This window comes from Amycolatopsis sp. NPDC043889 (assembly GCF_056435645.1).
The window spans coordinates 1-56,207 of the sequence record NZ_JBWKEC010000022.1 but is presented as its reverse complement, the minus strand read 5'-3'; the positions used below and the strand labels follow the sequence as shown (position 1 = coordinate 56,207).

Here is a 56,207-nt window from a genome sequence, read left to right as displayed (position 1 = left end):
TGCTTGTCGAGCTCGGCGAAATGTGAGCCGCGGCGCCGGTTGAACGCCTCACGGGCCTTGGAGAACCGTTTCCACAGCTCGTCGTCGGTCTTGCGGTCGACACCCTTGACGGTCTTCCACTCGTCCAGGATGGCGCGCAGCCGGTCGCCGGCGGCCTTCCACTGGGTCGACTCGGCGGCGAGCTTCTCGGCCTCGTCGGCGAGGGCCTGCTTGCGGACGACGGCGGCCGCGCGGGCTTCCTCACGCTCCTGTTTGGCCGAGGCCAGTGCCTTCTCGGCGTGGGAGATGACCTGTTCGATGCGGCCGCTCAGCGCGGCGATGTCTCCGACGACGGCGGCTTCGGCGAGGCCGTCACGCAGCTGCGTGGCCGTCGCCAGGGCGTGCTTCGGATCGCCCGCGCCGGACTCCAGCCGGGTTTCCAGCAGCTCGACCTCGGTGCGCAGGTCGTCGAAGCGGCGCGCATAGTGGAGCAGACCCTCGTCCGGGCTTCCGGCCTGCCAGACACCGACCGCGCGCTCGCCGTCGGGTGTGGTGACGTAGACCGTTCCTTCGTCGTCGACCCTGCCCCAAGCGGACGGGCTGGGCTCGGCGGGCGGCACGGGGGGTGCGGGGTGCCCGCCACCGAGCGCGTGCGGTACCGGGTGCGGTGCCGGGGTACCGGTGGACGTGTTCTCCTGGGCCATCGCAGGCTCCTTATCGCCTGTACGCCCGCTGGCGCGGGCGCCCCGCCTAGCGGCGGGGCCGGGTAATGCGTTGCCGTCTTGCTTCGGGGGCATCAACCCCTTGCGGCATTCAAGCAGCTCAGCGTCCACCGTGGAACCGGATGAACCACCAGAGGGCAGTGATCCTACTTCCGGAGGACCTTCCGTGTCGGTCGGTTGCCGGTGCCGGGAGGCGGGGAAGGTAACGTCGGCGGCCGTGATCCGCCGTGTCGCCGTGCTCCCGCAACCCCCGCTGCTCATCCCCGAACTCGCCGCCGGAGCGGCGGACGAGTGCGCCGAGCTGCGCGAAGCCTGCCTGGACGCCGCGAGGCGCCTGACCAGCGTTTCGCCGGATTGGATCGTCATCGGCGCGGCCACGGGGGCGCCCGAGGTGCCGGAGCACGCGAGCGGCTCCTTCCGGGGATTCGGCGTCGACCTCGGAGTCTCACTCAGCCGGGTGACTGCTCCCGAAACCGAGCTGCCGTTGCCCGCGCTCGTGGCCGGCTGGCTGCGTGAGCAGGGCGGCGCGTCGTCCGTCCGAGTCCGCCTCGTCGACCCCGCCACTCCCTCCGACCAGTGCGAAGAGTTCGCCAGCGGGCTGGGAGAGCCCGCCGCGATACTCGTCCTCGGCGACGGTTCGAGCCGGCACGGTCCGCGTTCCCCCGGCGGCGAAGACGAGCGCGCGGGGGATTTCGACGCCGGGATCCGCGACGCGCTGGCCAAGGCGGACACGGGCGCCCTGTCCGCACTCGACCCGGTCCTGGCGGCCGAACTCGGGGCGGGCGGCCGCGCGCCCTGGCAGGTCCTCGCCGGACTGGCGGCGGACGGGGACTGGACCGCCGAGGTCCTCTACTCCGCCGCGCCGTTCGGCGTCGGCTACCACGTCGCGGTCTGGGAGCACGCGTGATCCGGCCGGTCGCGGTCGTCGGGCCCACGGCGACCGGGAAGACCGCCCTGGCGGTCGAACTCGCCCTCACCCTCGGGGGTGAGGTGGTCAACGCGGACGCGTTGCAGCTGTACCGCGGGATGGACATCGGGACGGCCAAGGCGACCCCCGAAGAGCGGCGGGGCGTGCCGCATCACCTGCTGGACGTCCTCGACGTCACCGAGACGGCGTCCGTCGCCGCATACCAGCGCGACGCACGTCAGCGCGTCGAAGAACTCCTCGACGCCGGCCGCGTGCCGATCCTCACCGGCGGATCGGGTCTCTACGTCCAAGCCGTGCTCGACGACCTCAAGTTCCCGGGCACCGATCCGGACGTGCGCGCCCGGCTGACCGCCGAAGCCGACGAAATCGGCGCCGCCGCGATGCACGCCCGGCTCACCGAACTCGACCCTGTGGCCGCCACGGCCATCCTGCCGACCAACAGCCGCCGGATCGTGCGCGCGCTGGAGGTCATCGAGATCACCGGCGAACCGTTCTCGGCGAACCTGCCGAAACCGGGACCCGCGCGCTACGACACGGTCCTGATCGGCATCGACCGCGAACCGGCCGAACTCGACGCCCGCGTCGATCGCCGCGTGGAGCTCATGTTCGAAGCCGGACTCGTCGACGAGGTCCGGACGTTGCTGGGCCGCGGACTCCGCGACGGGCTCACCGCGTCGAGGGCGTTGGGCTACCAGCAGGTGATCGCCGCGCTCGACGGCGACGGCGACTTCCAGGTCGCTTCCGAGGCCACCGCGCAAGCCACCCGGCGGTTCGTGCGGAGGCAACGTTCCTGGTTCCGGCGGGACAACCGCATCCAGTGGTTCGACGGCGGTTCGGAGCGGCTGGCCGAGCGCGTCCTCGAAGCGACGGCCCAGTAATCTTGCGGGCATGGGCGGCATCGAATTCCTTAAGGGACACGGCACACAGAACGATTTCGTGCTGCTTCCCGACCCCGACGGCCGCCTCGAGCTGACCGAAGCGCGGGTGGCGGCGCTATGCGACCGCCGGCGTGGCCTCGGCGCCGACGGTGTGCTCCGGATCGTGCGGTCGTCCGCACTGGGCGTCGAGTCCGGCGGCGAATGGTTCATGGACTACCGCAACGCCGACGGTTCCATCGCGGAGATGTGCGGCAACGGTGTCCGGGTCTTCGTCCGCCACCTGGTCGATTCCGGGCTCGTGTCCGAGCGCGACTTCGTCATCGGCACCCGCGCCGGCGACCGGCCGGTCCGGATGCACGCGGACGGATCGGTGACCGTGCGGATGGGGCCCGCGACCATCACCGGTACTTCGGTCACCGTGGTCGCCGGGAAGCCGTTCTCCGGTGTCGCGGTGAACGTCGGCAATCCGCATCTCGTGTCGGTCGTCGAGGACGACGTCGACGTGCTCGACCTGCGCGACCAGCCCGACTTCGACTCCGACGTGTTCCCCGACGGCGTGAACCTCGAGTTCATCAACCTGCTGGGCGACAACGCGCTGAAGATGCGCGTCCACGAACGCGGCGTCGGCGAGACGCGGTCCTGCGGCACCGGCACGGTCGCCGCGGTCGCCGCCGCACTGCACCTCGCGGGCACCGACACCGGCGAAGCGACCGTCGACATCCCCGGTGGCCGCGTGGTGGTCGAAGTCCATCGCGGCGGGTCCACGCTGACCGGCCCGGCGGAGATCGTCGCCCGCGGAGAACTCGACGAAACCTGGTGGGCCGGGCTCGGTTAACCGACCGCGATCGGCTCCTTGGGAAGGTCGCGAAGCTTCCGGATCGGCGAGAAGACCACCCACAGCACCGCGGCCGCCTCGCCGACCGCGGCGAACCACAGCGTTCCCCGGATCCCGATCGCCTCACCCAGCACACCGCCGACCAGCCCGCCCAGCGGCAGCATGCCCCACACCACGAAGCGCACGCTGGCGTTCATGCGGCCGAGCAGCCGGTCCGGGCAGACGGCCTGCCGGTAGGACACCTGCGCGACGTTGTAGACGATGATCCCGAACCCCGCGATCGCCAGCGCCGCGGGGAACAGCACGATCCGCCAGCCCGGCGCGGCGAGCGGGAGCAGAAGCTGGAACGGCCAGGTCAACAGCGGGACGAACCAGATCGAGCGGGCTTGCCCGATCCGCCGGGTGATACGCCCGGCCAGGATCGCCCCGATGATCCCGCCCACGCCACCGGTCGCCAGTACGACACCGATGACCGCCGGCGACAGGCCGACTTCCCGGTTCAGGAACAGGATTTGCACGGTGGTGAAGGCGCCGTTGGCCAGGTTGGCCGTCGCGGTGCAGGCGACGATCGAGCGCAGGGCCGCGTCGGTGAACACGAAGCGCAGTCCTTCGACGATCTGGGGGAGCAGCTTCTCGTCGGCCTGCCGTTCGGGGACCTCTTCGACGGTGCGGATCCGCAGCAGGCACAGCGCGGAGGTCAGGAAGCCCACCCCGGTCATCAGCACGGCGTTGGCCGCGCCCGCCAGCTGCACGAGCCCGCCGCCGATACCAGGTCCGGTCAGGAACGCGACCGACTGGCTGGCCTGGAGTTTCGCGTTGCCTTCGAGAAGATGTTCCCGGCCGACCAGCGACGGCAAGTACGACTGGTAGGCGACGTCGAAGAACACCGTCGCGACCCCGACCAGCGTGGCGACGATGATGAGCTGCGTCAGCGACAGCACGCCGGCCCACCAGGCGACCGGAACGGTGAACAGCAACGCCGCGCGGACGAAGTCGGCCCGCAGCATGAGCATCCGCCGCCGCATCCGGTCCACCCACACCCCGGCGGGCAGCCCGATGATCAGGAACGCGATGGTCTCGGCGGCGGTCAGCAGCCCCATCTGGAACGGCGTCGCGGCCAGCACGGTGGCCGCGAGCAGGGGGATCACGGTGTGCCCGGCGAAAGCGCCCACCTGGCTGGCGGTGTCACCCGCCCAGAGCCGCCGGAAGTCCGCGTGGAAGAAGAGGGAGTCTCTGCGCACGACGCCACCTTGGCGTGAGTGATTGGAAACTGTCAATCACTTTCGGCTCTAGGCTGTCTCCGTGCCCACTCCACGACGTGCCGCCACCGAGGCCGAGATCGCCGCCATGGCCTCCGGAATAAGGCTGCGCATCATCCGGTTGACGTACTCAGAGGCGCTGACCAACAAGGAACTCGCCGAACGACTCGATCGCGACCCGGCGACGACGCTGCACCACGTGCGCAAGCTCGTCGACACGGGGTTCCTCGAAGCGCTCCCGCCGCGACGCGGCACGCGCGGCGCGAAAGAAATTCCGTATCGCTCGACCGGGTTGTCGTGGCATCTTGATTCCCGCGACAGGGGGATCGATCAGGCGATCTTCGAGGCTTATCTGGCCGAGATCGCCGACGTGGGATTCGACGAGGTGCAGCAGACGCGCATGGTCGTCCAGGTACCGGACGAGCAGATCGCCGAGTTCGAAACAAGGCTGATGGAGCTCGTCGACGACTTCATCTCGCGGCCGGTCGACCCGGACGCGAAACGCACGGCCATCTACCTGTCGAAGTATCCCAGCAGGTAATGAATTCGGTCCCGCCGCCGAAACGTGGGACCATGGAGGCACGATGACGGAACTGACACACAACGATCTGAACGACATGGACCCATCGACCGGCGAACTGGAGCTCGAGGACCGCGCCTCGCTCCGCCGGGTAGCGGGCCTGTCCACCGAACTCGCGGATGTCACCGAGGTCGAATACCGGCAGTTGCGCCTGGAGCGCGTCGTTCTGGTCGGTGTGTGGACCGAGGGCAGCGCCCTCCAGTCCGAAGCCTCGCTCGCCGAACTCGCCCGGCTGGCCGAAACGGCAGGCTCCGAGGTGCTGGAAGGCCTGGTGCAGCGGCGGATCCGCCCGGATCCCGCCACCTACATCGGCTCGGGCAAGGTCAATGAACTGCGCCAGATCGTGGCGGCCACCGGTGCCGACACGGTGATCTGCGACGGGGAGCTTTCGCCCGGTCAGCTGCGCCAGCTGGAGGAGAAGGTCAAGGTGAAGGTCATCGACCGCACCGCCCTGATCCTCGACATCTTCGCGCAGCACGCCCGCTCCAAGGAGGGCAAGGCGCAGGTCGAGCTGGCCCAGCTGCAGTACCTGATCCCGCGGCTTCGCGGGTGGGGTGCGGCGCTGTCCCGGCAGGCCGGTGGCCGGGCGGGCGGCGCCAACGGCGGTGTGGGTCTGCGCGGTCCCGGTGAGACGAAGCTCGAAACCGACCGGCGGCGGATCAACAAGCGCGTGTCGAAGCTGCGCCGCGAGATCGCCGCGATGGACACCATCCGCGAGACCAAACGCGGTCGCCGGGTGGCCAACGAGGTGCCGAGCGTCGCGATCGTCGGCTACACCAACGCCGGCAAGTCGAGCCTGCTCAACGCGCTGACCGGCGCCGGGGTGCTGGTCGAGGACGCGCTGTTCGCCACGCTGGATCCGACGACCCGGCGGGCGCAGACCCCCGACGGCCGCACCTACACGCTGACCGACACGGTCGGTTTCGTCCGGCACCTGCCGCACCAGCTGGTGGACGCGTTCCGCTCGACGCTGGAGGAGGCGGCGAGCGCCGACCTGCTCGTGCACGTCGTCGACGGTTCCGACCCGACGCCCGAAGAGCAGGTCAACGCGGTGCGCGAAGTGCTCGCCGAGATCACGAAGCGCCGTTCCGAGCCGCTCCCACCGGAGCTGCTGGTGATCAACAAGGCCGACGCCGCCGACGAGGTGTCGCTGGCCCGGTTGCGGCACCAGATGGCCGGTTCGGTGCAGGTTTCGGCGCGGACCGGCACCGGGATCACGGAGTTGGCCGAGGTGATCGCGGAGAAGCTGCCAAGGCCCGAGGTCGTGGTCGAGGTGCTGATCCCGTACTCGCGAGGCGACCTCGTCTCCCGAGCCCACGCCGACGGCGAGGTGCTGGAGGAAGAGCACGTCGAGACCGGTACGCGCCTGGTCGTCCGCGGCAGGCCCGAGCTGGCCGCGGCGCTGAGCGAATTCCAGACGAACTCGGCTCTGTAAGCAAGTACGTGAAGGCCCCCTTCCCTACCCTGAAGGTAGGGAAGGGGGCCTTCACGTCGTTCCATGCAGGGAGGCCTCATGCGTGAATCCGCGCCGGTGCCGACGCGTGCTGAAGTGCGAAAGGTGCTGGAAGACCTTGCGACCGGTGCGGCTACGCGCGCGGAAGCCTCCGATTGGGCCCGCCCGTGGATCGTCGAAGACGCCCACCGCGTCGATGACGGCTTGGTCTGGGACGCACTGGACTGGTTGTTCGGCGCCGATCTGATGACCTTGCCTGCCGACTATCTGCACGGTCCGGTCGACTTCCGGAGCTGGCTGGTCGAGTTCGACGCTCGCCGCTGAAAGTGGCCTTCGCGACATTCCGCCCCATCTCGGCATCCGCACCGAACTGCGCGCCGTCCCGGACGTCTCCGTAGTGTGGGGCTTCAGGGGTTCCACGGTACGGAGGTGGATGTGCGGGGGATTGTCGCGGCCGCGGTCATGCTGGCGGCGTTCATCGGCGGGACGGCTCCCGCCCTGGCTCAGGAGGTCCCGGCGCCGCAGCCGGTGTGCAAGAACAGCGACTCCCGGCTCAGCGAACTCTCCGGCCTGGTCTCCGACGGAGAGCATCTGTACGCCCTCAACGACGGCGGAACCAAGACGCAGGTCTTCGTCCTCGGCCGCGACTGCAAGGTCCAGAAGGTCATCTCGGCCGCGACGGACCCGTACGACCCCGAGGATCTCGCCCGCACCGCCGACGGCACCTTCTGGCTTTCCGACACCGGCGACAACCGCAAGCGGCGGGACACGGTCGCGCTGATCTCGCTGACCCCCCAAGGCAAGGCCACGCTGCACCGGCTCACCTATCCCGACGGGCAGCACGACGTCGAAGCGCTGATCATGGACCGTACGGGCACGCCGTACCTGATCACCAAGGACGTCTTCGGCGACGCGAAGGTGTACCGGCCGACGGGGCCGCTCGCCAGCCCTGGCCCGACTCCGCTGGAGAGCGTGGGGTCGCTGCAGATCAAAGAGACTTCGACGCCGGGCGGACCCGTCGGGTCGATCGGCTCGATGACGGTGACCGGCGCGGCCTCGATGGCCGACGGCTCGGTGGTCGCGTTGCGCACCTACACGGATGCCTACCTCTACGCCGTCACCGACGGAGACCTGAAGAGCGCGCTGCAGCGCGAACCCGTGCGCGTGCCCCTGCCGAACGAGAAGCAGGGCGAGGCGATCGCCTTCGATCCGGACGGGACGCTGCTGTCCGGCGGGGAGGGCGTCGGCGAGCAGATCCGTGCGGTGAAGGGCGCGGCCGCACTCGCCGTGGACGCGGCGAAGTCCGAGGGCAGCACGTCGGGCGGGACCTCCGCGGCCCGTGGCTCTGGCCAGGGGTCCGACTTCCCGTACGTGCAGGTCGGGATCGCCGCGGTCGTCGTGATCGGCGGCCTTCTCCTGGTCGGCAGGCTGCGCAAGCGGCGCGCCTGACCGAAGAGCCTGCCGAAGCTGCCGAGTCTGACCCGGGTCGGGTGACCCGGGATCCCGGCGTGCTCCGGCTCCGGACTACAGCCTGCGAAGAACGGCGACGACCTTGCCGAGGATCGTGGCGTCGTCACCCGGGATGGGCTCGTACGCCTCGTTGTGCGGCATCAGCCAGATGTGGCCGTCCTTGCGCTTGAACGTCTTGACCGTCGCCTCGCCGTCGATCATCGCCGCCACGATCTCGCCCGGATCGGCCGTGGGCTGCTGGCGCACGACGACCCAGTCGCCATCGGTGATGGCGGCGTCGACCATCGAGTCACCGGTGACGCTCAGCAGGAAGAGTTCACCCTCGCCGACGATCTCCCTCGGCAGCGGGAAGACGTCTTCGATCGCCTGCTCAGCCAGCACCGGCCCACCGGCGGCGATCCGGCCGACGAGCGGCACGTACGCGGCCTTCGCGGCCGACTGGGGCTGCTCGACGTCGATGCCCATCGGGTTGTCGTCCGTCGTGGCGAGCACCCCCACCGCACGCGGGCGGTTCGGGTCGCGTCGCAGATAACCCTTGCGCTGCAGGGCCTGCAACTGGTGCGACACCGACGAAGTGGAGGTCAGCCCGACCGCCTCGCCGATCTCACGCACACTCGGCGGGTAGCCGAACCGGCTCACCCACAGTTTGATCACGTCGAGCACCTGCTGCTGCCGCACGGTCAGGGTCTCGTCCACCTCGTAGACCTCGGGCAAGGCGCGCACCTTGCCCGAGCCCCTAGGCGCGTTCCCCGCCTTGCTCTCCTTAGCCACCGTCTCGCTCCTTCATCTCTGCGTCGCCTCCCAGTACGTCCGGTCGCCCGGACCGACTTCGCGTGTCTTCGCCGGTGGCGGACGATCTTCCCCGCCCACGGCACCGGCGGCGTCCGCGCAGCAGACGCCCTGGTCAACGACGTTAGCCCGCCGGGACGACGATTTCAAACATCTGTTCGATGGACACGCCGTGTCGCTCGATTTTTGTCGGTGGGAGGTGGTACACATTCGCACGGGCGTTCGATAGAACGCCTGTTCGATCTTGATCGCCGGGTCCCGGCCCGGTGCGAGCGCAGCAGGAGTTGCGAGGAGGTTCCGATGTCGATTCTGGCCGATCGAGGACTGGTGCGGCCCAGTTCCCCCAGGTCCGTTCCGGCAGGGGCGACCCGGCCCGTGCGGGTGGTGCGGGGCGGGCGTGCCGAGCCCTTGCGCCCGCCGACCAGGGCGCGGGTCGTGGCGGGCCGCCGTCCCGGCGTGGCCACCGCCTCCCCGGCTTGCCCGGCGCCGCGGCGGCTCCCGCTCAGGTGGCCCTCGCTCGTCGGGATGGCCCTGCTCGTCGCCGGGGTCATCACCGGATTGGGTCTGTTCTTGGCCGGTGTTCCCGGCGCCGCGGTGCCCGAACGGACCACGACGGTGTCCGTTTCCGCGGGGGACACCCTGTCCGATCTCGCGGCGCGTTTCGCGCCAGAAAGTGACACTGGCGCGGTCGTCGCCAGAATCAAGGAACTCAACGCCCTGGAAGACGCCGTTCTCGTCCCCGGATTGCCGCTCACGGTGCCGGTCGCGGCCGAGGTCGCGAAGGGCGGGAGGTGATCCTCATGTCGTTTTCACCCCTCGTGGGTGAGCTCCTCATTCGTGTCTGAACGGCAGGGCTGTTGCGCTTGCGTGTGCCCGACCTGCGTTCTAGTCTCCACCGCTATATGTAGTAGTTACATGGCTGTAGTTGGTCCATAGCTTGGGGTAGACTCGGTACCAGTTGTCCACAGCTGGCCGGTGTTCACCCACCGGATGTCCACGGATCGATCCACATGTCGATCTTTCGTCGTTGCGTGGCGGCGGGACGGGCGTCCATTCGGGACCGGCCGGCGCGGAGGGGAAGGTGATCGGCGGATGAGGTGCCCGTTCTGCCGGCATGCGGACTCTCGGGTCGTCGACTCCCGAGAGGTGGATGAGGGTCAGGCGATCCGGCGGAGGCGCTCGTGCGCCGCTTGCGGCCGGCGCTTCACCACTTCGGAGACGATGGTGCTCGCCGTCGTCAAACGATCCGGGGTCACCGAGCAGTTCAGCCGGGACAAGGTGGTCCGGGGGGTGCGCCGCGCCTGTCAGGGCAGGCCGGTCGACGACGACGCGCTGCAGCAGCTCGCGCAGCGGGTCGAAGAATCGATCCGGTCGGCGGGGCTGGCGGAGATCCCGAGTCACGAGGTCGGCCTGGCGATCCTGGGCCCCCTGCGCGAACTCGACGGCGTCGCCTATCTCCGGTTCGCCAGTGTCTACCGCTCCTTCTCCTCGGTCGAGGACTTCGAGAAGGAGATCTCGGACCTTCGTGAGGCCATGGCTGCCACACCGGACGAGAGCGATCAAGACGCGAAAGACGGCTGATGCCGCCTCCCGCGTGGGAGTGAGGGAAAGACCCATGACCGAGACCGTGGGAACAGGCAACCCGGCCACAACGCGGACGAGCGGGAAGAAGAAACAGGCCGGCGGGCTCACCGTGCGGCGTGTCTTCACCACCGAGGGCGTCCACCCGTACGACCAGGTCACCTGGGAGAACCGGGACGTCGTGATGACGAACTGGCGTGACGGTACGGTCAACTTCGAACAACGCGGTGTCGAGTTCCCCGGCTTCTGGTCGGTCAACGCGACGAACATCGTCACCAGCAAGTACTTCCGCGGCGCCGTCGGCACACCCCAGCGGGAGCAGAGCCTCAAGCAGCTGATCGACCGCGTCGTCCACTCCTACGTGAACGCCGGTCGCGAACACGGCTACTTCGCGAGCCCCGCCGACGCCGAGGTCTTCGAGCACGAGCTGACCTGGATGCTGCTGCACCAGGTGTTCAGCTTCAACTCGCCGGTGTGGTTCAACGTCGGCACGACGTCGAAGCAGCAGGTCTCGGCGTGTTTCATCCTCTCGGTCGACGACACCATGGAGTCGATCCTCAACTGGTACCGCGAAGAGGGCCTGATCTTCAAGGGCGGCTCCGGCGCCGGCCTGAACCTCTCCCGCATCCGTTCCTCGCGTGAGCTGCTGTCCTCCGGTGGCACCGCCTCCGGTCCGGTCTCCTTCATGCGCGGTGCCGACGCCTCCGCGGGCACCATCAAGTCCGGTGGCGCCACCCGGCGCGCGGCGAAGATGGTCGTGCTCGACGTCGACCACCCGGACGTCGAGGAGTTCGTGCAGACCAAGGCCCGTGAAGAGGAGAAGATCAAGGTCCTCCGCGACGCCGGGTTCGACATGGACCTTTCCGGCTCGGACATCGCCTCCGTCCAGTACCAGAACGCGAACAACTCGGTCCGCGTCTCCGACGAGTTCATGCAGGCCGTCGAGACAGAGGGCGACTTCGGCCTGCGATCCCGGACGACCGGCGAGGTCATCGACCGGGTCGACGCCAAGAAGCTGTTCCGCACCATCGCGCGGGCCGCCTGGGAATGCGCCGACCCTGGCCTGCAGTACGACGACACGATCAACGACTGGCACACCTGCCCCGAGTCGGGCCGGATCACCGCGTCCAACCCGTGCTCGGAGTACATGCACCTGGACAACTCCAGCTGCAACCTCGCCTCGCTGAACCTGCTCAAGTTCGCCACCGAGGACGGCGGTTTCGACGCGCCGCTGTTCGCGAAGGCCGTCGAGCTGGTCATCACCGCGATGGACATCTCGATCTGCTTCGCCGACTTCCCGACCGAGGCGATCGGCGACACCACCCGCAAGTTCCGCCAGCTGGGCATCGGCTACGCGAACCTCGGCGCCTTGCTGATGGCGCTCGGGCACGCGTATGACTCCGACGGCGGCCGCGCGCTCGCCGCCGCGATCACGTCGCTGATGACCGGTGTTTCGTACCGGCGTTCCGCCGAACTCGCCGCCGTCGTCGGGCCGTACGAGGGCTACGCGCGCAACGCCGAGGCGCACCAGCGGGTCATGCGCAAGCACGCCGCCGCCAACGAACTGGTGCGGACCTACCACTCGAACGACGCCGCGGTCCGCGCGCTCGCGACCCAGGAATGGAAGCGCGGTATCGAACTGGGCGAGACCAGCGGCTGGCGCAACGCGCAGGCCTCGGTGCTCGCCCCCACCGGCACCATCGGCTTCATGATGGACTGCGACACGACCGGCATCGAGCCGGACTTCTCGCTGGTCAAGTTCAAGAAACTGGTCGGCGGCGGTTCGATGCAGATCGTCAACCAGACAGTCCCGCGCGCCTTGGCCTCACTCGGCTACCAGGCCGAGCAGATCGAGGCGATCGTCGAGTACATCGCCCAGCACGGCCACGTCGTCGACGCTCCCGGCCTGCGCCAGGAACACTACGAGGTGTTCGACTGCGCGGTGGGGGAGCGGTCCATCGCGCCGATGGGGCACGTCCGGATGATGGCAGCGGTGCAGCCGTTCCTGTCCGGCGCGATCTCCAAGACGGTCAACATGCCGGAGTCGGCGACCGTCGAAGAGGTCGAGGAGATCTACTTCCAGGGCTGGAAGTACGGCCTCAAGGCGCTCGCGATCTACCGCGACAACTGCAAGGTCGGCCAGCCGCTGTCGACCGGCAAGAAGGAGAAGGCCGAGCCCGAGGCCGAAAAGGTCGTCGAGTACCGGCCGGTCCGCAAGCGCCTGCCGAAGAAGCGCCCCAGCCAGACGGTGTCGTTCACCGTCGGCGGCGCCGAGGGTTATCTGCACGCCGGTTCGTACCCGGACGACGGCCTCGGCGAGATCTTCGTGAAGCTCGGCAAACAGGGATCGACCCTCTCGGGCGTGATGGACGCGTTCTCGATGTCGATCTCCGTCGGCCTGCAGCACGGGATCCCGCTGGAGTTCTACGTTTCGAAGTTCTCCAACCTGCGCTTCGAGCCCGCCGGCATGACCGACGACCCGGACATCCGCATCGCCACCAGCGTCATGGACTACCTGTTCCGCAGGCTGGCGCTGGACTACCTGCCGTACGAAAAGCGTTCGCAGCTCGGCATCTTCACCGCCGACGAACGTTCGGCACAGGTCGAGGCGAACTACGGCGCGGCACCCGCCGCCGAACCGGAGAACGTCGACCTCGACGCCCTTCGGTCCACTGTGGACTCGTCATCCGCGGAGCCGGCCAAGGTGGCGCATTCGACGGCGGAACTGGTCGAATTGAACCTCGGCACCGCCTCCGACGCGCCGCTCTGCATGACCTGCGGCACCAAGATGCGGCCCGCCGGTTCCTGCTACGCCTGCGAAGGGTGCGGAGCGACGTCCGGCTGCAGCTAGGTTCACGAGCTGTGCGGGGATGGCGATTCGCCGTCCCCGCAGAGGCTCGCGTCGTCGATCTAGCGGCGGAGGTTCCTGGCAGCGGCCAGGCCCAGGACCGTGGTGGCTCCGGCTCTTTTGGCCGCGTTGGCGACTCCGGCCATCGTGTACCCGGTGTGATAGATGTCGTCGAGAACGAGAACCGTCCGGCCTTCGAGGTCCTCCTCGACCCGGAATTCGTGGAGCAACGCTTTACGTTCTTCAGATGTCATGTTCTTGGCGGGTTTCCGATCCTCGCTCTTCGGTTCGACGGTGGTCAGCGGAATGCCGAGTTCTTGAGAGAGGAGCGCGCCGAGCATGACGCTGACCGAGCGCTTGGCCCGGGTGTGGCCGGGGACGGCGAGAATACGAGTGGCTTCGTTGAACCACTCGTGCCGGACCACCACGTCACTCAACGAGTCGCACAGCGCCTGTCCCGCAAGATTCCACTCTTCTTGCTCGGTCGGGGCGTAATCCTTGATCTTCCGAAGCAGGCTTCCCGTGTCGGTGTGGACGGTCCCTGACGATTCTTCTTCGACCGGCCGCCGGTAGAAGTCCAGCGCGATCGCCGCGTCGACGTAGCCCTGTTGCTCGATCTGGATGACTAGGACCTCTTTCAGGAAGTCCATGAAATCGTTCAGTGAACGGTCGGGCTCGAAGTCCATGCGGATCCGGTACGGCCACTCGGCGTCGTGTTTCAAGGTCCCGACCTTCCTGGCTCTGGGCAGGACACCGAGTACGTGATCGGCGGTGGCCGGGATGCCGCGGTATTCGAGGAATCGTGCGGAATCCGACGGCCGCAGTCGCCAGTCCTCGAGATGCCTGCCGCGGCGGTCGGGTCGGTAACGTGGTGCTGTCACAGTGGCTCCCCCTGAAATCGTGAACCCCTCGAGCTTGGCACGTACGATCGCGTCAGGGAGGGGATCAGTGATCATCGACGGCGAAATCAGCGATCCGTTCGGCACGCTCGAGCAGGCGCTCTGGATCTGCGGTGGCCAGTGGGCGGGAAAGTCCACCGTTTCCCGGCTGTTGGCGCACCGCCACGGCATCACCGTCTACCACTACGACTTCCACGACGCCCGCGGTCATCAGGACCGCCGCATCGCGCACCGCGTCCGCGATGGTCTGCCCACCACGGATCCTGACCCGGAGACCGTATGGGTGGACACCACTCCCGAACGGATGGCCGCCGACACGATCGCCGGGTTCCCGGTACGGTTCGAATGGGTGCTGGACGACCTGCGCGCGCTGGTCTCCGGACGCCCGATCCTCGCCGAGGGCTGGGGGTTGCGCCCGGACCTGGTCGCGCCGCTGCTGGACTCACCGCGGCGGATGATCGTGATGGTGCCCACCGACGGTTTCCGTGAGCACCAGCTTCGCGCGCTGCCCCGGGCCGCCGCGGTGGCGCACCGGGTCAGCGATCCCGAACGCGCGCAGCGCAACCGGATCGAGCGGGATCGGCTCGTCGCCGAGGACGCCGTCCGTACCGCGAAGGAACTCGGCATCCGGGTGCTGTGGGTCGACGGTTCGGAAGGCGCCGAGGCGGTCGCGGACGTCGTCGCCGAACACTTCGGTCCCTACCTCGCCTGAGCGAGATCGAGGACGAGGGTCGCCACAGCCAGCGCGAAGAGACCGGCGGGGAAGGCGATGTTGTAGAGGACGCGGGCCCGCACGTGGGTGAGGACGGCGCCGAGATAGAACAGCACGAGCCCGACCGCGGCCGCGGTCCCGAGGAACGGCACCCCGAGCAGGCCGAGCAGCAGCCCTGCGGCACCCGCGGCCTTCAGGGAGGCGAGTGCCGGGATCCAGGATTCGGGCACGTTGACCTCGGCCGAGTTCTTGAGGACGAACGGGGCACGTGCCAAGTCGGCGGCGGCGATCCCGGCGTTGCTCGCGATCGCGACGATGGCCACGATGAGATATGCGGTGAACATGCCCACTGGACGAGGCCCGCGCCCGGAACGTGACAGCGGTCAGGAACGCCAGCGTTCGAGCACCGCGTCGATGGTGGTGCGGATGCGGTCGCGGGCGGCCTGCCGGTCCACACCCGCCATGAGGAGGTCGTCGTACTCGGTGTCCAGATGCCGGATCGAGGCGACGACGGCGAGGAACACCGCTCGTTCGGCCAGTTCCCGCCCGGCGGCAGACCGGCCCACTCGGCCACTGCCTCGCTGGCCGGCGTGTTCGGCGATGGCGCGTGCCCGCTCCGGCGGGCAGCCGGGGAACATCTCCGTGATCGCGGTGTGGAACCGGGCGGTGAACTCGACGTCTTCGTGGACGCGGCGTTCGCGATCCCGGTCGCGGCGCCGTTCCCGGACGTCCTCGTCGGCGAGGCATTGTTCCTCGGCGCCGCGCAGCGCCGCTTCCTCGACCAGGAGTCCTTGCCGCTCACTGCGTTTCCGTGACCGGTTGAAGCGGACGACCACGGCGGAGAGCCGGCTCGCCTTCTTCGCCCGGCGGGTCAGCGCGGTGTCGCCGGCGGGCAGGAAGACCAGGTGACCGAGATCGGCGCAGTCGAGGCAGTGCGGCTTTTCGTTCTCCATGAACAGCAGATCGCCGGTGCCGCCGCAGTCGGCGCACGTCCAGTCCTTCAGTGCCACGGAGACGACGAGATCCGGCGTTTTCCGTTGCCGGGCGAGCACTTGCGCACGTTTGGCTTCGGACAGTCCCGGCATGAGCCACTGCGTCCGGAACAGCGGCTCGAGACCGGCCAGTTCACCCGAAGTCACCCGGAGGACCGCCCGGTCGCGGGTCGCGCCGACATGCTCGATCTCCGAGCTTTCGAGGGCCTTTTCCCGCGTCCACCGGTGAAGCGCGCCGAGAGCGAACTCCAGTTTCTCCGCGCTCACGGGCAAGGCCGTGGACAGATCGGGGATCCGCCCCTGATGCCAGCTTTTGACCACGTTCTCCGGCAGCCAGCCGATACCGCTCAGAATGTCGAGCGCGGTCACCGATTTCCGTTTTGCCAGCAGCTTTTCCGCCGTCTCCACGACGCGCTGTTCCAGTTTCGTCTCACCCTGCATCGCCGGGAATCCTAGCGATCACGCGGTTTCGGTGCGGGCCCGGTAGGCCCGGATCTTGGCGCGGTTGCCGCAGCGCTCCATCGAGCACCAGCGGCGGTTGCCCGACCGGGAGGTGTCGAAGAACAGCAGATAGCAGTCGTCCGCGGAACATTCGCGGACGCGGCCGGACCGCTCGCCCGCGACGAGGCCGATGACGTCGCGGGCGACGGCACCGAGAAGTTGTTTCCCGGTGACGGGCGGTGCCCAGGCGAGCCGCCGTGTCTTCGGGTCGACGAGCGGCCTCGGGGTCTCCGCGGTTCCGCTGTTCAGGAGGGCGACGTCGTCGTCCGACGGCGCTTCGCCACGGGAGAGGGCGGGTGCGACGCGGTAAAGGGTGTCCCGGAGTTCCTTGAGCGCGGTGAGTTCGGCGGGCCGGATCCGGACGTCGGTCAGGGGAGCGGTCAGCGCCAGCCGTGAGCCGCTGAACCACTCGGCGAGGGCGGACGGCGTGTGCGCGATTTCGTAGCGCTCGTACGGGCCCGGGCCGCCGGTCAGCATGAGTTCGAGGCTGAGGCTGCCCGGATCGAACCGGTACCGCTCACCCTGGGCGTTGACGAGCAGTCTTGTTCCCGGAGTCATGTAACCACTATAGTCGGTTTCGGAAACCAGGTAAGACGGTTACGGCGGAGGCGTGATGATCGGCAAGACGAAGGACGCGGGCTGGGAGATCGGCGTGTCCAAGACGGTGGCGTATCCGCTGGAGCGGGTTTGGGAGTACATCTCGGGTCCGGGCCTGGCGGCCTGGCTGGGTGACGTGCGGCTGGAGCCGGAGAAGGGCGCGCCGTACGAGACGGCCGAGGGCACCGTCGGCGAGGTCCGCGGCTACCGCGAACAGGAGAAGATCCGCCTCACCTGGCGTCCGAAGGGCTGGGATCACGAGAGCACGGTCCAGGTGGGGCTCCGTCCGGCAGGGCCGGGCAAGACGGTCGTGGTCTTCCATCAGGAGCGGCTCACCGGCCCGGAAGAGCGTGCCGCGCAGCGTGAGCACTGGCAGGCCGTGATGAAGCTCGTCGTCGACGGCCTCGCCGGCTGATCAGGCGAGCGCTCGCCGGGCCTGTTCGGCCAGTGCGTCGGTGATCCGTTCCGCGCTCAGGCCGAGTTCGCCCGTTTGATGGAGGAACACGTCCGCGGCGAGCGGCGCCAGCAGGATGTCGGCGAGCGCGTCCGGGTCCTTCGCTTCCGCCTGCTCGGCGAGGTGGCGGACGTGGGTGCGCCACAGCCGGTACGGCCCGCTGGTGAAACGCGAGTGCCCGACCTCGCTGCCGAGGACGAGATGCGCGTGCCGGGTGAGCAGCCCGATCATCGCCGCGTAGAACGCGGCCAGCCGCTCGGCGGGCGGCGCGCCGGGTCCCAAGGGAGGAGGGCCGGTGAGCAGCCGCTCCTGTAATTCCCGCTCGTGCTCGTCCAGCAGGGCGACGGCGATCGCCGAGCGGTCCGGGTAGCGGCGGTACAGCGTCGCCCGGCCGACCCCGGCCGCTTGGGCGATGTCCTCCATCGTGACGTCCGCGGCCGGGCGCGCCGCGAAGAGCTCTTCGGCGGCCTTCAGGATCTTCGCTCGGTTGCGGGCGGCGTCCGAGCGTTCCCGTCCCGGGCCGTTCGCGAGCAGATCTTCCGTCGGCATGTTCGCAGCCTAGGGAATATCCGGACGCGGCGTCCACTTGTACCCGGCGAAGCAAGTGGACGCCGTGTCCACTTCCTGGTCCGGGAGGTCCCGATGAGCCACCTTCTCCACCTCGACTCCAGTGCCCGCAGCGCGTCGTTCTCCCGCGAGCTGAGTGCTCGTTTCGCCGAGGTCTGGCGCGCCGCGAACCCGGGCGCGGGCTACACCTACCGCGACGTGGCGGCCGACCCGGTGCCACCGATCGGCCAGGCCTGGACCGAGATCTGCGACGCCCTCCTCCAGGCCGGGATCACCGACCCGGCCGGCTACGCCTCGGTGGTGAAGACGCCGGAGCAGCGCGAGGCCTGGGCGGTCATCGAGCCGCTGCTGGCCGAACTGCTCGCCGCCGACGTCGTGCTGATCGGGGCGCCGATGTACAACTTCTCGATCCCCGCGACGCTCAAGCTGTGGATCGACCAGGTCACGTTCCCCAAGATGTCCTTGGCGGGTAAGGCTTTCGTGGTCGCGGGAGCGCGCGGCGGAACCTACCTGCCCGGCACGCCGCGGGAGCCTGCCGACCACCACGAGCGCTACCTTCGCGACTTCTTCGCCGGGCACTACGACGTCCGGGACGTCACGTTCCTGAACTCCGAACTGACGAACGCCCTCGTCGACCCGCGGCTGAGCCCGCGCGATCCCGAACGGATCGCGTCGCGGGACCAGGCGCTCCTCGGCGCCGAAAAGCTGGCTTCGGCCGGAAAGGAAGCCTGATGGGCTGGGGAATCCTGCTGCTGGCGGGAGTCGTCGAGGTCGCCTGGTCGCAGAGCATCAAGCCGACGGAGAACTTCACCCGGTTCTGGCCGACCGTGCTGTGCTTCGTGCTCGGTGTCGCCGCGGTCTACCTGCTGTCGAAGGCGATGGACTCGCTCCCGGTCGGGACCGCGTATGCCGTCTTCACCGGTATCGGCGCGGTGGGCGCGATCGTGTTCGGCATCGTGATCAACAAGGACCCGATCGGTTTCGGCCGGTTCGCGGCGATGGCACTGATCGTCGGAGGGGTGGTGCTGGCGAAGGTGGCGGAGTGAGCCGAGTGTCAGGAAAGGGTCGTTCAGGACATTTCTTGTCCTGAACGACCCTTTCCTGACACGTCAGGCGAGCTTCTCCCACAGGAATTCAAGCATCAGCGCCCATTTGAACGCCAGCTGCTCGTTGTCGGCCGCCGCGCCGTGCCCACCCTCGATGTTCTCGTGGTACCGCACGTCGTGTCCCTGCTCCAGCATCCGCGCGACCATCTTGCGGGCATGCGCGGGATGGACGCGGTCGTCCCTGGTGGAGGTGACGAACAGGACCGGCGGGTACTCGAGTCCGGCGTGGACGTTCTGGTATGGCGAGTACCTCCCGATGAAGTCCCATTCCGCCGGATCGTCGGGGTCGCCGTACTCGGCCATCCACGACGCGCCCGCGAGGAGCTTGTGGTACCGCTTCATGTCCAGCAGCGGCACCTGGCTCACGATCGCGCCGAACAGATGCGGGTAGCGCGTCAGCATGACACCCATCAGCAGCCCGCCGTTGCTGCCGCCCTGGATGCCGAGGCGCGCGGGCTCGCTGATGCCGCGCTCGACGAGGTCGGCGGCGACGGCCGAGAAGTCCTCGTACACCTTGTACCGCTTGGCTTTCGTCACCGAGGTGTGCCAGTCCGGCCCGTATTCGCCGCCGCCGCGGATGTTCGCGACGACGTAGGTGCCGCCGCGCGAGAGCCAGCCGCGGCCGATGATGCCGCTGTAGCCAGGGGTCAGGGAGACCTCGAAGCCGCCGTAGCCGGTCAGCAGGGTCGGCCCGCCCTCGGCATCGGAGGGGCGTACGACGAAGTACGGGATCTTCGTGCCGTCTTCGGATGTCGCGAAGTACTGCGTGACCGTCATGCCCTCGCTGTCGAAGAACGCGGGAGCGCGTTTGAGGACCTCGACGTCGCCCCCGACGTGCCCGTAGCCCAGCGTCGACGGCTGGGTGTAGCCGCTGGAATCGAGCAGGTACTCGTCGCTGACGTCGGGGTCGGTGCCGGTGATCTGCGCGGTGCCCAGTTCCGGGGCGCCGGCGAGCGGGCGGGAGGTCCAGCCGTCGGACGGCGTGAGCACGCGCAGGTCCGTCCGGACATCGGACAGGGTCGAGAGCAGCAGGTGGTTGTGCGTCCACACCCAGTACTCCAGGGACGTGTGCGCGTCCGGCGTGAACAGGGTCGTGAAGAAGCGCTCGCCCGCCATGAACGCGTCGAATCCGGAGGCGAGCAGAGCACCGGAGGGGTACGTCGTGCCTTCGATGGTCCAGTCCGAGCGAAGCCGGATCAGCAGCCACTCGCGGTGCGAGGACGTCTGCGCGTCTTCGGGGACCTCGATGCGGTCGAGCCCGGCGGCCGTCCGGACATACCTTTCCGTGCGATAGAAGTCGATCGACCGGTAGACGAAGTCACGCTCCCAGCCTTCGGTCGGGTCGTGGTGTGCGGACACCGAGACGTCGTCCGCCTTGCCCTCGAAGACCACCGTCGCCTCTTCGAGCGGGGTGCCGCGCCGCCATTCCTTGGCCAGCCTCGGATAGCCCGAATCGGTCAGCGTCCCCGGACCGAAATCGGTGCCGATGTAGACGCGGTCGCGGTCGATCCAGCCGATCCTGGTCTTGGCCTCGGGCACGAAGAACCCGTCTTCGACGAACCGGCGCTCGTCGAGGTCGAACTCGCGGACGACCGTCGCGTCGGCGCCGCCCCGCGACAGTTCGACCAGCGCGCGGTCATAACCCGGGCGGAGGACGGCAGCGCCCTGCCACACCCAGTTCTCGCCCTCGGCCTCGGCCAGCGCGTCGACGTCGAGGAGGAGTTCCCACTCCGGCGTGTCGAGGCGGTACTGCTCCAGGGTGGTGCGGCGCCACAGACCCCGGGGGTTGGCCGAGTCCTGCCAGAAGTTGTAAAGGTATTCGCCGCGGCGCCGGATGTACGGGATCCGGTCGTCGGCGTCGAGGACCTCGCGGACCTCGTCACGGATCCCGCCGAACCGTTCGCCGCCCGCCAGTTCCGCGAGAGCCTCGGCGTTACGGGCTCGCACCCAGCCCAGCGCTTCTTCGCCGGTCACGTCTTCCAGCCACAGGTACGGGTCCTCGTCACTCATACCCACAGTCTCGCCGGGGCCGCGGCCCTCGCGCCACCAGGTGCCCGTTCTTCGCCTGACCCGCTTCTGCTCCGTATGCTGTGGACTCGCACATTGGGGGACACCATGACCGGCACCGACGAGGTACCCGGACCGTTCACGCCTTCGCCGCCTCGCCGGAACCCGGGGGCCGCCGTGGTCGGTCTGCTCATCGTCGCCGCGCTGACCGCCACCGGGATGGCGATGGCGGGCGGACCGCGGACGGTCGACGGCCAGGCCCTCCCGGTGCCCGGCGTGTACACCTCGGAAGGGGCCAAGGCGCCGGCAGGGAACGCGAAGCCCGCGCCCAAGGAGGTGCGGGAACTCGAGACGAACCCGCTGCTGGCGGACGGGGTCGCGCTCGGCGCGGTCACCTGCCGGCTGCCCGCGATCAGCCGCGAGCCGTCGAAACTGGAGACGTACTACAAGGCGTTCGTGTCGTGCCTGGCCGAAGCCTGGAAGCCTGCCTTGGACCAGGCGAACGAGCCCGCGCTGCCGGTGACCGTGCAGGTGACGCTGCCCGAGACCAGCGCCTGCGGAAAGGCGCCGGGCGAGAACGAGGCCGTCGCCTACTACTGCGGTGGCGACACCACGATCTACGCGCCGACCCAGTGGATGCTGGGCGACGCGGGCCTCGAGCGGTCCCGCCATCTCGCGACGATGGCCCACGAGTACGGGCACCACATCCAGCGTTCCAGCGGGATCCTGTCGGCCGCCGCGGAGAAGATGTCGTCGCCGGAGGAGAACTCGCCCGCCGACAAGGAACTGGTCCGCCGCATCGAGCTGCAGGCGAACTGTTTCGGCGCGCTCGCCCTCGCCGCCGCCGCGGGGCGTGGGTCGATCAGCAGGTCGCTGGCCAACGCCGCCCTCGACGATTACGGCCGCGCCGACGACAGCGACACCCACGGCAGCCGTCGTAACCAGATGAAATGGGCGAAGGCCGGGTTCTCCGGGAAGACGACGTCGGCGTGCAACACCTGGGCTGCCCCGGCCTCGGATGTCAAATGACCGACGAAGTGATGGCCGAGATCAACACCGGCCTCCAGCTGCACATCTCCGGTGACCGCGCCGGCGCGCGCGAGAAGTTCGCGGCGCTGTGGGAACGGATCGGCGAGGACGGTGACCCGCTCCACCGGTGCGCGCTCGCGCACTACATGGCCGACGTGTGCGACGACCCGGCCGACGAACTCGCCTGGGATCTGCGCGCTCTCGCGGCGGCCGATTCGCTCACCGACGAACGTGCCAAGGAGTACCACGCGACGCTGGCCGTGCGCGGATTCTACCCGTCGCTGCACCTGAACCTCGCCGAGGACCACCGCAAACTCGGTGATCACGAGGCCGCGAAGGCCCAGTGGCGGCTGGGGCGGGACACACTCGGCGCGCTCGGCGACGACCCGTACGGCCTGGGGATCATCGAGGCGTACGGCGCGCTCGCGGACAGGCTGGGCCTCGAACCGGACTCTCCGGACTTTCGCCCGGGGCGCTCAGGCCATAACCTGGAGTGATTCAGGTCACCTGTCCGGGAGGAGCGCGTATGCGGATTTCCGATCTGTTGCGGAAGAAGGGGACGGCCGTCGCGACCGTCTCGCCGGAGACGAACGTCACCGAGCTGCTCGAAAGACTCGCGGAGCACAACGTCGGTGCCCTGGTGGTCGTGGACGCCGATGGCGGGATAGTCGGGATCGTCTCCGAACGGGACGTGGTGCGCCGGCTCAACGAGCGCGGGCCCCAGCTGCTCGACGGATCGGTGTCCGCGATCATGACCAAGATGGTCGCCAGCTGCGGCCCCGAGGATTCGGTGGACCAGCTGTCCGTGCTGATGACCGAACGCCGTATCCGGCACGTCCCGGTCGTGGCCGACGGCAGGCTCGCGGGCATCGTGAGCATCGGCGACGTCGTGAAGACCCGGATGGAAGAACTGGAGAAGAGCCAAGAGCATCTCGAGGCCTACATCTCGCAGGGTTGAGCCGCGCAAGTGCCATGAGGGTCGTTCCGGGCGCTTGGTCTCGTGGGCGGTAAGGACGGTTGGAGCGCACGCCGGTGGGTGACTGAACGCGGGCCCACCAGAACCGTCCTTACCGCTCACGATCACCTGTACCGCGCGGTCAGCGGCGGCTCCGCCTCCCGGTGCGCTCCGTCGCCGATGGCGCTGTCGAGCGTGAGCGCGGCGTCGATGAGCGCGAGGTGAGTGAACGCCTGCGGAAAGTTGCCGAGCTGCTCGCCGGTCGGGCCGATCTCCTCGGCGTACAGACCGACGTGGTTGGCGTAGGTCAGCATCTTCTCGAACGTCAGCCGTGCCTTCTCCAGGTACCCGGCGCGGGCGAGAGCGGTGACGTATCCGAACGTGCAAAGCGAGAAGGTGCCCTCGTTCCCTCGAAGGCCGTCAGGGGAGACGCGCGGGTCGTAGCGGTAGACGAGGCTATCGGTGACCAGGTCCTTCTCGATGGCGGTCAAGGTCGCCAGCCAGCAGGGGTCGGAAGGAGTGATGAAACCGACGTCGGCCATGCGAAGGAGCGACGCGTCGAGGGAGTCGGAACCGTACCGCTGGACGAAGGCCTGTTTGAGCGGATTCCAGCCGTGCTCCCAGATCTGTTCGTAGACGCGGTCGCGCTCGTGCCGCCAGGAGTCGAGCGCGCAGGGACGGCCGTTTGCCGTCGCGAGGCGAATGCCCCGGTCGAAGGCGACCCAGCTCATGAGCCGGCCATAGGTGAAGTCGGCCTTTCCTTCCCGTGTTTCCCAGATTCCCTCCTCCGGCTGATCCCAGTTCTCCGCGAGCCAATCGAGCAGGCCTGCCAGCGCCTTCCAGCCCTCCTGCCCGACCTTGGCACCCCGTCGATCGGCCTGGTACACGGCGTCGAGCAGTTCGCCGTAGACATCGAGCTGGAGTTGATCGGACGCGGAGTTGCCGATCCGCACCGGCACCGACCCGCGGTACCCGGACCAGTGCGTGAAGGATTCCTCCAGCAGGTCCGATGAGCCGTCCACGCGGTACATGATCTTCAGTCGTCCATCGCCGCGTAGATGGCGTTCCCGGAGCCACTGGGCGAAAGCGATCGCCTCATCCGTGAATCCCAATGCCAGCAACGAAGAGACGGCCAAGGACGCGTCCCGCACCCAGGTGTAGCGATAGTCCCAGTTCCGTTCGCCGCCGATCTGCTCCGGCAAGCTCGTGGTCGGTGCGGCGACCATCGCCCCGGTCGGTGCGAAAGTCAGCAGCTTGAGGGTGATCGCCGATCGCTCGACCATTTCGCGCCAGCGTCCCCGGTATGTCGAGCGGTTCAGCCAGTCGCGCCAATAGCGAACGGTGTCCTCGAAGACCTTCTCGATCTCGGTGACCCGGATCGAGCGCGGCTCCCCGCCGTCCGACTCGAACATGAAACCGCGGACCTGCCCGGTTTCCAAGGCGACCGAGCCGTAGACGCCGCCTTCGATGACGTGGATGTGCGCCAGCTGTGCGTCTCCGGGTTCCCGGACCGCGTGCAGGGTCAAGGCGGACAGCCCGCTGTCGAACAGCGCGCCGTCATCGGTGACGGTGGTGGTGTGCGGTCGGCGCCCGTAGTCGAATCGCGGGACGACGTCCACGGAGAACTCGATGTGTCCGCGCAAGCAGCGGATCATCCGGATCAGCCGGTGGCCGGGGGTCGCGTGTGGTGCGTGCACCGGGCGCATGAAGTCGATGACCTCGCCGGTACCCAGCTTGGTCATGAACCGGGTGATCAGTACGGCGGTGCCGGGAAAGTAGAACTGACGCGAGGTGTACGGCTCCTGGACGGGACGGACACGGCAGTGGCCGCCGCCGGGATCCAGGAGCTTGGCGAACACGCTCGGAGAATCGAATCGGGGACTGCAGAACCAGTCGATCGCGCCGTCGGTGCTCACCAACGCGGCGGTCTGCAGGTCCCCGATCAATCCATGGTCGGCGATCAGCGATGGGTGGTCCACAGGCAACTCCTTGCCGGACGGGCTTTTCGACCAATCTGGACCGTTCCCGGAAAGCCGGGCATCACCTCGGGCGGATGAGTTCCCGGCCTGGGAGGGGAGTACGACGCTCATCCGTCTCAGGTGATGTGCGCGCTCCCGTCGTCACTGTGCGATGGCCGTGGTCGTATCACCAGCTTTCAGAAAGGGACGGTGAGACGTGGACACGTTGACCATCTGGATGTTCCGCTCGGCCGATGGCGCGGACCGCGCGGCGGAGACGCTGAAGAGCCTGGCGAAAAGCCAGCTCATCTCGATACACGACGCCGCGACGGTGACGTGGCCGGAAGGCGCGTCCAAGCCGAAACTCCGCCAGTTGCGCAATCTGGCCGGTCGCGGCGCGCTGACCGGGGCGTTCTGGGGAATGCTCTTCGGCCTGATCTTCCTCGTGCCGCTGCTCGGCGCGGCGCTCGGGGCCGCCGCGGGAACCGTCGGCGGATTGGCGTCGGATTACGGCATCGACGACGACCTGATCCGGCGGATCAGGGGAGAAGTCACCGAAGGCACGTCGGCCCTGTTCCTGCTCAGCTCGGGCGCCGTCATGGACAAGGTGCGACAGGCCTTCAGCGGCCAGGAAACGCCAGAGCTGTTCTTCACGAACTTGACCTCTGAACAGGAGAAGGCACTTCGCGAAACCTTTTCGATGGAACAGGAATTCCAGACCGCCGACGAACCGGGAACGGGGCCGAAATGAGTCAGCATTGGAGTGCCGACGCCGATCTCACCGACCATCGCCAGGGAGAGCACCGGTCCGGGCTACGGCCGATCTGGACCGGGTGGATCTTCTTCGCCAGCGTGATCATGGTCATCCTCGGCGTTTTCAACGCCATCGCGGGAATCGTGGCCCTGGTCCAGGGCGGTTACTACATCGCGGGTCCGGAGTACACGCTCGTCCTGGACCTGACCGGCTGGGCGTGGGCCCATCTGGTGGGTGGTGTGCTGGTGGCGATCGCCGGCGGCGTCCTCGTCTCGGGCGCCATCTGGGCGAGGGTGATCGCGGTGCTCTTCGCCGCCGGCAACGCGTTGACCCATCTGGTGTTCCTCGCGGCGCATCCGCTGTGGTCGACGATCGTGATCGCCCTGTGCGTGACGGTCATCTGGGCGGTCATCGTCCACGGTGACGAAGCCCCGAATCGCGGGTTGTGGTGACAGACCGGCCCACACCTCGAACACCGCGAGCGCTCGTCGTCCTGCTCGGCGCGGCCGCGATCGTGGTCGGTATCGCGGGAATCAAGGCGGTCGCGTGGCTGGTGGCGCCGACGTTGCTGGCGCTCGTCATCGTGATCACGCTCAGCCCCGCACACGGCCGGTTGCGGAGCCTCGGCTTTCCTCGCTGGGCCGCGACGGCGGCGCTCGTGGTGTTCGTTCACGGGATACTCATCGCCTTCTGCGTAGCGATGATCGTGTCGGTCGCCCAGCTCGCCGCGCTCCTGCCACGCTACGCGGACCGGATCGCCGGTCTGTATGCCGAAATCGCCGACGCGCTGGCGGAATTCGGTGCCGGGCAGGCGCAGTTGCGCGACATCCTCAAGTCCATCGACCCCGGCAGCTCGTTTCGTATCTCGGCTCCCTGCTCGCCGATCTGACCGGTGTCACCACGAGCCTGGTCTTCCTGCTGGGATTGCTGCTGTTCCTCAGCGCCGAAACCGCGGACATCGACAGCCGGATCGCCCGTATCGCGGGTGAGCGGGCACGGACGGCCGAAGCGCTGCGCGACTTCGGCCGTCGTGTCCGGGTGTATCCTGGCGGTGACCACGGCCTTCGTCCTCGTCGTCGCGGTAATGGACGTCATCGCGCTGATCTTGCTCAGGGTACCGCTCGCGGCTTTGTGGGGCCTGCTGTCGTTCGTGACCAACTACAACCGACGATCGGCTTTCTGCTCGGCCTCGCCCCGCCTGCCACGCTCGCGGTCCTTGACGGCGGCTGGCAGGCCATGCTGGCGGTGGTGGTGGTCTACGTGGTGATCAATTTCGTGATGCAGTCGCTGCTCCTGCCGCGCTACGTCGGCAACGCCGTCGGGTTGTCCGCCACGGCGACCTTCGTCGCGCTGGTGTTCTGGGCTTGGGTGCTCGGGCCACTCGGGACGTTGCTCTCGGTTCCCGCGACTCTGCTGGCGCCGGCCATGCTCGTCGACGACCCGGCCGGCAGCTGGGTCACGGCGTTGGTGGGTTCGCCTCGCCGGGAACCGGCCGACGTCAGAACAGGATGAGCACGATGAAGAACAGGCATGCCAGGATGTTCAGCAGCCAGCCGTGGGCGTTCGTCCAGTCCCGGATGTCCGGCATGACCCGCGCCGCGCGCCGCCGGAAGAGCAGGTAAGCCAGCAGCGGCAGCGCGGCGATCAGGGTGGTGGTCAGGAGGAACGGGATGGCCGCGCTGAAACCCGCCCCGCTGCGGGCGATGTCGAGGCCGACCACGCACATGACGAGCACGTCCGAGGGGAAGAACGCGATGAGCAGGAATCCGGTGCGGAACCCGCGCCCGGGACCCGCCGACATGAGCGATCCGAGCCATTTCGGCGGGTCCGCGGTTTCGCGGTGCGTCCAGTTCCAGATCGCGACCCCCACCAGGATCGCGACCAGTACGTACTCGATGATCGTGTAGAGCGAGCCGTCCGAATCGGAGACGAGGGGATCTGGCGGCAGGAACCCCGCGAGCCAGGTCGTGAGCGCGGTTCCGGCCGTGGCGGCCGCCGCGACGCCCGCCACGAACGCGAGCGATGTCGGCACCGCGCGCGCCGTCGTGATCAGGATCAACGCCGACACGAACTGCGGCCCGGCCATCATGGTGATCGCGAGCGGGAGCACGGTGAGCGAGTCATCCGTCATTCCGTGACTCCCGTCCGAGATCGCTCTTCAGCAACGAATCGCGTTGCCCGCCAACGCTTCGCTTGTCGGTGACGGGCAACGCACGCACGGCGGTCTCACCGCCGGAAGTTCGGATGCGGTACCGGGTGGAGTTCGCCTCCGCGTTTCCTCGGGCCCATTCGCCACGCCCTCCGACGCCCCGACACGCGCAGCTCCTGCGGGCCAACGGGGAGCTGCTACCCGGTACCGCATGCGGACGGCGGAGCCTTGGGCTGGGGCAGGCTTCGCGATCCGCTGACTCCAGAATGCGCCCTTGGGGCACGGAGCTCCTCCTTCATGGCGGGTGAAAACGAGCCCTCGGCTTCGTTACCCAACACTAGAAATCGATTCTAGCGGCGGCCACCCTTTTGGACGAGGGGCCGCGGTCACCGGTCCCGACTCACCCGCAAAGGAGGAGGTGACCGCCGCTTGGGGTGAGCAAAATCGGTCCCCTCACCCGTTCTGGGGAATCGAAGGGAGTGAATCGGTGAGCACTGCGCCGCATCTTCGGTCCAGAGCAAAACTCGTCCTGATGGGAATGACATTCGTTCTGGTTCTTTCGGCGCAACCGGGGGCCAGCCGGTCCTCAGGGACAGTGGACGCCGTTATTTCCGGTCTCGCTTTCGTCTTCACCGGGATTTCTCGGGTCTTCGCCTTCGTCTGGCATGTCATCTCCAGCACGGCGATGTCATGCACCGGCCGGTGACCCCTGCCGAAGGTGCGGAACCGGGCGCGCACGACGTAGACCCGGTCGTGGTGCCGTCGCCGAAGCTCGCACCACCACCGTCCGCCTGCGACATTCTCGAGCGGGACCGGTTGCTGGACGTCCTCGATCAGGCCACCACCGGCCAAACCCCCAGCGTCACGCTGATCAACGCACCCGCGGGATCCGGCAAGACCGTGCTGCTCGGCAGCTGGCTGGGGCGGAGAGCACGCCACCACGCCACCGACGAACATGTAGCGTGGATTTCGCTGGACGCCAACGACAACAAGGTATTCTCACTGTGGTCGTCGATCCTCTGCGCGCTTGACCGAAGCGTCGAGGACGACGTCGTCTCCGAACTGACGCCGGCGCGGGACGCTTCCGCTCACGAAGGCATCGCCGCCTTCATCGACATGTGCGACCGGCTCTCGCGGCCGGTGATCCTGGTGCTGGACAACGCACACGAGCTGTCCGCACCGGCCGCGATCAAGAACGTGAACATGCTTTTGCGCTACCTGCCGTCCGGAGTGCGGGTCGTCATCGCGACCCGGTTCCCGCCACCGCTGATCCTGCCCCGGCTCCGGCTGGAAGGCAGGCTGCGGGAAATCACGGCGCACCAGCTGAACTTCACCGAGCAGGAAACCGGAAGACTGCTCGCCAGGCAGAACCTCGCGCTGACGAAGGCGGATCTGGACAAGATCTCGGAACGGACGGAGGGCTGGGCGGCGGGCCTGCGTTTCCTCACCCTTTCACTGGCCGCCTCATCGGACGCGAGCGAGACGATTCGAGCATTCACCGGCGACGACCGCCTGCTGGCCGAATACCTGTCCGGGGAGATCCTCGGCCCGCAACCCGCGTACATCCGTGAGTTCCTGCTGAGCACCTCGGTGTGCACTGACGTCACCGACGAGCTGGCCACCCGGCTGACCGGGCAGGAGAACTCCGGGCAGATTCTGCACACGCTCGCCCGCACCAACGCGCTGGTCACCCGGCACGGCCGAGACCGTCCTCGATACCGCTGCCACCCCTTGCTCCGCGACTACCTGCGTGCCGAGCTGACTCGCCGTCACCCGCGGGCCTACCGCAGGCTCCACCGTTCGGCGGCCGAATGGTTCACCGACTCCGGCGACGTGCTCACCGCGCTGGAGCACAGTGTCGCCGCGCAGGACGAAGAGCAGGTCACCCGGTACATCCAGCGGTTCGGGCTGCAAACCGTCCTCAAAGGACAAGGATCGCGATTGCACACGCTGCTCGGCGCGATTCCGGAGCACATCCTGGCCCGGCCTCAGGTGGCACTCACCGCGGCGGTCGCCGCCCTCGACTCTCATGACCTCGTGACCGCGGACCGATACCTCGGCAGGGTCGACAATTCGGCGCAGCCCCTTCGTTCCGGGCGTCTGCGCGCGTTGAACGCCGTGGCCGTCCTCTATCGGGCGAGATTCGGCGGGAACATGGAGAAAGCGCTCGCCGAACTCCGCGCCACGAGCGCGGGCGATTCCGGCGATTTCGACCTCGACCTGCTCGCCCTCCTCACCCGCGGGACCGCGGCTCTGTGGCTGGGTGGCCTCTCGAACGCCACCCGCGATCTGGAACGCGCGCTGCGGATGGCCACTCCGGAGCGGCGCGACGCAGTCAGCCTGCAGTGCAGGACCCACCTCGCGGCCATCGCGTGCGTACAGGGTGACCTCGCCGGGCTGGCGGTGCACACCAATGCCGCCCTCGAGCTGGCCCGTGCTCGCGGCTGGGAGGAGACCGCGCGGACCGCCTTCCTGTATGCGGTTCTCGGGCTGGCGGCCTATCAGAGGCTGGACCAGGAGAGCGCCCGCCGGTTCTCCGCACTGGCGACTCACCTTTCGCCCGCGGCCGTGGAGCCGGCCGTGGAAATGCTGACGGTGACACTCAGCGCCGCCGTCGAATTCGATCTCGCCGCCGATCCGCACGCGGTCGTCGAAGCGCTGCGGGGGCACCGGCAACGGCTCGCGGCGCAGCCGAGCACTCCCTGGCTCGTCGCCTATACGGCTCCGATCGAACAACGACTGGCCCTTCGCGTCGGAGAACCCACCTGGGCGGCGGACGTGACCGAACAGAATCGGCACCTGCTGGCCCCCTACGCGGAGCACGCGCTGCTCACCGCGCTCATGCACATTCACCGCGGCAGAACCGGCGCCGCACGCCGCCGCCTGCAGCCGGTGATCGAGTGCCAGACCAGCCCTCTGGTGGCGCGTACCTTGATCGACAGCTGGCTCCTCGAAGCCGTTCTCGCCGACCAAGCCGGTGAACAGAACCGGGCGCACAACGCCGTCGGCCGTGCACTCGACCTCGCGGCACCCCAGCAGGCGTTACGGCCCTTCCACGACGCCGGGCAGCACATCCGGGAACTACTGGTTTGCGGAGCCGGGAGGTTCGGGCGTAGCGAAGAGTTCGCGGGTACCGTGCTGCAGGCACTACCGGCCGGCCCCGCGCCCCCGGTCGAATCCCTCACCTCACGCGAGCTCGAACTCCTCACCGAATTGCCGTCGATGCGCACCGCGGAGCAGATCGCCGATTCGCTCTTCGTGTCGGTGAACACGGTCAAGACCCATCTTCGCGGCATCTACCGGAAGCTCGGCGTCAACCACCGCCGCGACGCCGTCGTCGCCGCACGCCGGCGCGGCCTGCTGTGAGTTCCGCCGCCCGGGGTGGCCGGGTGAACCGTCTACTCCCGCCAGCCCGCCAGCTCGACCCCCTTCGCGACGTCCACCCGGTACCCGAGCGTCACGACGGCCTTCGCCCCCGGAGCGAGTGTGAGCCGCCAGGTGAACTCACCCAGCTCGGTCCGCTCCGCCGGTTCCGGCACGGTGCGCACGTCCCGGACGGTGATCGCGTCGTCCCGGGAGACCGGCGCCTGGTCCAACACGGTCACGACGGCTTCGCGCGGGCTGTGGTTGACGATGGTCGTGGTGTAGGCGGCTTCCCGCTTGCGGACGCCGGACAGTGTCGCCTTGCTCGCCGTGCGGTGCGTGAGTTCGCGCTCGATCCGGATCCGGTCGTCCACGCCGAGGGCGAGTTCGAGTTCCTCACCCGGCGCCCAGACGTCCAGCCGGGTGGTGCCGACGAATTCCGTCTCGTGGAACACAGACGCCTTGCCCGGCCGCAGGGTGTGCTGCGAGGTGTTGACGACGGTCGCCCGCAGGAACGCCTCCGGCGACACCACCGGAGCGGTGACGTAACCCAGTTTCGCGGTCAGCTCCAGCTGCGCGAGCGTCGTGCGGTGACCCTGCGCTCCCGAAGGGACCGCCACCGGGCGGCCGGGCCGGTAGGTGACCGCGGTGGTGCCCTGTTCGACGGACGCGGTCCGCGCCGCCATCGGGGGCGCGCCGGGGGCCGGCATGCCCACCGACTCCGGGATCCCGCCGCCCGCGGGCGACGCGCCGCCGTACGCCATGCGTGCCATCGACGGCGTGTACTCCCGCACGCGGTCGAGGAACCACGGATCGAGTTCCGGCACCTCCACGGTGTTCGCCGGCCGCGCGGTGGAGAGGGCCAGTTCGCATTCCGGCCAGTCCTCACCGGTGTGCTGGGTGATCCGCCCGTACCAGGTCAGCGAGACGTCCTCGCCGCGGACGCGTACGTCGTAACCCGGCTCCCAGCACGCGTTCGCGACCACATAGGACAGCTCGAGGCCGATTTCCGCGCCGTCCTCCTGGCTCTCCAGCTCGACCGTGACCGTCGCGCTGTCCACTTCGGACGTTCCTTGTTTCGCCTCGATCTCGCGGTCGAGCGCCTTGAGGTCGTCGCGGAGCCGCGCGAGGCGGATGCCGAGTTCGCGGCGTTTCCCGAGCGCCTCGGCCAATTGCGTGCCGAGCGCGTCGGTGACTTCGGCGACCCGGGGCGGTTCCGCCGTACCCGCCGCGAGCGCCTTCGCGAAACTCTTGCCGCTGCGTGTCGCCAGCCCGGTCAGCAGATCGACCTTCGCGGATTCCGCGGTGACGGCGTCCGCGACCTCGTCGACCACCGCCTGATCGGCGTGCCGCTGCTCGGTCAGCGCGCGCAGGGAGGCGTCCGCGGGCGCGGGATGGCGTTCGACGGCGACGTCGACCCCGGCGATGACCGCCGGGCCGGAACCGGTGACGCGGACCGAGTCGGTGTCCAGGTTCCACGGCAGGCCCGCGAAGGCGAAGCGCGTTTCGCCGTCGAGTGCAGCCGAAGCCCGTCTGGTGATCCGGGCGTGGTGCGGGTAGACGGTGACGGCGACGATCGGTGCTTCCAGTGCGCTCGGCATGCCTCCGACGTTAGTCTCTTGACACCTGTTCGGGTGGCCGGAAACCTCAGCTGGGTCTTGCCCGCCCGCCATTGGGGGTCCTGTGAGAGTCGCCAGGCTCGCTGCCCTGTTCACCGCCGTTCTGGTCCTTCCGGCGACGGCGTTGCCCGCTCAAGCCGACGCGCCGCCGACGCCGGTCTTCAAGGACGGCCAAGCCCAGCCGGTGTTCGACCCGGCGGACGTCATCCGGGAGAACGTCTGGGTCACCGCGCCGGTCGACAGTGACCGCGACGGCAAGGACGACCTCGTGCACGCGGAGGTGGTGCGGCCCCGCGCGACGCAGCAGGGCATGAAGGTCCCGGTCGTCTACCAGGCCAGCCCGTACTACGCGGGCGGCAACGACGTCGCGAACCACAACGTCGACGTCGAGCTGTACGTGCCCGGCGCGAAGCGCGTCCCCGCGGGCCCGCGGATCGCGACCAAGACCGTCGGCCCGAACGCCGCCCCGATCAGCTGGCGCTACCAGGACTACTTCACCGCCCGCGGGTTCGCGGTGGTGTACGGCGAATCGCTCGGCAGCGGCCAGTCCACCGGCTGCCCGAGTAGTGGCGACGTCAACGAGACCATCGGCGCGAAGTCCATTGTGGACTGGCTGAACGGCCGCGCGACGGCGCGGGACGCGGCGGGCAAGGCCGCGGTCGCGGACTGGAGCACCGGCAAGACCGGCATGATGGGCGTCTCCTACAACGGGACGCTGCCCAACGCCGTGGCCAGCACCGGCGTCGAGGGGCTGGAGACGATCGTCCCGATCGCGGCGATCTCCAGCTGGTACGACTACTACCGCAACGACGGCGCCGTCGTCGCGGCAGGCGGATTCCAGGGCGAGGACGCGGACGTGCTCGCCGATTACGTCCACACGCGACAGGATCGCGCCGTCTGCCGTCCGCTGATCGACGGCATCGCGGTCGACCAGGACCGCGTGACCGGTGACTACAGCCGCTTCTGGGACGCGCGGAACTACCGCAACGACGTGAACAAGGTGCGGGCCTCAGTGCTCGTGGTGCACGGCTTCGGCGACTGGAATGTCAAGACCGACCAGGGCACCCGCTGGTACGAGATGCTCAAGGCGCGCGGCGTCGAGCACAAGATCTGGCTGCACCAGGCCGGGCACGCCGACCCGTACAGCCTCCGCCGCGACGTCTGGCTCGCCACGCTGAACAAGTGGATGTCGCACTACCTCTACGACGTGGACAACGGCATCGAGCGTGAGCCGAAGGCCACCATCCAGCGTGAGGACAAGTCGTGGGTGGACGAGCCGGAGTGGCCGCTGCCCGGCACCCAGGACGTCAAGCTCTACCCGTGGCCCGGCGGCTCGTCGAAGGGCAAGCTCGACACGCGCAACCCCGTTCCGGGCAAGGCCGCCGTCGAGACGCTGGCGGACGACGCGAGCAAGACGATCGAACAGCTGGCGGCCGCGGCGTCGTCGGGCCACCGGCTGCTGTACTCGACCACCGCGGCGAAGCAGCCCGTGCGGCTTTCCGGGACCGTGAAGACCGACCTGTCGCTGTCCTTCGACAAGCCGGCCGCGAACGTGACCGCGGTGCTCCTCGACCGCGCTCCGGACGGGACGGCGAAGGTGATCACCCGCGGCTGGACCGACCCGCAGAACCGGCGCGACCCCGCCCGCACCGACCCGATCACCCCTGGTGAGAACTACAAGGTCGAGGTGGAACTGGTCGCGAAGGACTACCTGCTCGCGGCCGGGCACAAGATCGAGTTCCTGGTGGCCTCCAGCGACCACGACTACACGCTCCGGCCGAAGCCGGGCGCCGGTGTCTCAGTCGAGCTGAACCGTACTTCGCTGGTGCTGCCGGTGGCGGGTGGCAAACCCGCGCTGCGAGCCGCTTTCGGCTGAGCGAGCCTGCTCCGGATGTCCGGCGCTCACTCTGCCGCGACGTCCGTGAAGGCCTCCTTCCTTACCCTGAGGGCAGGGAAGGAGGCCTTCACTACGTCATCGATGTGCCGTGGTGACGCCGAGGCCGAGGGCGTGTTGCGAAGTGGCTTTCGCGGCACGCGATGGCGGCGCCGGACGGGACGGGGTCCGGCGTTTCGGGCGGAAAACCCCGACCCGACCTCGGGCTTGTACGGAAAATGTATTTCCCCCGGCTTTGCTTCGGGCTGTCCGGCTTCCCCACCTGATGGAGGTCTCCATGTCCAGGTTGCGCCGTTTCGCAGTGCTCGCCGCGGCCGCCGTCATCCCCGCGCTCGGCCTGACCCTCGCCGGTACGACGCAGGCGTCGGCCGCCCCGAACTTCCAGGTCCCGTTCAAATGCGGCGTCACGGTCACGGCGGCGACGTTCAGCGGGCACAGCCCGGCGAACTCGGTCGACTTCCAGAAGTCGGGGATCACCGGGATGCCGGTGCTGGCGTCGGCGGGCGGCACCGTCACCAGGGTCGCCAACGAGGGCAGCACGAGCTACGGGCGCTGGGTCGAGATCGACCACGGCGGCGGCTGGCGTACCCGGTACGCGCACCTGTCGACCCAGTCCGTGTCGGTCGGCCAGGCCGTCAGCCTCGGCAAGCAGATCGGCACGGCCGGGGCGACCGGCGGCGTGACCGGCCCCCACCTGCACTTCGAACAGCGGCTCAACGGGGTCGCGCAGAAGGCGGTGCTGAACGGGGTCGCCGTGCCGTACTACGGCCACACCAACTTCACCAGCAAGAACTCGTGCGGCGGCAACCCGTACGAGGCCACCGAGGTGTGTGGCAGCGGGTTCTCGGTCGTCGACTCGCAGGGGCTCGCGAACGGTTCGGGTACCGCGTACCTGCTCTACAACGCGTCGACCAAGGCCAACTGCGTCACCACGCTGAAGGCGGTTTCGCTCGGCACCGCGTCGCCGGTGTCGGCGTTCCTCGAAGTCCAGGGTTCCGCTCGCGTGACCGACTCCGGCAGCTTCGCCTACTACGCCGGCCCGGTGAAGAAGACGGCCGCCGCGACCTGCGTCAAGTGGGGCGGCTCGGTCGGGTCGAACGCCTACGAGAGCCCGTTCGAACACTGCGGCTGACCCCGCGGGCCGGGAACTGTAGACCACCCCACCGACAGGATCGGCGTCCCCGCGCTCGGTCCCGCGGCGGTTGTCCACAACGGTCCCGGCTGTCCACAGATGTGTCGTGCCCCCACCCGGCGGCCCCATTCCCGCCGCAAGGTGGGGGCATGACCACATCGACTCCGACCGGCAGGACCAAGGTCAACCTGACGGATCCGGCGGACCTGCTCGCCGCGATCCCGTACCTCCTCGGATTCCACCCCGAGGACTCCGTCGTCGTCTTCGGCCTCCGCGACCAGGACCGCAAGCGTCAGGGCCTCCTCATGCGTGTGGACCTGCCGCCGCCGGGCCTGGAACAAGACCAGGCGCGTGAACTCGCGGTCCGGCTCGCCCTGACCGGCCACACCGGCGCCATCGTCGCGGTGGTCGGTGGCGGTCCCGCGAACAAGGCGGGACGGCCCCCGCGCCGCCGGTTCGTCCGGCGCGTGGAAGCCTCGCTGGCCGAGTACGGCATCCCGCTGCTGCATTCGGTATGGGCACCGCGTATCGCCGCCGAGGTGCGCTGGGCGTGCTACCGGGAAAGGACCTGTGGCGGTCTGCTGCCGGATCCGCGCGATTCGGTGGCCGCCGCGGTCGTCACCGGTGCCGGGCAGGTCACCCACGCGAGCCGGGACGAACTCGAGCGACTCTTCGACCCCGTCGCGCCGGAGGCGCTCGCCAGACGCGCCGATCTCCTCACCAGGCTGGACGATCCACCATGGAGGGCCCCGGACCTCGTCCAGGCCGGGATCGCCGAGGTGAACGCCGCGCTCGCCCGCGCGGACAGCGGCGACCCGGCGATCACGGACGACCAGGCCGTCCGGCTGGCCTGGGCGCTTTCCCTGGTCGAGGTCCGCGGCGCCTGCATGCTCACCGCCGCCCCCGCGGACTCAGCGCTCGCCCGCGCGGCGGAGGATCTCTGGCTCACGCTTGCCCGCGAAATCCCGCCACCGGAAGCGGCCGAGGCGCTCGCCCTGAAGGCGCACGCCGCCTATGTCCGGGGCGACCTGGCGACCGCCGGGATCGCCTTGGCCAGGGCAGGCGAAGCCGACCCTGGGCACGGGCTGACGAAACTCCTGGCCAGGGCTCTGGACGCGATGGTGCCGCCGTCCGACGTCGCCGACGTGGTCCTTCGGCAGCGAGCCGAAGGAACGCAAGAGATCGGCCTCAGGCGTTCTGGCGGGACCGCGTGAACGCCCAGGCGTCGGCGACGATGCCGTCGAGGTCGGTGCGCTCGGGCTTCCAGCCGAGTTCGTCACCGGCCCGCTCGCTGGAGGCCACCAGCACCGACGGGTCGCCCGCCCGCCGCGGGGCCACCGCGGCGGGGATCTCGTGGCCGGTGGTGCGGCGGCACGCCTCGATCACCTCGAGCACCGAGAACCCGGTGCCGCTGCCGAGGTTGTAGATGCGGTGTTCGCCGTCGGCCGCGTGGCGCACGGCCAGCAGGTGCGCGTCGGCGAGGTCGACCACGTGGATGTAGTCGCGGATGGCGGTGCCGTCCGCGGTCGGGTAGTCGTCACCGAAGATCTGGATCCGCTCGCGGTCCCCGGTGGCGACCTGGAGCACGAGGGGGATCAGATGGGTTTCGGTGGTGTGCCGCTCGCCGAAGGAGCCGTAGGCGCCGGCGACGTTGAAGTAGCGCAGGCTGACGGCGGCGATGCCGTGGGCGCGCGAGAACGAGGTGATCGCGTGGTCGATGGCCAGCTTCGTCGCACCGTAGGTGTTGGTCGGCTGGGTCGGCGCCGTCTCCGGGATGGGGGAGGACTCGGGCTCGCCGTAGGTGGCCGCGGTGGAGGAGAACACCAGCCGCTTCGTGCCGTGGTCGCGCATCGCTTCGAGCAGGCGGAGCGAGGTCAGGACGTTGCCTTCCCAATACTTCGCCGGATCCGTCATGGACTCGCCGACCAGGGACTTGGCGGCGAAGTGGAGGACACCGTCGAAGCCGTCGCCGAGCAGCCGCCGGGCGACCTCGGCGGCGTCGCCCTCGACGAAGGTGGCGTCCGGGTGCACCGCGTCGGCGTGCCCGGTGGAGAGGTCGTCGACCACGGTGACGTCGTGCCCGGCCTCGATGAGGCGGGCCGCGCAGACGCTGCCCACATAACCGGCTCCGCCCGTCACCATCAGCTTCAGGGTCTTGGTCGGTTCGTCGGTCACGTTCGCGCCTTTCTGCTGCGGATGCGGTCGCGGCCCAGTGTCCTCGCCCCCGGGCACCGGCCGCGCCCCGGGGTGCGGGTGCGGCTCACGGAATCCGGCGTCGGCGTGTTCCGTCTCCAAGCACGCGTGTCCCGTGCCTGGACACGCGAATCACGCCAAAGCGGGGCCGAACCCGCGCTAGAGCTCGTCGCGGCCCGCGCCACGCGATGGCACGGCGGTGAACAGCCTGGGGTGGCGCAGATCCGCCGCTTCGTACGCGGCCTTCACCGCTCGCCCGACGGTGTCCACATCGGACTCGCGGACCAGCGCGATCGCGGAACCCCCGAAGCCGCCGCCGGTCATCCGCGCGCCGAGGGCCCCGGCTTCGCGGGCCGAATCGACGGCGAGGTCGAGTTCACGGGTGGAGATCCGGTAGTCGTCGCGCATGCTCACATGCGAGGCGTCCAGGTGCGGACCGATCTCGGTGATGCGGCCCGCCCGCAGCAGGTCCACGGTGTCGAGGACGCGCTGGTTCTCGGTCACCACGTGGCGCACCAGCGGTACGAGGTCGTCCGGCAGCCTGCCGAGCGCGGCGTCCAGCCCATCGACGCTGATATCCCTCAGCGCCTTCACCTCGAGCAGTTCCGCGGCACGCTCACAGCCCCGGCGGCGTTCGCCGTAGCCGCCCTCGGCGTGCGAATGCTTCGTGCGGGTGTCCATGATCAGGATACGGACGCCCGATTCCTCCAGCGGGAACGGCACCTGTTCCATCTCGCCGGAGCGGACGTCGAGGAACAGCACGTTCGATTCCGTGCAGCACAGGGAAGCGGTCTGGTCGAGCAGACCGGTCGGCGCCCCGACGAAGTCGTTCTCCGAACGCTGCACCCAGCGGGCCACTTCGTGCAGGCTCGGCGAACCCCCGCCGGTGCCCGGAATGGTGCCCGCCAGCCCCAGCAGGGCGAGCGCGACAGCGCATTCGAGCGCGTGGGAGGAGGACAAGCCCGCCCCCGACGGCACGTTCCCCGCGATCGCCACGTCCGCGCCGACGCCGAGGCCCTGGTCACGCAGGACCCACGCGACCCCCGCCGGATACGCGGCCCACCCCTCGACCGAGCCGGGCCGCAGGTCGGCGACGGTCAGCGGGCCGGATTCCTGGACCCGGCCGTCCGAGCCGAGGGTGGCCACGGTCAGCACACCGTCCTCGCGCGGCGTCGCCGCGGCGGCGAGCCGGTGCGGCAGGGCGAACGGCAGCACGAAACCGTCGTTGTAGTCGGTGTGCTCTCCGATCAGATTCACCCGGCCCGGCGCGGACCAGACCCCGGACGGAGCCCGGCCGTGGAGGGCCAGGAAGGTCTCCGCGGCGTCGGACGCGGCGCTCACCTGGCCTGCGCCAGCACGGCGTGCAGCGCTGACACGGGCACCTGCGCGGTGTTGCTCCCGCCGGTGACCTCGATGGTGCCGCCGGGCGCCGTCTTGCCGACCTTGACCCGGCTGCCGGGCACGATGCCGACCGACTTGAGCTCCGTCATCAGCGTCTCGTCCAGCTGGACGTGCTCGGCGATGCGGCGGATCTCGACCTCGCCGCCGCCCATGCGGGCGAACTCGTCGAGCCGCACGAGGTCGGCTTCGGCGGGTGGAGCGGGATCGCCGTCGCCGAGCTTGTCGAGCCCCGGGATCGGGTTGCCGTAGGGCGACGTGGTGGGGTGGTCGAGCAGCTTGACCAGCTTGCGCTCGACGGCCTCGCTCATCACGTGTTCCCAGCGGCAGGCCTCGTTGTGGACGTGCTCCCACTCCAGGCCGATGACGTCGACCAGGAGGCGCTCGGCCAGCCGGTGCTTGCGCATGACCGCGATGGCGAGTTCGCGACCGTGCTCGGTCAGCTGCAGATGCCTGTCGTCCGCGACCACGACCAGTCCGTCGCGCTCCATCCTGGCGACGGTCTGGCTCACGGTCGGGCCGCTCTGCTGCAGCCGCTCCGCGATCCGGGCCCGCAGCGGGACGACACCTTCTTCTTCGAGCTCGTAGATGGTACGCAAGTACATCTCTGTGGTGTCGATGAGATCGTTCACGCTGTCCCCTTCGTCCGCGTTGCTCATCGTAGTCGCTGGCACTGACAGCGACGCAGGCGTGGGGAGAACAAGCACCGAGGCGGGAAAAGTCCCCCAAGCTGGGCAGGGAGCCGTGCGACACGGAAAGATGGGCCCATGCGCCCCATGATCACCACCAGCGAACTCGCCGCGCAGCTGTCCGGGCCGGAATCGGCACGCTCCGTAGTGCTCGACGTCCGCTGGCGGCTCGCCGGCCCGCCCGGCGCCGATTCCTACCGTGAGGCGCATCTCCCGGGCGCGGTGTACGTCGACCTCGACACGGCGCTCGCCGGGGAGCCGGGCGACGGCGGCCGTCACCCGCTTCCGGAACCGGAGACGCTGCAGCGGCATCTGCGGGCGGCCGGGGTCCGCGCCGGTCATCCGGTCGTGGTCTACGACGACGCCGACGGTTCGGTCGCGGCCAGGGCGTGGTGGCTGCTGCGCTGGGCCGGGCACGCCGAGGTCGCCGTGCTGGACGGCGGGTTCGCGGCCTGGACCGAGGAGGAGCGCCCCGTCACCGCCGAGGCCCCTTCGCCCGAGGAGGGGGACATCGTCGTGAAGCCCGGCGGCATGCCGGTGCTGGAGGCGGACGAGGCGGCCACGCTCGCCAGGGACGGCTTGCTCTTCGACGCGCGGGCGAGGCCGAGGTACGCGGGGGAGACCGAGCCGATCGACCCGCGCGCCGGGCACATCCCCGGCGCGGTCAACGCGCCCTTCTCCGGGCATCTCGGGGAGGACGGGCGCTGGCGCGACGCCTCGGAACTGGCCGAGCGGTTCGAAGGTCTCGGCGTGACCCCGGGGACCCCGGTCGGTGTCTACTGTGGATCGGGCGTCACCGCCTCGTCCGTCGTGCTCGCGCTCGAGGTCGCCGGTCACCCGGAGCCCGCGGCGTTGTACGCGGGTTCGTGGTCGCACTGGTCGCGCGATCCGGGGCGCCCGGTGGCCACCGGAGATCTGCCCGGCTGACCCGCGGGCGTCCGGAACGACGCACGAGCCGCGTCCGGGCACTAGAGTTCGGACCATGCGAGCACCGGCCGTCGTATGGGACTCCTCGCTGCTGGGCTACGACCTCGGCGGCGAGCATCCGTTCAATCCGGTGCGGCTCGAACTGACGATCCGGCTCGCCACCGAGCTCGGCGTGCTCGACGGGGTCGACCTGCTCGTCCCCGGCCCGGCCGGCGAAGACGAGCTGTGCCGCGTGCACCTGGCCGAATACATCGAGGCCGTCCGGCAGGCGCCGATGACCGGTGCCGACTTCGCGCACGGGCTCGGCACCGAGGACAACCCGGTGTTCACCGGGATGCACGAGGCTTCCGCGCTGGTCGTGGGCTCGACACTGCTGGCCGCGCGGAAGATCGCCGAGGGTGAGGCGACGCGGGCGGTCAACATCGCCGGCGGGCTGCACCACGCGATGCCGGGCAAGGCGTCGGGTTTCTGCGTCTACAACGACTGTTCGGTGGCGATCTCGTGGCTGCTCGACCACGGTTTCGACCGCGTCGCCTACGTCGACACCGACGTGCACCACGGCGACGGCGTGCAGACGGCCTTCTACGACGATCCGCGCGTGCTGACCGTTTCCCTGCACCAGCACCCCTTCACGTTGTGGCCGGGAACGGGGTACTCGGCGGAGATCGGCAAGGGCGGGGCCGAGGGCACCGCGGTCAACCTCCCGCTGCCGCCCGGCACCCGCGACACCGGCTGGCTGCGGGCGTTCGAGGCGGTGGTGCCGTCGCTGCTGGAACAGTTCCGGCCGCAGATCCTCGTCACCCAGTGCGGCGTCGACTCGCACGAGGAGGACCCGCTGGCGGACCTCTCGCTGTCGGTGGACGGCCATCGCGCCATCTACCGGCGGCTGCGCGAACTGTCCGAAGCACACGCCGGTGGCCGTTGGCTCGCCGTGGGCGGCGGTGGTTACCAGCTGATCCGGGTGGTGCCGCGCTCCTGGACCCATCTGCTCGCCACCGTGCTCGGGCGCGACGTCGACCCGGCGACGGCGCTGCCGCCGAACTGGGTCGCGTCGATCTCCAGGGCGGCGCCGCAAGCCGAGCTCCCGGCAGGCATGTCCGACGGCCGCGAGACCGTGTTCGTCCCGTGGGGAGACGGAGAGGACGAGCCGGTCGACATCGCCATCCGTGACACCCGCCGCGCGATCTTCCCGCTGCACGGACTCGATCCGGACGATCCGAGGGACTGACATGGCCAGTGAGGACACCAAACGCGACCCGTACGACTACCCGCGCGAGTGGGAGGCCGACGTCCTGCTCTCCGACGGCGGCACGGTACATCTCCGTCCGGTGATCCCCAGCGACGCCGACGGGCTCGTCGCCTTCCACGGCAGGCTGTCCGAACGCACCCGGTACTTCCGGTACTTCGGCGCCTATCCGCGGATCCCGCAGCGCGACCTCGAACGGTTCTCCGTCGTCGACCACCACGACAGGGTCGCCTTCGTCGCGCTGCTGGGCGACGACATCGTCGCGGTCGGCCGGTACGAACGGCTCGAACACGGGCCGTCGGCCGAGGTCGCGTTCGTCGTCGACGACGCCCACCAGGGCCGCGGGCTCGGGTCGATCCTGCTGGAACATCTGGCCGCCGCCGCCTCGGAATGCGGACTTCGCCGCTTCGTCGCCGAGGTGCTCGCCGAGAACGCGGCGATGGTCCGCGTTTTCCGCGACGCCGGCTACCAGGTCAGCCGCGAGATCGAGGAAGGCGTGCTGCACCTGGAGTTCGACATCGACCCGACCGAGGAGTCGCTCGCCGTCGCCCGTTCCCGGGAGCAGGCCGCCGAGGCGCGCAGCGTGCACAATCTGCTGCACCCGAAGTCGGTCGCGGTGATCGGCGCGTCCACCGATCCGACGAAGATCGGCTACGTCGCCCTCACCAACCTCCTCAGCGCCGATTTCGCCGGCACCGTCTACCCGGTCAACCCCGAGCACAAGTCCGTCCGCGGCGTCCGTGCCTATCCGTCCGTCGTGGACATCCCCGAGGACGTCGACCTCGCGCTGGTCGCCGTGCCCGCCGAGGCCGTCGAGTCCGTTTTGGACGGTGCGCTGGCCAAGGGGGTCAAGACCCTCCTGATCGTCTCGGGCGGGTTCGCCGAGGCCGGGCCGCACGGGCTGCACGCCGAGCTGAGGCTGGTCGGGGAGGCCAGGGCGCACGGGATGCGGGTCGTCGGCCCGAACGCCCTGGGTGTGCTCAACACCGACGCGTCGGTCCGGCTCAACGCCACCCTCGCGCCCCGTCTGCCCGCGCGCGGCCGCACCGGGTTCTTCTGCCAGTCCGGCGCGCTGGGCACCGCCATCCTCGCCGACGCCGAGGCGCGAGGTCTCGGGCTGTCGACGTTCGTCTCGGCGGGGAACCGGGCCGATGTCTCCGGCAACGACCTGCTCCAGTACTGGGAGACCGATCCGGCGACCGACCTCGTCCTGCTGTACCTGGAATCGTTCGGCAACCCGCGTAAGTTCGCGCGGCTCGCGCGGCGGCTGGCGCGGACGAAACCGGTGGTGGCGGTGAAATCCGGCAGGCACGCGGTCCGTCCGCAGCTCGCCGCGACGTCGGCGGAGGTCGACGAGTCCAGCGTCCAGGCCCTGTTCGAACAGGCTGGTGTCGTCCGTGTCGACACGCTCGCGCAGCTCTTCGACACCGCGCTGGTCTTCGCGCATCAGCCGCTGCCCGCCGGCCCACGGGTCGCGATCGTGGGCAACTCCAGCGCGATCGGGCTGCTCGCCGCCGACACCGCGCGGGCGCACGGCCTCCGGCTGGCCGCCGATCCGGTCGACGTCGGGCCGCAGGCGAGCCCGGAGGAATTCGCCGCGGCCGTGCGTGAGGCGCTCAACTCGCCGGAGACCGACGCGCTCGTCGTGGTCTTCGTGCCGCCGCTCGCGATCCCGGGCACCGCGTACGCCCGCGCGCTGCGGGAGGTCGTCGTCGAGATGGACAAGAACAAGCCGATCGTGTCGACCTTCCTCGCCGTCGAGGGGGTGCCGGACGAGCTGGCCGTGCTGTCCGAGGACGGGGTGCCGACGCGGGGTTCGGTCCCGTCTTACCCCAGCCCCGAACGTGCGGTGAACGCGCTCGCGCGAGTCGTGCGCTACGCCGCCTGGCGGCAGCGGCCGCAGGGGAACCTGGTGCGGCCCGCGGGCCTGCACGCCGAGCAGGCGCAGGTGATCGTCAGCGAACTGCTGGCGGCCGAGGAGGGCAAAACGACGCTGCTCTCCGATGACGACGTGGTCCGGCTCCTGGGCTGCTACGGCATCGACGTGGTCCCGTTCCAGGTCGCCTCGTCCGCGGACGAGGCGGTGAAAGCGGCCGAGGAGCTGGGTTTCCCGGTCACCCTCAAGGCCGTCGACGAGCGGCTGCGCGGCAGGCCGGACCTCGCGGGCGTGCGGCTCGATCTGTCCTCTGTGGACGGAGTACGCCGGGCGTACGCCGATCTGCGCGAGATCTCCCATGACGACGAGGTCTACGTCCAGCGGATGGCGCCCAAGGGCATTTCGTGCGTGGTCGGGCTGCAGGACGATCCGTCGTTCGGCACGCTCGTGTCGTTCGGTCTCTCCGGGCTGGTCAGCACGCTGCTGGGGGACAGGGCCTACCGTGCGGTCCCGCTCACCGACGTCGACGCCGCCACGCTGCTGCGCGAACCGCGGACTTCGCCGCTGCTGACCGGGTACCGCGGCGACGAACCGGCGGATCTGGCCGCGCTCCAGGACATCGTGCTGCGCGTCGCGGCGCTCGCCGAGGACAACCCCGAGGTCCGCTCGATGACGCTCGACCCGATCCTCGCCTCGCCGGACGGCGCCTTCGTCGCCAACGCGCGGATCGTGCTGGGCCCGCCGCCGTCCCGGCCCGACACGGGACCGCGACGGCTGCGGCCGATCAACGCCCCTGCCTGAGCCCCGTCAGGAATCCCACTCCTGGGGCGAGCGGGCCGCGAGATCCGCGTCGTGGCCGGTGAACGCCGCGATATCGCCACGGATCGTGTTGTGGAACGCGACGATCCGCCCGTCGTGGACGAGTTTCGTCTGCACCGCCCGTGCTTCCCCGGCCAGGGGACCGGCGGGGATGGTCAGCGTGGTGGCGGTGTGCACGAGATCGAACCCGCCGCCGAGCGGACGGCTCGACACCTGGCGGATCCGCAGCGTGCTGCCCCGGTAGATGGTGTCGAAGATGTTCTGGCTCTCGCGTGCGATCGTCGCGCGGCCGCGCTGGATGCGGCCGAGGACGTCGACGAAATCCGCGTCCTCGGCGAAGTTCGCGGCCCACGCCTCGCCGTCGCCCGCGTTCCAGGCGCGTTCCAGCGCGGTGATGATCTCCTCGGTGGTCATCGCTATCCTTTCCAGAACATCGATCCATTAGTTAGAACAACGTTCCAAATTTTCGAGGAGCATACATGCCCGCGGATCTGCCCGGCATCGTCCGGTTGCGCGACCGTCGTGAGGCGCTGACGCTGCGCACGATCCTGACGGCGGCCCGCGGCCTCTTCGCCGAGCGCGGGTACGCGCGGACACCGATCCGCCTCATCGCCCAGGAAGCGGGGGTGTCCCCGCAGACCATCTACGCCCACTTCGGTTCGAAGGCCGGTGTCCTCGGCGGGCTCGTCGACCTCCTCGACGACGAGGCCGGGATCCCCGACCTCGTCGCCGAGGCGCAGCGGACCGAGGATCCGGTCGCGTTGCTCGGCCTCCTGGCCACGGTCGCCCGCCAGGTCCGGGAACGCTGTGGCGACATCGTCACGATGCTCGGCTCCGGTGCGGCCGTCGATCCGGACATCGCCGCGACACAGGCGGAAGGTGCCCGGCGTAACCGGCTCGGCGTCGAGATGGTCGTCGGCCGCGTCCGAGAGAGCGGGCGCGCCGTGGTACCCAGGGCCGCGGACATCGCCGTGGCCCTGATGAGCGCCGACGTCCACACCAGCCTCGTCGCCGAGGCCGGGTGGAGTCACGACGACTACGAAGCCTGGCTCAAGGACACCTTGGTCACGGCGCTGCTTCGGTGACGCAGGGTCTTGCCGAAGAACGCCGAGAGCTGAGCGCGCTGCGTGGCGATGCTCCGCGCCGGATCGATGGTGCCGACGAAGGCGGCCGGGGCGTTGCCCAGTTGCGGCAACAGCGTCTGGTAGTCGGTGAAACTGAAATGCTCCCCGTCCGGCAACCGCACCTCGCGGGTCCAGCCACGCTGGTTGCGGAGGAACTTCTGCCAGGACGCGTCCGACGCGGCGCTGTGGTCACCGGCGCTCATCAGCAGGAACGGCCGGTCCAGTCCCTCGTCGGCGACGCGGCCGAAGATCCGCTGCGACTGCGAGTGGGCCATGCTGCCGTCCAGATCCGCTCCGGCGACGACGCGCCGGTCGCTCACCATCGTCTCGCCCGCGGTGAACCCGCCGGCGGAGTGGCCGAACATGCCGGCCTCGGTCAGTCCGAGCGAGTCGAGGACGAAGCGCGTGTCACGGACGCGAGTGTCGATCACGCGTTTCGACACCTCGATGCTCGACGGCGGCAAGGCCTTCTTCTCGACACGGCCGCCGGGGAACTCCACCGCTTCCGCTTCGTGGGTGTGGTCGATGGCCACGACGACGTAGCCTTCGCTCGCGAGCTGTTCCTGGTGGGTGGTGCCGTGCGAACGCGACAGGGTGCCGCCGGGCGAGTACAGCACGACGGGCCGCTTGCCACCGATCGCGGGCGCGCCGATCCGGGAGTGGGTGGGGAAGCGGTAGTCGAGCTGGTCCGCCGTCATGCCCAGCTTGACGGCGTCGCCCACGGCCACCACCTTCGCGACACCTGGCGCCATGTACGGCGCTTTCGGCTTTCCGCTCGGCAAGGCCGGGTACCGCACGGTGACCATCAATTCCCTTGTCGCACCGGGAACCCACGGGTCCTGGCGGGAGTGATCGACGAGATGGAGGTCGGTGCTGCCGACGGCGTACGGACCTGTCGGCGCGGGAAGGCTCAAGCGGACGGGCGCCGCCGACGCGGGCGGCGCGAGGAGGACGGCGGGCAGGGCGAGAGTGGTCGCCAGTACGCCGATCCGGCGCGTTGTTCGTTTCATGGCACCGAACGTAGGCAGCGGGCGGGTGCCGGGGCATCGGGAAGATCACCGGTGCCGACCCTGGGATCAGCCCCGAGGCTCACTGCCGCGTTTAGTCCTCTGAATGCGGTAGTTGTCAGTGCGAACTATCGCGTTCAGAGGACTAAACGCGGGGGTAGCGCAGCTCCCACGCCGCTCGGGAACCTTCCGCCGCCAGTTCCCGTTTGAGCACCTTGTGCGTCGCCGTCCTGGGCAGTTCGGCGAGCGTCCGGATGAACCGGGGCCGCTGCTTCGGTCCCAGATCGCCTTGCGCGACAACGAAAGCGGCGAGCTCGTCGGCGTCGATCGGCGACCGGCAGACCAGGGCGGCCATCACCTGGTCACCCACCCGCGGATCCGGCACGCCGTACACGGCGGCCTCGCTGACGGCGGGATGTCGCAGGAGCGCGCGTTCGATCGGGGCGGTGCCGAGGTTTTCGCCGTCGACGCGCAGCCAGTCGCCGAGCCGTCCCGCGAAGTAGCAGTAGCCGTCCGCGTCCAGGTACGCCAGGTCACCGGTGTGGTACATCCCGTCGCGCATCCGCTCGGCCTCGGCCGCCGGATCGCCGTAGTAACCGGCGAAGAAGCCCGGGCCACCGGTGTTGACCAGTTCGCCCACCGCCTCGGCGGCGTTGAGCAGCCTTCCGCCTTCATCGAACTCCGCCGGGGGACAGGGTTTTCCGGTCTCCGGGTCGAGGACGGCGACGCCGTCGAGCAGGCGGCCGAGCGAACCGGGCGGGGTGGAGGCGTCCCTTCCGAAGTTCACTCCGCCCTCGGTCGAACCGAAGGCGTCGACCACGTGGCAGCCGAAGCGTTTGCCGAAAGCGGCGAGGTCGGCTTCCGCGCCTTCGTTGCCGTAGACTAGTTTCAGCGGGTTGTCGGCGTCGTCGTCCCGTTCGGGAGTGGTGAGCACATAGGACAGTGGTTTGCCGACGTAGTTGGCGTACGTCGCTCCGAACCTCCGGACGTCCGGCAGGAAACCGGAGGCCGAGAACCGCCGCCGCACCGCGATCCCCGCGCCCGCGGCGAGCCCGACCGACCAGCCTGCCATGATGGCGTTGGAGTGGAACATCGGCATCGACACGTACACGGTGTCCTCTGCGGACAGACCGAACCGGGTGGCCAGCATCTCGCCGGGGTAGGCGATCTTGCCGTGCGTGCACCGGACGGCCTTCGGGTCACCGCTGGTGCCGGACGTGAAGATCAGCATGAGCAGGTCTTCCGGCTTCGCGGCCACGGGGTCGAAAGCTTCTCGCGCCGGCCCCAGCTCGCTCAGCGGCAGCACCGGCACACCGGCGTCGGGCAGCAGCGGAAGGTACTTGTCCTCGGCGAACACCACCTCGCAGTCGGCCAGTGCGACGTCACGGGCCAGTGCCGCGCCCCGGCGCGTGGGGTTCAGGCCGACCAGCACGTGTCCCGAGAGCGCCGCCCCGCCGAGCAGGAACGAGAACTCGGGAACGTTGTCCGCCAGCAGCCCGAAGTGCCCGCCGGGCCGCAGGATCGCGGTGAGCGCGGCGGCGTGCCCGGCGCAGGCCCGGATGTGCTCGGCCCACGTCCAGCGCCGGTCTTCGAACAGCAGGCCGGTCGAGCGGTCCTCCGCCCGCGCGAGCAGGAGTTCCGTGACCGTGGGGGTCATGCCGGGTCCGCGGCCAGCAGGTCGCCGAGTCCCCGCAGCTGCGTGGTCGCTCCGCCCAGGGTGAACTCGAGCCGTTTCGCCGCGACGAAGTAGCGATGCAGTGTGTGGTCGACGTCGATGCCGACCCCGCCGTGGACGTGCACGGCGGTGTGCGCGACGCGATGCCCGGCCTCGGCCGTCCAGAACTTCGCCGTCGCGACCTCTTCGGCCGCCGGTAACCGTTCGCTGAGCCGCCAGGCGGCCTGCCACAACGTCAGCCGGACGGCTTCGACGTCGACGTAGGCGTCGGCGAGCCGCTGCCGCACCGCCTGGAAACTCCCGATGAGATGGCCGAACTGCTTGCGCTCCCGCGCGTACGCCGCGGTCAGCTCCAGCGCCCGTTCGACCACGCCGAGCTGCTGCGCGCAGCAGCCGACCGTGCCCCGCAGTCGCAGCCATTCGCCGATGTCGCCCAAGGATGTGGCGGCCTTCGCGCCGGACAGTTCGACGAGTGCCGCGTCGGCGTGGTCGACGGTCCGCTGCGGCGAGACCGTCACGGCGTCCCGGTCGAGCAGGAACACCTGACGGCCGCCGTCGATGGCGGCTTCGACGAGGAACCCGTGCGCGAACGCGCCCGACGGCACCGCGGTCTGCGCGCCGGTCAGCCGCCAGCCGTCGCCGTCGGCCTCGGCGGTGAACCCGCACGGCACGCCGTAGTCCGGCAGCGCGACCGCGAGGACGTGGTCACCGCGCAGGACCGGGACGACCCAGCGCTCCGCGAGCCGTCCGTCGCCGAATTCGGCAACGGCGGCGGCGCCCAGGACGACCGACGTCAGATAGGGCACGGGCGCGACCGCACGGCCGATCTCGGCCAGCACGGAACACTGCTCCAGCAGCCCGAATCCGCCACCGCCGACCGACTGCGGCAACGCGGCGTCGAGCACCCCGGCCTGGGCCAGTGAAGTCCACAGTGGAGCGTCGAAGCCGCCGGAACCGTGCGGTCCCAGCACGTCGGGGGTGACCTTGTCCGTCAGGATCCGGCGCGTGAGCGAAGCGAGATCCTGCTGCGCTTCGGTGAGCGTGAAGTCCATGGGTGTCTCCTAGCGCGTGACGGGCAGGCCGAGGGCGGTCGCGGCGATCATGTCCCGCTGGATCTCGTTGGTTCCGCCGCCGAAGGTGAGGATCAGCGAAGACCGGTGCAGCCGTTCGATCCGGCCGCGCAACTGGGCACCGGGGGAGCCCTCGCGGACGATGGCGCCCGCGCCGAGGATCTCCATCATCAGCCGGTACGCCTCGGTCGCGAACTCCGTGCCGAAGACCTTCGTCGCCGACGCCTCCGCCGGGCCGAGCTCGCTGCTCGTGGCCGCCCAGGCGATCCGCCAGTTCCGCAGCTTCAGGTATTCGGCGTGCGTGTGGATCCGCGCCAGGTGCAGCCGCACCCACGGCTGGTCGATGACGCGCGAGCCGTCGGGCAGTTTCGTGGTCTGCGCCCAGCTCCGCACCTCGCGCAGCGACGTCTGGATCGGGGCGGCCGAGGTCAGCGCGACACGTTCGTGGTTGAGCTGGTTCGTGATGAGCGGCCAGCCCTCGTTCTCCCCGGCGACCCGGGAGGTCACCGGGACGCGCACGTCGTCGTAGTAGGTCGCGCTCGTGCCAGGACCGGCGACCGTGTGCACCTTCGTCCAGGAGAAACCGGGGGCCGAGGTCGGCACGATCAGCATGCTCAGGCCCTTGTGCCTGCGGGCGTCGGGGTCGGTGCGGGCGGCCAGCCAGACGTAGTCGGCGTACTCGATCAGGCTTGTCCACATCTTCTGGCCGTTGATGACGTAGTCGTCGCCGTCGCGGACCGCGCGGGTGCGCAGTGACGCCAGGTCGGTGCCCGCGCCCGGCTCGGAGTAGCCGATCGCGAAGTGCAGCTCGCCGGCGGCGATCTTCGGCAGGTAGAACGCCTTCTGTTCTTCGGTGCCGTAGCGCATGATCGTCGGCCCGACGGTGTTCACCGTGAGGAACGGGACGGGCACCCCCGCCGCGGCCGCCTCGTCGGTGAAGATGAGCTGATCGAGCATCGGCCGGTCCTGCCCGCCGTACTCGCGGGGCCAGCCGATCGCGAGCCAGCCCGCACCGCCGAGGTCCCGGACGATTTCCTTGTACACCAGGCCGTTGCCGTACTCGCCGCCGTCACCGGCCAGGGCTTCACGGCGTTCGGGGGTCATCAGCCTGGCGAAGTACTCCCTGAGTTCCGCCGCCAGCGCCCGCTGCTCCGGCGTGTAGTCGATCCGCATCCGTCACCTCTGCCGTCGGTGCTCGTTACTGGTGCCATGGCCGCTCGCGGCGGTAAGGTAGAACCTGTTCTAGTTGTACCAGGTATGGCGGCGAGGAGGGAATATGAAGATCGACGTCGATCGCTCGCTCTGCGAGGCGAACGCGATCTGTGTCGGCTTCGCGCCCGAGGTCTTCGATCTCGACGACGACGAGGAACTTGTCCTCGCGTCGGCCGAAGTTCCACAGAATCAAGTAGAACGTGTTACTCAGGCTGTGGCGAGCTGTCCGAAAAACGCCCTGCTCATACGTGGTTAACACCGTCTATTTGCTGCTTGCATCGAGCAAGAACAGATTCTAATGTGTGCGGAGAGGCAAGGAGGCCCGGAGTGAGTTTGGACGGCAGGACGGCCATCGTGACCGGGGCCGGCGCGGGACTCGGCCGGGCCGAGGCGCTGGCGCTGGCCGCCGCGGGAGCGTCGGTGGTGGTCAATGACGTGTCGCCCGCGGCGCGGGCGGTGGCCGACGAGATCGAGGCCGAGGGCGGCAAGGCCGTCGCGGTCACCGGCGACGTGTCGGAGTCCGCGACCGCGGACGCGCTGCTCACCGCCGCCGTCGACCACTTCGGCGGGCTGCACGTCCTGGTCAACAACGCGGGCGTGCTGCGCGACCGGATGCTGTTCTCGATGTCCGACGACGAATGGGACACCGTGCTCCGGGTCCACCTTCGCGGGCATTTCCTGCTTTCGCGCAACGCCGGGGCGTACTGGCGCGACAAGTCCAAAGTGGACGGCGCGCCGGTGTACGGCCGGGTGGTCAACACCGCGTCGGAGTCGTTCCTGCTCGGCGCCCCTGGCCAGCCGAACTATGGCGCGGCCAAGGCGGGCATCGCCGCGCTCACCGTCTCCACCGCACGCGGTCTTTCCCGCTACGGCGTCCGCGCCAACGCGATCTGCCCGCGCGCCCGGACGGCGATGACCGAAGCGGTCTTCGGAGCCGACGCGCCGGAAGGGATCGACCCGCTTTCGGTCGACCACGTCGCACCGTTCGTGTCGTTCCTCTGCTCGCCCGAGGCCGATCGGGTCAACGGCCAGGTGTTCCTCGTCTACGGCGGGATGGTCGCGCTGATGCGGCCGCCGTCGGTGGAACAGCGATTCGACACCGTCAACGGCACCTGGACCGCCGCCGAACTCGCCACCAGCGTGGGCGGCTACTTCGCCGACCGCGACCCGGAGCGGATGTTCTCCGCGTCCGAGATCATGTCGCTGCCGTGAACAACAGGAACAGGTGTGGATGACGATGGGCAGGCTCGATCACAAGGTAGCGCTGATCACCGGCGGCGCCCGCGGGCAGGGCGAGGCGGCCGCGCGGCTGTTCGTCGCCGAGGGCGCTCGCGTGGTGATCGCCGACATCAACGACCTCGATGGCAAGAAGCTGGCCGCCGATCTCGGTGAGTCCGCCGTCTACCAGCATCTCGACGTCGGGGACGAGGCCGAATGGGACGCCGCGATCGAGCGCACCGTCTCGGAGTTCGGCCCGCCGACCGTACTGGTCAACAACGCGGGCATCCTGCACTTCTCGGAACTCGGCAAGACCACGCTCGCCGACTACGAACGCGTCATCCGGGTCAACCAGATCGGCGCGTTTCTCGGGATGCGTTCGGTCGTTGAACCGATGACCGGGGCCGGAGGCGGCTCCATCGTCAACGTGTCCTCAGTCGAAGGGCTCGCCGGAATGCCGTTCCTCGTCGCCTACACCGCGAGCAAGTTCGCGATCCGCGGGATGACCAAGGTCGCCGCGCTCGAACTCGGCGCGAAGAACATCCGGGTCAATTCGGTCCATCCCGGCGCGATCGACACCCCGATGGTCGCGGCTGCCGCGGGCGGGCAGAAAGTCGACATGTCGTGGGTGGGCAAGAAGGTCGCCCTCGGCCGCGTCGGGCAGCCGGAGGACATCGCGAAGCTCGTGCTGTTCCTGGCCAGTGACGAAAGTTCGTACAGCACGGGCGCGGAGTTCGTCGCGGACGGCGGCGCCACGGCCACGCATGCTCTCAGATTTTGATCGGGCGCGAAGCGCCTCCGTTGAGGGTGGTGGTGGGGGCATGGATGGACTGACGCGGAGGTGCCGAGAGCAAAGTGAACACCGCTAACGCACTGGGGCGTTGACAGGTGGAGTAAGACTCGGGGCAGGCGACTGGGAGGTTCTGTGGGAGCGACGGTGTCCGTCCCCGGTACGGGTGCGCTCACACAGGTCGGCAGGCTCGCGACGCTGTCGTGGGAAGTCCTGCGCGCGATCTTCAAACGCCCGTTCCAGTTCCGCGAATGGATCCAGCAGTGCTGGTTTTTCGCGAGTGTCACCATCCTGCCGACGGCGCTGGTGGCGATCCCGTTCGGCGCCGTCATCGCGTTGCAGCTGGGCTCGCTGACGCAGCAGATCGGCGCGCAGTCGTTCACCGGCGCCGCGAGCGCGCTCGCGATCGTGCAGCAGGCGAGCCCGCTGATCACCGCGCTGCTGGTGGCCGGCGCGGGCGGCAGCGCGGTCTGCGCCGACATCGGCGCCCGCAAGATCCGCGAAGAGATCGACGCGATGGAAGTCCTCGGGGTCAACCCGATCCAGCGCCTGATCGTGCCCCGCGTACTCGCCGCGATCGTGGTTTCGGTGCTGCTGAACGGTTTGGTCAGCGTCGTCGGTGTGCTCGGCGGCTACTTCTTCAACGTCGTCATGCAGGGCGGCACCCCCGGCGCGTACCTCGCCAGCTTCAACGCGCTCGCCCAGGTGCCGGATCTGTGGATCAGCGAGATCAAGGCGCTCCTGTACGGTTTCGTCGCCGGGGTGGTCGCGGCGTTCCGCGGGCTGAACCCGGCGGGCGGGCCGAAGGGCGTCGGCGACGCGGTGAACCAGGCCGTGGTCATCACGTTCCTGCTGCTGTTCCTGATCAACGTCGTGCTGACCGCGATCTACCTGCGGATCGTCCCGCCGAAGGCGATGTGACATGGCAGGTGAACCCGCTGTTTCGGACCGGACGCTCGAAATCATCGCGCGTCCCGGCGCGATGCTGGAAGGCTTCGGCGGCCAGCTGTCGTTCTACTTCCGCGCGCTGGCCTGGACCCCGCGCACGATCCGGCGCTACGGCCGCGAGATCTTCCGCCTGCTGACCGAGGTCAGCTTCGGCACCGGCGCGCTCGCGGTGATCGGCGGGACGCTCGGCGTGATGATCGGGATGACGCTGTTCACCGGTCTCATCGTCGGCCTGCAGGGCTACTCCGCGCTGAACCAGCTCGGCACCGCCGCGCTCACCGGGTTCATCTCGGCGTACTTCAACACCCGCGAGGTCGCGCCGCTTTCGGCCGGGCTGGCGCTTTCGGCCACCGTCGGCTGCGGGTTCACCGCGCAACTCGGCGCGATGAAGATCTCCGAGGAGATCGACGCGCTCGAAGTGATGGGTGTGCCGAGCCTGCCGTACCTGGTGACGACGCGGGTGATCGCCGGCGTCACCGCGGTCATCCCGCTCTACGCCGTCGGCCTGCTTTCGTCGTACCTCGCCTCGCGGCAGATCACGATCTGGCTCTACGGCCAGTCGTCGGGCACCTACGACCACTACTTCACGCTGTTCCTGCCGCCCGAGGACGTGCTCTGGTCGTTCCTCAAGGTGATCATCTTCAGCGTGCTCGTCATCCTGTCGCACTGCTACTACGGCTACACCGCCAGCGGTGGGCCCGCCGGGGTCGGCGTCGCGGTCGGGCGCGCGGTGCGGACGTCGATCGTGCTGATCTCGGTCCTCGACTTCTTCCTCAGCCTCGCGATCTGGGGCGCCACGACGACGGTGAGGATTTCCGGGTGAACAGGAGGACTCTGCTGCAGCGGCTCCGGCACCAGGTGCTGGGGCTGATCTTCCTCGTGGTGGTCGTGCTGTTCTTCGTCACCACCATCGCCTTCTACCAGAAGACCTTCACCACGGTGACCCTGGTGAAACTGGAGACCGACCGCATCGGCAACCAGATGCGCGTGGGCGCGGACGTGAAGGTGCGCGGGATGGTCGTCGGCGAGGTCCGGACGATCCAGGCGCACGGCGATCGCGCGACGATGGAACTGGCGCTGCAACCGGACAAGACGTCGGTCATCCCGTCGAACGTGTCCGCGCGGCTGCTGCCCAAGACGTTGTTCGGCGAACGGTATGTCGCTTTGCAGATACCGAACAAGCCGGAGCGGCACATCGCCGAGGGCGACGTCATCCCGCAGGACCGCAGCAGTAGCGCGATCGAGCTGGAAACCGTGCTCGGCAACGTGATGCCGCTGCTGCAGGCCGTCCAGCCGGAGAAGATGGCCAGCACGCTCAACGCCGTCGCGTCCGCTTTGGATGGTCAGGGCAAGCAGCTCGGCTCGACGCTGGCGGGGCTTTCGGACTATCTCGGCAAGGTGAACCCGTCGCTGCCCGACCTCAAGGCCGACATCACCGGGCTGGCCGACGCCGCCGCCGTCTACGACAAGGCCGCGCCGGATCTGCTGGCCGCGCTTTCGGACCTGACCACCACGAGCAAGACCCTGCTCGAGAGCCAGCGCGGGCTCGCCGACGTGTATTCGACGGTGACCGCGGCCTCGATCGACCTGACGAGTTTCCTGAAAGTGAACCAGGACAACCTGATCCGCCTCACCACCAACCTCCAGCCCACCTTGGACGTCCTCGCGAAGTACGCGCCGGAGTACCCGTGCCTGCTCAAGCAGCTGGCCGAATCGGTGCCCCGCGCGGAACTCGCGTTCGGCAAGGGGACCGCGCATCCCGAGGTCAGCCGGGTGACCATCGAGTTCACGCCGAGCCGGGGCAAGTACCTGCCCGGTGTCGACGAGCCGAAGTACAACGACAAACGCGGCCCGCGCTGCTACCCCGAGGTGCCGCCGCCGGGCCGCTGGCCGCAGTACCCGCCGGACGGCGCCATCGACGACGGGTCCTCGAAACCCGCGCCGCCGCGCGATCCCGACGGCACCCTGCCCTCGAACGGGACCGTGCCTTCGGGCGGGAGCGCGG

53 protein-coding genes and 1 pseudogene (1 of these 54 running past the window's edge) are annotated in these 56,207 nt (G+C 69.2%); 34 read left to right on the top strand and 20 right to left on the bottom strand.

What is annotated here, in order from left to right; all coding sequences use genetic code 11:
- Positions 1–683, bottom strand: partial view of a DUF349 domain-containing protein gene (locus AC0685_RS30970; protein ID WP_478228728.1) — the 5' portion only. It extends 631 nt beyond the left edge of the window; 683 of the gene's 1,314 nt are visible here — the first part of the coding sequence; it begins with the start codon at positions 681–683; its stop codon lies off the left edge, out of view.
- A 235-nt stretch (positions 684–918) separates the two neighbouring features.
- Between AC0685_RS30970 and AC0685_RS30965 the strand changes: the two genes are divergently transcribed.
- The 3 genes from AC0685_RS30965 to dapF are packed head-to-tail and all read left to right on the top strand — an operon-like array spanning position 919 to position 3,342.
- A complete protein-coding gene (locus tag AC0685_RS30965; protein ID WP_478228727.1) occupies positions 919–1,608 on the top strand; it encodes a class III extradiol dioxygenase subunit B-like domain-containing protein in 690 nt (229 codons plus the stop codon).
- On the top strand, positions 1,605–2,507 hold the full coding sequence (gene miaA / locus AC0685_RS30960) for a tRNA (adenosine(37)-N6)-dimethylallyltransferase MiaA (protein WP_478228726.1): 903 nt from the start codon (positions 1,605–1,607) through the stop codon (positions 2,505–2,507). The genes AC0685_RS30965 and miaA overlap by 4 nt, the downstream gene beginning before the upstream one ends.
- A gap of 10 nt (positions 2,508–2,517) precedes the next feature.
- Positions 2,518–3,342 (top strand): diaminopimelate epimerase, encoded by an 825-nt coding sequence (gene dapF, locus AC0685_RS30955; protein WP_478228725.1) that lies wholly within the window; start codon positions 2,518–2,520, stop codon positions 3,340–3,342.
- On the opposite strand, the gene AC0685_RS30950 is transcribed toward dapF, so the two are convergent.
- Positions 3,339–4,583, bottom strand: coding sequence for an MFS transporter (locus AC0685_RS30950; protein WP_478228724.1), 1,245 nt, complete (start codon positions 4,581–4,583; stop codon positions 3,339–3,341). The two genes, dapF and AC0685_RS30950, sit on opposite strands and share 4 nt — an antisense overlap.
- A 61-nt stretch (positions 4,584–4,644) precedes the next feature.
- Between AC0685_RS30950 and AC0685_RS30945 the strand changes: the two genes are divergently transcribed.
- The 4 genes from AC0685_RS30945 to AC0685_RS30930 all read left to right on the top strand — a co-directional run bounded on the left by AC0685_RS30945 (position 4,645) and on the right by AC0685_RS30930 (position 8,083).
- On the top strand, positions 4,645–5,142 hold the full coding sequence (locus AC0685_RS30945) for an ArsR/SmtB family transcription factor (RefSeq protein WP_034311941.1): 498 nt from the start codon (positions 4,645–4,647) through the stop codon (positions 5,140–5,142).
- A gap of 43 nt (positions 5,143–5,185) precedes the next feature.
- Positions 5,186–6,616, top strand: coding sequence for a GTPase HflX (hflX, locus tag AC0685_RS30940; protein WP_478228723.1), 1,431 nt, complete (start codon positions 5,186–5,188; stop codon positions 6,614–6,616).
- A gap of 78 nt (positions 6,617–6,694) precedes the next feature.
- Positions 6,695–6,958, top strand: coding sequence for a hypothetical protein (locus tag AC0685_RS30935; protein WP_478228722.1), 264 nt, complete (start codon positions 6,695–6,697; stop codon positions 6,956–6,958).
- A gap of 111 nt (positions 6,959–7,069) precedes the next feature.
- The gene (locus AC0685_RS30930; RefSeq protein WP_478228721.1) at positions 7,070–8,083 is read left to right on the top strand and encodes a hypothetical protein; all 1,014 of its coding nucleotides are present in this window, start codon (positions 7,070–7,072) and stop codon (positions 8,081–8,083) included.
- A gap of 75 nt (positions 8,084–8,158) precedes the next feature.
- On the opposite strand, the gene lexA is transcribed toward AC0685_RS30930, so the two are convergent.
- Complete coding sequence (gene lexA / locus AC0685_RS30925; protein ID WP_037343289.1) at positions 8,159–8,875, bottom strand: transcriptional repressor LexA; 717 nt, start codon at positions 8,873–8,875, stop codon at positions 8,159–8,161.
- Between the two features lie 318 nt (positions 8,876–9,193).
- Between lexA and AC0685_RS30920 the strand changes: the two genes are divergently transcribed.
- The 3 genes from AC0685_RS30920 to AC0685_RS30910 all read left to right on the top strand — a co-directional run bounded on the left by AC0685_RS30920 (position 9,194) and on the right by AC0685_RS30910 (position 13,325).
- Positions 9,194–9,688, top strand: coding sequence for a LysM peptidoglycan-binding domain-containing protein (locus AC0685_RS30920; RefSeq protein ID WP_478228720.1), 495 nt, complete (start codon positions 9,194–9,196; stop codon positions 9,686–9,688).
- Between the two features lie 297 nt (positions 9,689–9,985).
- Positions 9,986–10,474, top strand: coding sequence for a transcriptional regulator NrdR (nrdR, locus tag AC0685_RS30915; RefSeq protein WP_034311932.1), 489 nt, complete (start codon positions 9,986–9,988; stop codon positions 10,472–10,474).
- Between the two features lie 34 nt (positions 10,475–10,508).
- Complete coding sequence (locus AC0685_RS30910) at positions 10,509–13,325, top strand: vitamin B12-dependent ribonucleotide reductase (protein WP_478228719.1); 2,817 nt, start codon at positions 10,509–10,511, stop codon at positions 13,323–13,325.
- Positions 13,326–13,384: 59 nt separating this feature from the next.
- Here AC0685_RS30910 and AC0685_RS30905 read toward each other — a convergent pair whose 3' ends face one another.
- The gene (locus tag AC0685_RS30905) at positions 13,385–14,203 is read right to left on the bottom strand and encodes a ComF family protein (RefSeq protein ID WP_478228718.1); all 819 of its coding nucleotides are present in this window, start codon (positions 14,201–14,203) and stop codon (positions 13,385–13,387) included.
- Positions 14,204–14,270: 67 nt separating this feature from the next.
- Between AC0685_RS30905 and AC0685_RS30900 the strand changes: the two genes are divergently transcribed.
- Entirely contained in the window at positions 14,271–14,933 is a 663-nt protein-coding gene (locus tag AC0685_RS30900; protein WP_478228717.1) for a hypothetical protein, read from the top strand.
- Here AC0685_RS30900 and AC0685_RS30895 read toward each other — a convergent pair.
- Genes AC0685_RS30895 through AC0685_RS30885 form a run of 3 tightly spaced genes read right to left on the bottom strand, consistent with a single transcriptional unit; the run spans position 14,921 to position 16,984 of the window.
- Positions 14,921–15,277, bottom strand: coding sequence for a DoxX family protein (locus tag AC0685_RS30895; RefSeq protein WP_340683312.1), 357 nt, complete (start codon positions 15,275–15,277; stop codon positions 14,921–14,923). The genes AC0685_RS30900 and AC0685_RS30895 overlap by 13 nt on opposite strands.
- A 39-nt stretch (positions 15,278–15,316) precedes the next feature.
- Positions 15,317–16,366 carry a DUF2293 domain-containing protein gene (locus AC0685_RS30890; RefSeq protein ID WP_478228716.1) on the bottom strand — a complete coding sequence of 350 codons (1,050 nt, stop codon included), beginning with the start codon at positions 16,364–16,366 and terminating at the stop codon, positions 15,317–15,319.
- Positions 16,367–16,384: 18 nt separating this feature from the next.
- Positions 16,385–16,984: a CGNR zinc finger domain-containing protein gene (locus AC0685_RS30885; RefSeq protein WP_478228715.1), complete on the bottom strand. Its 600-nt coding sequence runs from the start codon at positions 16,982–16,984 to the stop codon at positions 16,385–16,387.
- Positions 16,985–17,039: 55 nt separating this feature from the next.
- Between AC0685_RS30885 and AC0685_RS30880 the strand changes: the two genes are divergently transcribed.
- Positions 17,040–17,438, top strand: coding sequence for an SRPBCC family protein (locus AC0685_RS30880; RefSeq protein ID WP_478228714.1), 399 nt, complete (start codon positions 17,040–17,042; stop codon positions 17,436–17,438).
- Here the strand turns inward: AC0685_RS30880 and AC0685_RS30875 are convergent, their stop codons facing one another.
- Positions 17,439–18,026 (bottom strand): TetR/AcrR family transcriptional regulator, encoded by a 588-nt coding sequence (locus AC0685_RS30875; protein WP_478228713.1) that lies wholly within the window; start codon positions 18,024–18,026, stop codon positions 17,439–17,441. It abuts the gene before it with no gap.
- A 93-nt stretch (positions 18,027–18,119) separates the two neighbouring features.
- On the opposite strand from AC0685_RS30875, the gene AC0685_RS30870 reads away from it, so the two are divergent.
- Positions 18,120–18,776, top strand: coding sequence for an FMN-dependent NADH-azoreductase (locus tag AC0685_RS30870; RefSeq protein WP_478228712.1), 657 nt, complete (start codon positions 18,120–18,122; stop codon positions 18,774–18,776).
- A complete protein-coding gene (locus AC0685_RS30865) occupies positions 18,776–19,090 on the top strand; it encodes a DMT family transporter (protein WP_478228711.1) in 315 nt (104 codons plus the stop codon). The genes AC0685_RS30870 and AC0685_RS30865 overlap by 1 nt, the downstream gene beginning before the upstream one ends.
- Positions 19,091–19,153: 63 nt before the next feature.
- Here AC0685_RS30865 and AC0685_RS30860 read toward each other — a convergent pair whose 3' ends face one another.
- A complete protein-coding gene (locus tag AC0685_RS30860) occupies positions 19,154–21,160 on the bottom strand; it encodes a prolyl oligopeptidase family serine peptidase (protein WP_478228710.1) in 2,007 nt (668 codons plus the stop codon).
- A 105-nt stretch (positions 21,161–21,265) separates the two neighbouring features.
- Here AC0685_RS30860 and AC0685_RS30855 point away from each other — a divergent pair, with 105 nt between their 5' ends.
- From AC0685_RS30855 to AC0685_RS30845, 3 genes are read left to right on the top strand one after another with little or no spacing between them, the layout of a single operon-like run.
- Positions 21,266–22,186: a neutral zinc metallopeptidase gene (locus AC0685_RS30855; protein ID WP_478228709.1), complete on the top strand. Its 921-nt coding sequence runs from the start codon at positions 21,266–21,268 to the stop codon at positions 22,184–22,186.
- The gene (locus AC0685_RS30850; RefSeq protein ID WP_478228708.1) at positions 22,183–22,683 is read left to right on the top strand and encodes a hypothetical protein; all 501 of its coding nucleotides are present in this window, start codon (positions 22,183–22,185) and stop codon (positions 22,681–22,683) included. The genes AC0685_RS30855 and AC0685_RS30850 overlap by 4 nt, the downstream gene beginning before the upstream one ends.
- A gap of 29 nt (positions 22,684–22,712) precedes the next feature.
- Complete coding sequence (locus tag AC0685_RS30845; protein WP_340683302.1) at positions 22,713–23,144, top strand: CBS domain-containing protein; 432 nt, start codon at positions 22,713–22,715, stop codon at positions 23,142–23,144.
- Positions 23,145–23,266: 122 nt separating this feature from the next.
- On the opposite strand, the gene AC0685_RS30840 is transcribed toward AC0685_RS30845, so the two are convergent.
- Positions 23,267–25,120 (bottom strand): glycoside hydrolase family 15 protein, encoded by a 1,854-nt coding sequence (locus tag AC0685_RS30840; RefSeq protein ID WP_478228707.1) that lies wholly within the window; start codon positions 25,118–25,120, stop codon positions 23,267–23,269.
- A gap of 196 nt (positions 25,121–25,316) precedes the next feature.
- On the opposite strand from AC0685_RS30840, the gene AC0685_RS30835 reads away from it, so the two are divergent.
- From AC0685_RS30835 to AC0685_RS30825, 3 genes and pseudogenes are all read left to right on the top strand, one after another.
- Entirely contained in the window at positions 25,317–25,850 is a 534-nt protein-coding gene (locus AC0685_RS30835) for a DUF1269 domain-containing protein (protein WP_478228706.1), read from the top strand.
- On the top strand, positions 25,847–26,305 hold the full coding sequence (locus AC0685_RS30830; RefSeq protein WP_478228705.1) for a DUF7144 family membrane protein: 459 nt from the start codon (positions 25,847–25,849) through the stop codon (positions 26,303–26,305). Before AC0685_RS30835 ends, AC0685_RS30830 begins: the two co-directional genes overlap by 4 nt.
- A pseudogene (locus tag AC0685_RS30825) lies at positions 26,299–27,365 on the top strand (AI-2E family transporter). The gene AC0685_RS30830 and the pseudogene AC0685_RS30825 overlap by 7 nt, the downstream one beginning before the upstream one ends.
- On the opposite strand, the gene AC0685_RS30820 reads toward AC0685_RS30825, so the two are convergent.
- A complete protein-coding gene (locus AC0685_RS30820) occupies positions 27,352–27,984 on the bottom strand; it encodes a GAP family protein (RefSeq protein ID WP_478228704.1) in 633 nt (210 codons plus the stop codon). The pseudogene AC0685_RS30825 and the gene AC0685_RS30820 sit on opposite strands and share 14 nt — an antisense overlap.
- A gap of 720 nt (positions 27,985–28,704) precedes the next feature.
- On the opposite strand from AC0685_RS30820, the gene AC0685_RS30815 reads away from it, so the two are divergent.
- Complete coding sequence (locus tag AC0685_RS30815; RefSeq protein WP_478228703.1) at positions 28,705–31,368, top strand: winged helix-turn-helix domain-containing protein; 2,664 nt, start codon at positions 28,705–28,707, stop codon at positions 31,366–31,368.
- A gap of 32 nt (positions 31,369–31,400) precedes the next feature.
- Here the strand turns inward: AC0685_RS30815 and AC0685_RS30810 are convergent, their stop codons facing one another.
- Positions 31,401–32,966 (bottom strand): DUF4139 domain-containing protein, encoded by a 1,566-nt coding sequence (locus tag AC0685_RS30810; protein WP_478228702.1) that lies wholly within the window; start codon positions 32,964–32,966, stop codon positions 31,401–31,403.
- A gap of 82 nt (positions 32,967–33,048) precedes the next feature.
- Between AC0685_RS30810 and AC0685_RS30805 the strand changes: the two genes are divergently transcribed.
- The 3 genes from AC0685_RS30805 (at position 33,049) to AC0685_RS30795 (ending at position 37,224) form a co-directional block, all read left to right on the top strand.
- Positions 33,049–34,860 (top strand): Xaa-Pro dipeptidyl-peptidase, encoded by a 1,812-nt coding sequence (locus AC0685_RS30805; RefSeq protein WP_478228701.1) that lies wholly within the window; start codon positions 33,049–33,051, stop codon positions 34,858–34,860.
- A 295-nt stretch (positions 34,861–35,155) separates the two neighbouring features.
- Positions 35,156–36,010: a M23 family metallopeptidase gene (locus AC0685_RS30800; protein ID WP_478228700.1), complete on the top strand. Its 855-nt coding sequence runs from the start codon at positions 35,156–35,158 to the stop codon at positions 36,008–36,010.
- A gap of 149 nt (positions 36,011–36,159) precedes the next feature.
- Positions 36,160–37,224 (top strand): DUF4192 domain-containing protein, encoded by a 1,065-nt coding sequence (locus tag AC0685_RS30795; protein WP_478228699.1) that lies wholly within the window; start codon positions 36,160–36,162, stop codon positions 37,222–37,224.
- Here the strand turns inward: AC0685_RS30795 and galE are convergent.
- From galE to AC0685_RS30780, 3 genes are all read right to left on the bottom strand, one after another.
- On the bottom strand, positions 37,199–38,152 hold the full coding sequence (gene galE / locus AC0685_RS30790) for a UDP-glucose 4-epimerase GalE (RefSeq protein ID WP_478228779.1): 954 nt from the start codon (positions 38,150–38,152) through the stop codon (positions 37,199–37,201). The genes AC0685_RS30795 and galE overlap by 26 nt on opposite strands.
- Before the next feature lie 210 nt (positions 38,153–38,362).
- On the bottom strand, positions 38,363–39,544 hold the full coding sequence (galK, locus tag AC0685_RS30785) for a galactokinase (protein ID WP_478228698.1): 1,182 nt from the start codon (positions 39,542–39,544) through the stop codon (positions 38,363–38,365).
- Positions 39,541–40,260 (bottom strand): iron-dependent transcriptional repressor DtxR, encoded by a 720-nt coding sequence (locus tag AC0685_RS30780; protein WP_378436529.1) that lies wholly within the window; start codon positions 40,258–40,260, stop codon positions 39,541–39,543. The genes galK and AC0685_RS30780 overlap by 4 nt, the downstream gene beginning before the upstream one ends.
- 108 nt (positions 40,261–40,368) lie before the next feature.
- Between AC0685_RS30780 and AC0685_RS30775 the strand changes: the two genes are divergently transcribed.
- Genes AC0685_RS30775 through AC0685_RS30765 form a run of 3 tightly spaced genes read left to right on the top strand, consistent with a single transcriptional unit; the run spans position 40,369 to position 45,140 of the window.
- Positions 40,369–41,217, top strand: a complete 849-nt coding sequence (locus AC0685_RS30775) for a sulfurtransferase (protein WP_478228697.1) — start codon at positions 40,369–40,371, stop codon at positions 41,215–41,217.
- A gap of 55 nt (positions 41,218–41,272) precedes the next feature.
- Positions 41,273–42,445 carry an acetoin utilization protein AcuC gene (locus AC0685_RS30770; protein WP_478228696.1) on the top strand — a complete coding sequence of 391 codons (1,173 nt, stop codon included), beginning with the start codon at positions 41,273–41,275 and terminating at the stop codon, positions 42,443–42,445.
- A 1-nt stretch (position 42,446) separates the two neighbouring features.
- Complete coding sequence (locus AC0685_RS30765; protein ID WP_478228695.1) at positions 42,447–45,140, top strand: bifunctional acetate--CoA ligase family protein/GNAT family N-acetyltransferase; 2,694 nt, start codon at positions 42,447–42,449, stop codon at positions 45,138–45,140.
- A 6-nt stretch (positions 45,141–45,146) separates the two neighbouring features.
- Here the strand turns inward: AC0685_RS30765 and AC0685_RS30760 are convergent, their stop codons facing one another.
- On the bottom strand, positions 45,147–45,572 hold the full coding sequence (locus AC0685_RS30760) for an SgcJ/EcaC family oxidoreductase (RefSeq protein ID WP_478228694.1): 426 nt from the start codon (positions 45,570–45,572) through the stop codon (positions 45,147–45,149).
- Positions 45,573–45,637: 65 nt separating this feature from the next.
- On the opposite strand from AC0685_RS30760, the gene AC0685_RS30755 reads away from it, so the two are divergent.
- The gene (locus tag AC0685_RS30755) at positions 45,638–46,243 is read left to right on the top strand and encodes a TetR/AcrR family transcriptional regulator (protein ID WP_478228693.1); all 606 of its coding nucleotides are present in this window, start codon (positions 45,638–45,640) and stop codon (positions 46,241–46,243) included.
- Here the strand turns inward: AC0685_RS30755 and AC0685_RS30750 are convergent.
- From AC0685_RS30750 to AC0685_RS30735, 4 genes are all read right to left on the bottom strand, one after another.
- Positions 46,195–47,292, bottom strand: coding sequence for an alpha/beta hydrolase family protein (locus AC0685_RS30750; RefSeq protein WP_478228692.1), 1,098 nt, complete (start codon positions 47,290–47,292; stop codon positions 46,195–46,197). The genes AC0685_RS30755 and AC0685_RS30750 overlap by 49 nt on opposite strands.
- A gap of 142 nt (positions 47,293–47,434) precedes the next feature.
- Positions 47,435–48,946 carry a long-chain-fatty-acid--CoA ligase gene (locus AC0685_RS30745; protein ID WP_478228691.1) on the bottom strand — a complete coding sequence of 504 codons (1,512 nt, stop codon included), beginning with the start codon at positions 48,944–48,946 and terminating at the stop codon, positions 47,435–47,437.
- A complete protein-coding gene (locus AC0685_RS30740) occupies positions 48,943–50,016 on the bottom strand; it encodes an acyl-CoA dehydrogenase family protein (protein WP_478228690.1) in 1,074 nt (357 codons plus the stop codon). The genes AC0685_RS30745 and AC0685_RS30740 overlap by 4 nt, the downstream gene beginning before the upstream one ends.
- 9 nt (positions 50,017–50,025) lie before the next feature.
- Complete coding sequence (locus AC0685_RS30735) at positions 50,026–51,207, bottom strand: acyl-CoA dehydrogenase family protein (protein ID WP_478228689.1); 1,182 nt, start codon at positions 51,205–51,207, stop codon at positions 50,026–50,028.
- A gap of 103 nt (positions 51,208–51,310) precedes the next feature.
- On the opposite strand from AC0685_RS30735, the gene AC0685_RS30730 reads away from it, so the two are divergent.
- From AC0685_RS30730 to AC0685_RS30705, 6 genes are all read left to right on the top strand, one after another.
- On the top strand, positions 51,311–51,502 hold the full coding sequence (locus AC0685_RS30730) for a ferredoxin (RefSeq protein ID WP_478228688.1): 192 nt from the start codon (positions 51,311–51,313) through the stop codon (positions 51,500–51,502).
- A 71-nt stretch (positions 51,503–51,573) separates the two neighbouring features.
- Positions 51,574–52,458: a 3-oxoacyl-ACP reductase gene (locus tag AC0685_RS30725; RefSeq protein ID WP_478228687.1), complete on the top strand. Its 885-nt coding sequence runs from the start codon at positions 51,574–51,576 to the stop codon at positions 52,456–52,458.
- Between the two features lie 25 nt (positions 52,459–52,483).
- Positions 52,484–53,245, top strand: coding sequence for a glucose 1-dehydrogenase (locus tag AC0685_RS30720; protein WP_478228686.1), 762 nt, complete (start codon positions 52,484–52,486; stop codon positions 53,243–53,245).
- A gap of 144 nt (positions 53,246–53,389) precedes the next feature.
- On the top strand, positions 53,390–54,175 hold the full coding sequence (locus tag AC0685_RS30715; RefSeq protein ID WP_125675589.1) for an MlaE family ABC transporter permease: 786 nt from the start codon (positions 53,390–53,392) through the stop codon (positions 54,173–54,175).
- 1 nt (position 54,176) lies between these two features.
- Positions 54,177–55,025, top strand: a complete 849-nt coding sequence (locus tag AC0685_RS30710) for an MlaE family ABC transporter permease (RefSeq protein ID WP_340683278.1) — start codon at positions 54,177–54,179, stop codon at positions 55,023–55,025.
- Positions 55,022–56,207: MCE family protein (locus tag AC0685_RS30705; protein WP_478228685.1), on the top strand; the 1,186-nt coding region annotated here is incomplete at its 3' end. The genes AC0685_RS30710 and AC0685_RS30705, both read left to right, overlap by 4 nt.

Bases quoted from the DNA above. Each gene is read 5' to 3' on its own strand.
- AC0685_RS30730 (WP_478228688.1), top strand. From the start codon at position 51,311: ATGAAGATCGACGTCGATCGCTCGCTCTGCGAGGCGAACGCGATCTGT.
- AC0685_RS30735 (WP_478228689.1), bottom strand. From the start codon at position 51,207: ATGCGGATCGACTACACGCCGGAGCAGCGGGCGCTGGCGGCGGAACTC.
- nrdR (WP_034311932.1), top strand. From the start codon at position 9,986: ATGAGGTGCCCGTTCTGCCGGCATGCGGACTCTCGGGTCGTCGACTCC.
- AC0685_RS30740 (WP_478228690.1), bottom strand. From the start codon at position 50,016: ATGGACTTCACGCTCACCGAAGCGCAGCAGGATCTCGCTTCGCTCACG.
- AC0685_RS30755 (WP_478228693.1), top strand. From the start codon at position 45,638: ATGCCCGCGGATCTGCCCGGCATCGTCCGGTTGCGCGACCGTCGTGAG.
- AC0685_RS30795 (WP_478228699.1), top strand. From the start codon at position 36,160: ATGACCACATCGACTCCGACCGGCAGGACCAAGGTCAACCTGACGGAT.
- AC0685_RS30760 (WP_478228694.1), bottom strand. From the start codon at position 45,572: ATGACCACCGAGGAGATCATCACCGCGCTGGAACGCGCCTGGAACGCG.
- dapF (WP_478228725.1), top strand. From the start codon at position 2,518: ATGGGCGGCATCGAATTCCTTAAGGGACACGGCACACAGAACGATTTC.
- AC0685_RS30910 (WP_478228719.1), top strand. From the start codon at position 10,509: ATGACCGAGACCGTGGGAACAGGCAACCCGGCCACAACGCGGACGAGC.
- AC0685_RS30780 (WP_378436529.1), bottom strand. From the start codon at position 40,260: ATGAGCAACGCGGACGAAGGGGACAGCGTGAACGATCTCATCGACACC.
- AC0685_RS30890 (WP_478228716.1), bottom strand. From the start codon at position 16,366: ATGCAGGGTGAGACGAAACTGGAACAGCGCGTCGTGGAGACGGCGGAA.
- AC0685_RS30765 (WP_478228695.1), top strand. From the start codon at position 42,447: ATGGCCAGTGAGGACACCAAACGCGACCCGTACGACTACCCGCGCGAG.
- galE (WP_478228779.1), bottom strand. From the start codon at position 38,152: ATGGTGACGGGCGGAGCCGGTTATGTGGGCAGCGTCTGCGCGGCCCGC.
- AC0685_RS30935 (WP_478228722.1), top strand. From the start codon at position 6,695: ATGCGTGAATCCGCGCCGGTGCCGACGCGTGCTGAAGTGCGAAAGGTG.
- AC0685_RS30845 (WP_340683302.1), top strand. From the start codon at position 22,713: ATGCGGATTTCCGATCTGTTGCGGAAGAAGGGGACGGCCGTCGCGACC.
- AC0685_RS30870 (WP_478228712.1), top strand. From the start codon at position 18,120: ATGAGCCACCTTCTCCACCTCGACTCCAGTGCCCGCAGCGCGTCGTTC.
- AC0685_RS30745 (WP_478228691.1), bottom strand. From the start codon at position 48,946: ATGACCCCCACGGTCACGGAACTCCTGCTCGCGCGGGCGGAGGACCGC.
- AC0685_RS30920 (WP_478228720.1), top strand. From the start codon at position 9,194: ATGTCGATTCTGGCCGATCGAGGACTGGTGCGGCCCAGTTCCCCCAGG.
- AC0685_RS30775 (WP_478228697.1), top strand. From the start codon at position 40,369: ATGCGCCCCATGATCACCACCAGCGAACTCGCCGCGCAGCTGTCCGGG.
- AC0685_RS30710 (WP_340683278.1), top strand. From the start codon at position 54,177: ATGGCAGGTGAACCCGCTGTTTCGGACCGGACGCTCGAAATCATCGCG.
- AC0685_RS30830 (WP_478228705.1), top strand. From the start codon at position 25,847: ATGAGTCAGCATTGGAGTGCCGACGCCGATCTCACCGACCATCGCCAG.
- AC0685_RS30885 (WP_478228715.1), bottom strand. From the start codon at position 16,984: ATGACTCCGGGAACAAGACTGCTCGTCAACGCCCAGGGTGAGCGGTAC.
- AC0685_RS30895 (WP_340683312.1), bottom strand. From the start codon at position 15,277: ATGTTCACCGCATATCTCATCGTGGCCATCGTCGCGATCGCGAGCAAC.
- AC0685_RS30720 (WP_478228686.1), top strand. From the start codon at position 52,484: ATGGGCAGGCTCGATCACAAGGTAGCGCTGATCACCGGCGGCGCCCGC.
- AC0685_RS30850 (WP_478228708.1), top strand. From the start codon at position 22,183: ATGACCGACGAAGTGATGGCCGAGATCAACACCGGCCTCCAGCTGCAC.
- AC0685_RS30865 (WP_478228711.1), top strand. From the start codon at position 18,776: ATGGGCTGGGGAATCCTGCTGCTGGCGGGAGTCGTCGAGGTCGCCTGG.
- AC0685_RS30860 (WP_478228710.1), bottom strand. From the start codon at position 21,160: ATGAGTGACGAGGACCCGTACCTGTGGCTGGAAGACGTGACCGGCGAA.
- AC0685_RS30800 (WP_478228700.1), top strand. From the start codon at position 35,156: ATGTCCAGGTTGCGCCGTTTCGCAGTGCTCGCCGCGGCCGCCGTCATC.
- AC0685_RS30770 (WP_478228696.1), top strand. From the start codon at position 41,273: ATGCGAGCACCGGCCGTCGTATGGGACTCCTCGCTGCTGGGCTACGAC.
- AC0685_RS30820 (WP_478228704.1), bottom strand. From the start codon at position 27,984: ATGACGGATGACTCGCTCACCGTGCTCCCGCTCGCGATCACCATGATG.
- AC0685_RS30880 (WP_478228714.1), top strand. From the start codon at position 17,040: ATGATCGGCAAGACGAAGGACGCGGGCTGGGAGATCGGCGTGTCCAAG.
- AC0685_RS30810 (WP_478228702.1), bottom strand. From the start codon at position 32,966: ATGCCGAGCGCACTGGAAGCACCGATCGTCGCCGTCACCGTCTACCCG.
- AC0685_RS30875 (WP_478228713.1), bottom strand. From the start codon at position 18,026: ATGCCGACGGAAGATCTGCTCGCGAACGGCCCGGGACGGGAACGCTCG.
- AC0685_RS30750 (WP_478228692.1), bottom strand. From the start codon at position 47,292: ATGAAACGAACAACGCGCCGGATCGGCGTACTGGCGACCACTCTCGCC.
- AC0685_RS30855 (WP_478228709.1), top strand. From the start codon at position 21,266: ATGACCGGCACCGACGAGGTACCCGGACCGTTCACGCCTTCGCCGCCT.
- hflX (WP_478228723.1), top strand. From the start codon at position 5,186: ATGACGGAACTGACACACAACGATCTGAACGACATGGACCCATCGACC.